We start from the raw sequence: 56,851 nt of genomic DNA, 5'->3' as shown, positions 1-56,851 counted from the left end.
GGTTTGGACTCATGACAGATAAACGCAAAGATGGTTCGGGCAAACTGCTGTACTGCTCTTTTTGCGGCAAAAGCCAGCATGAAGTGCGTAAACTGATTGCCGGGCCGTCCGTGTATATCTGCGACGAATGCGTCGATTTATGTAACGACATCATTCGCGAAGAGATTAAAGAAGTCGCGCCGCACCGCGAGCGCAGCGCGTTACCAACGCCACACGAAATTCGCCATCACCTGGATGACTACGTCATTGGTCAGGAACAGGCGAAAAAAGTGCTGGCGGTGGCGGTATACAACCACTATAAGCGCCTGCGTAACGGCGATACCAGCAACGGCGTGGAGCTGGGTAAAAGTAACATTCTGCTGATCGGGCCAACCGGCTCCGGTAAAACGCTGCTGGCTGAAACCCTGGCGCGCCTGCTGGATGTGCCGTTTACCATGGCGGATGCCACCACCCTGACCGAAGCCGGTTACGTGGGTGAAGACGTTGAAAACATCATCCAGAAGCTGTTGCAGAAATGCGATTACGACGTGCAGAAGGCCCAGCGCGGGATTGTCTATATTGATGAGATCGACAAGATCTCCCGTAAATCTGACAACCCGTCCATCACCCGTGACGTGTCGGGCGAAGGCGTGCAGCAGGCGCTGCTGAAGCTTATCGAAGGTACGGTCGCGGCTGTTCCACCTCAGGGCGGACGTAAGCATCCGCAGCAGGAGTTCCTGCAGGTTGATACCTCCAAGATCCTGTTTATCTGTGGCGGTGCGTTTGCAGGCCTGGACAAAGTGATTTCTCACCGCGTTGAAACCGGCTCCGGCATTGGTTTTGGCGCGACGGTAAAATCCACGTCTGAAAAACCAAACGAAGGCCAGCTGCTGGCTCAGGTTGAACCGGAAGACCTGATCAAGTTCGGTTTGATCCCAGAGTTTATTGGCCGTCTGCCGGTAGTGGCAACCCTGAACGAACTGAGCGAAGACGCGCTGATTCAGATCCTGAAAGAGCCGAAAAATGCGCTGACCAAACAGTATCAGGCGCTGTTCAATCTGGAAGGCGTTGAGCTGGAATTCCGTGACGAAGCGCTGGACGCGATTGCCAAGAAAGCGATGGCGCGTAAAACCGGTGCACGTGGCCTGCGTTCTATCGTTGAAGCAGCCCTGCTCGACACGATGTACGATCTGCCCTCTATGGAAGACGTCGAAAAAGTGGTTATCGACGAGTCCGTAATCGGTGGCCAGACCAAGCCGTTACTGATTTACGGTAAACCGGAAGCGCAGCAGGCATCTGGCGAATAATTCACCAATCCATACAATCAGTTAATCAAAAAGGGGGGATTTTATCTCCCCTTTACTTTTTCCGTATTCGTGGCGTTGAATGTATGGGAAACATCCCCATATACTGGATTACATGTTAATGGTTGTGTGAAGCACAGTTACATGACCAGTTTACCTGGCGGACACTAAACTAAGAGAGAGCTCTATGAATCCTGAGCGTTCTGAACGCATTGAAATCCCCGTATTGCCGTTGCGCGATGTGGTGGTTTATCCGCACATGGTCATACCCTTATTTGTAGGGCGGGAAAAATCTATCCGTTGCCTCGAAGCCGCCATGGATCATGATAAAAAAATCATGTTGGTCGCGCAGAAGGAAGCATCTACGGATGAGCCGGGTGTAAACGATCTTTTCACCGTCGGGACCGTGGCCTCTATTTTGCAAATGCTGAAGCTGCCAGACGGTACCGTCAAGGTACTGGTGGAAGGCCTGCAGCGTGCGCGTATTACCACTCTGTCAGATGATGGCGAGCACTTCTCTGCGAAGGCAGAGTACCTTGATTCACCTGAGCTTGATGAGCGCGAGCAGGAAGTGCTGGTGCGCACCGCGATCAGCCAGTTCGAAGGCTATATCAAGCTGAACAAGAAAATCCCACCAGAAGTGCTGACGTCGCTGAACAGCATCGACGATCCGGCGCGTCTGGCTGACACCATCGCTGCACATATGCCGCTGAAGCTGGCTGACAAACAGTCCGTGCTGGAAATGTCCGACGTTAACGAACGTCTGGAATATCTGATGGCGATGATGGAGTCAGAAATCGATCTGCTGCAGGTTGAGAAGCGCATTCGCAACCGCGTTAAAAAGCAGATGGAAAAATCGCAGCGTGAGTACTATCTGAACGAGCAAATGAAAGCCATTCAGAAAGAGCTCGGCGAGATGGACGACGCTCCGGACGAAAACGAAGCGCTGAAGCGCAAGATCGACGCGGCGAAGATGCCGAAAGAGGCGAAAGAGAAAGCGGAAGCTGAATTGCAGAAGCTGAAAATGATGTCTCCGATGTCGGCAGAAGCAACCGTTGTGCGCGGCTACATTGAGTGGATGGTACAGGTTCCGTGGAACACCCGCAGCAAGGTCAAAAAAGACCTGCGTCAGGCCCAGGAGATCCTGGATACCGACCACTACGGCCTGGAACGCGTGAAAGACCGCATTCTTGAGTACCTCGCGGTACAGAGCCGCGTGAACAAAATTAAAGGCCCAATCCTGTGCCTGGTAGGGCCACCGGGGGTAGGTAAAACGTCTCTGGGCCAGTCCATCGCCAAAGCGACCGGACGTAAGTACATCCGTATGGCGCTGGGCGGCGTACGTGATGAAGCGGAAATCCGCGGCCACCGTCGTACCTATATTGGTTCGATGCCGGGCAAATTGATCCAGAAGATGGCGAAAGTGGGGGTCAAAAACCCGCTGTTCCTGCTCGATGAGATCGACAAAATGTCCTCGGACATGCGTGGCGATCCGGCGTCGGCGCTGCTGGAAGTGCTCGATCCAGAGCAGAACGTCGCGTTCAGCGATCACTATCTGGAAGTGGACTACGACCTCAGCGACGTGATGTTCGTGGCGACCTCGAACTCCATGAACATTCCAGCACCCCTGCTGGACCGTATGGAAGTGATCCGTCTGTCCGGTTATACCGAAGACGAGAAGCTGAACATCGCCAAACAGCACCTGCTGCCGAAGCAGATTGAGCGCAACGCGCTGAAAGCTAACGAGCTGACCGTTGAGGACAGCGCTATTGTTGGCATCATTCGTTACTACACCCGTGAAGCGGGCGTGCGTAGCCTTGAGCGCGAAATCTCAAAACTGTGCCGTAAGGCGGTGAAACAGCTGCTGCTGGATAAGAGCCTGAAACACATTGTGATTAACGGCGATAATCTGCACGCTTATCTGGGCGTTCAGCGCTTCGACTATGGCCGTGCGGACAACGAAAACCGCGTGGGCCAGGTTACCGGTCTGGCATGGACGGAAGTGGGTGGCGATCTGCTGACCATCGAAACCGCCTGCGTACCGGGCAAAGGCAAGCTGACCTACACCGGCTCGCTCGGTGAAGTAATGCAGGAGTCTATTCAGGCTGCGCTGACCGTGGTGCGCGCGCGCGCGGAAAAACTGGGCATCAACCCGGATTTCTACGAGAAACGCGATATCCACGTTCACGTTCCGGAAGGGGCGACGCCTAAAGATGGTCCAAGCGCGGGTATTGCCATGTGTACGGCACTGGTCTCCTGTCTGACAGGTAACCCGGTACGCGCTGATGTGGCAATGACCGGTGAAATCACCCTGCGTGGTCAGGTACTGCCAATCGGTGGGTTAAAAGAAAAACTGCTGGCGGCACACCGTGGTGGGATCAAAACCGTATTGATTCCTTACGAAAATAAACGCGATCTGGAAGAGATTCCGGACAACGTTATTGCCGATCTTCAGATCCATCCGGTTAAGCGCATTGAGGAAGTTCTGACTCTCGCACTGCAAAATGAGCCGTCCGGAATGCAGGTTGTAACCGCAAAATAGTGACCTCGCGCAAAGAGCGTCAATAAAAACAAGGCTGGTAAGTCATTTCGTACTTGCCAGCCTTTTTTTGTATAGCTAATTTAGATTGCTGATTGGGTAAGCCATCAACAACGGGTGTTGTAAGGTCATAGCAGGACTGATATAACTGCTGCGCGGTCGCGCTGTGAAGGATTCAGGTGCGATATAAATTATAAAGAGAGGAAGAGAACAGTGAATAAATCTCAACTGATTGACAAAATTGCTGCGGGTGCTGATATTTCTAAAGCTGCAGCTGGACGTGCTTTAGATGCTTTAATTGCTTCTGTTACTGAATCTCTGCAGGCTGGGGACGACGTTGCACTGGTAGGCTTCGGTACTTTCGCGGTTAAAGAGCGTGCTGCCCGTACTGGCCGCAACCCTCAGACCGGTAAAGAGATCACCATTGCTGCCGCTAAAGTGCCGGGTTTCCGTGCAGGTAAAGCGCTGAAAGACGCAGTAAACTGATTGCTTTCCCGCTTCAGGGAAGCTGAAAAGTACAAGGGCGCATCATTTGATGTGCCTTTTTTGTTTGTCCAGACCTGATTTGTGCGAGTTTATGCGAGTTGTGGGCTGACAATTGCCCTGTTTTCTTGTCACAATACGCCTTTAAGCGCGACGGTCAGGATTTTCCGTCAGCGTCAGGTAACCAGTCACCTACAGCGGAGTGTTGTTACACCATGATGGACAGCTTACGCACGGCTGCTAACAGTCTCGTGCTCAAGATTATTTTCGGTATCATTATCGTGTCGTTCATATTGACCGGTGTGAGTAGTTACCTCATCGGCGGTGGCGCGAACTACGCCGCAAAAGTGAATGGCCAGGAAATCAGCCGTGGGCAGTTCGAGAACGCTTTTGCCGGGGAACGTAACCGCATGCAGCAACAGCTGGGCGACCAATACTCTGAACTGGCAGCCAACGAAGGCTATATGAAAAACCTGCGTCAGCAGACGCTGAACCGCCTTATCGACGAAGCGCTGCTGGACCAGTACGCGAAAAGTCTGGGGCTGAGCATCAGCGATGAGCAGGTCAAAAAAGCCATCTTCTCAACGCAGGCTTTCCAGTCTGAAGGCAAGTTCGACAACGCGCGTTATAACAGCATCGTAAACCAGATGGGCATGACGGCTGACCAGTACGCTCAGGCGCTGCGTAACCAGCTGACCACGCAGCAGCTGATCAATGCCGTCGTGGGCACCGATTTCATGCTGAAAGGCGAAACCGAAGAGCTGGCGGCGCTGGTGGCTCAGCAGCGCGTAGTGCGTGAAGCGACAATTGATGTTAACGCGCTGGCGGCGAAGCAGCAGGTCAGCGACGCTGAAGTTAACGCTTACTACGAGCAGAACAAGAACAACTTCGTCTCTCCTGAACAGTTCCGCGTAAGCTACATCAAGCTGGATGCGGCTGCGATGCAGGAAAACGCCACTGACGCGGATATCCAGTCTTACTACGACCAGCATCAGGATCAGTTTACTCAGCCGCAGCGTAACCGCTACAGCGTGATCCAGACCAAAACAGAAGCTGAAGCTAAAGCCGTGCTTGACGAGCTGAACAAGGGCGCGGATTTCGCGACCGTGGCGAAAGCAAAATCCACCGACATCATTTCTGCCAAAAACGGCGGTGATATGGGCTGGCTGGAAGACGCTACCACCCCGGACGAGCTGAAAAATGCGGGCCTGAAAGAAAAAGGCCAGCTGTCTGGCGTGATCAAATCCTCCGTCGGTTTCCTGGTGGCGCGCCTGGACGATATCACGCCTGCGAAAACCAAGCCGCTGGCTGAGGTTCGTGATGATATCGCTGCGAAAGTGAAGCAGGAGAAAGCGCTCGACGCCTTCTATGCCCTTCAGCAGAAAGTAAGCGATGCCGCGAGTAACGACAATGAATCTCTGGCGGGAGCTGAGCAGGCTGCCGGCGTGAAGGCGGTTGAGACTGGCTGGTTCAGCCACGAAAACCTGCCTGAAGAGCTGAACTTCAAGCCGGTTTCAGACGCCATCTTCAATGGTGGTCTGGTGGGCGAGAACGGTACGCCGGGTAGCAACTCAGATATCATCACTGTTGACGGTGACCGTGCGTTCGTTCTGCGCGTCAGCGAGCATAAAGCTGAAGCAGTGAAACCACTGGCGGAAGTGAAAGATCGGATTGTGGCGCTGGTGAAGCACAATAAAGCGGAACAGCAGGCAAAACTGGATGCCGAGAAGATCGTAGCCGAGCTGAAAGCAGGTAAGAGTGATGCGCTGAAAGCGGCTGGCCTGAGCTTTGGCGAGCCGAAAACGCTGAGCCGTACCGGTCAGGATCCTGTCAGCCAGGCGGCGTTTGGTCTTAGCCTGCCGGCGAAGGACAAACCTGTCTTCGGCACCACGACCGATATGCAGGGTAACGTTGTTCTTCTGGCGCTGGACGAAGTGAAGGCCGGCACGCTGCCAGAAGCGCAGAAGAAGGCTATGGTTCAGGGAATTACCCAGAACAATGCCCAGATTGCTTTCGAAGCGATGATGAGCAACCTGCGTAAAGAAGCCAAAATCAAGCTGGGTGATGTGGTCACTCAGGAGCAATAATTACGCGTCTGCTCGCAGATTTTCGTAACGCTCTGCAACAACCAAAGGCCGCTTTCGCGGCCTTTTCCATTTCTGCAATCTGCTGTTTGTCCCGGCTTTTCCTTGCGGCTATCGTGGCGTGGCTGTCAACAAACAAGGAGAAAACAGCATGAAACGTGGAATCAAAGCACTGTTTATTACGCTGGCTATTGCCACCTGCGGGATGAGCGCGGGAGCGCTGGCGGCACCTGCGGCTAAAGCGCAGGCCGTCCAAAACCAGGCGGAGGCAGCGCCCCAGGGGAATATTAAAGCTAACGCGACGACCAGCCCGAAAGCTGGCGAAGAGGAGGGTACGCGGGTCAGCATCAATACTGGCACCGCAGAAGAGCTGGCCCGGGCGATGAATGGCGTAGGTCTCAAAAAAGCGCAGGCCATCGTCAGCTATCGCGAAGAGTATGGTCCTTTCAAAACCGTTGACGATCTCAAACAGGTGCCGGGTATGGGAAGCGCGCTGGTTGAGCGCAACCTCGCACACCTGACGTTGTAATCGCGCAATAACTTGCACTGCGGCAAAAATTTGCCAGGATAAAGAGGTCATACCAGTTATGACCTCTGAACCTATAACAACGAAAGGCTATTGCGCTATGCAGACACAAATCAAAGTCCGTGGTTATCACCTCGATGTTTACCAGCACGTTAATAACGCCCGTTACCTTGAATTTCTGGAAGAGGCGCGCTGGGACGGCCTGGAGAACAGCGAAAGCTTTCAGTGGCTGACCGCTCACAACATCGCGTTTGTGGTCGCCAATATCAATATCAACTACCGCCGCCCGGCCGTGCTGGGGGATGTACTTACCGTGACCAGCCAGGTCCAGCAGCTGAATGGAAAAAGCGGTGTACTGAGCCAGGTCGTAACGCTGGAGCCAGAAGGGCAGGTGGTGGCCGATGCGCTAATCACCTTTGTCTGTATCGATCTTAAAACCCAGAAAGCGTTGCCGCTGGAAGGGGAGCTGCGCGAAAAGCTGGAGCTGATGATCGCGTAAATTTTTGTCTTTTATAAAAGACAAAAAGGTTTTTCAGGGATAAAATAATGAACAGGGACTACGTTGTTGAACGCTACCGGACCCGTGACGGAAAAGTGCCGTTTGAGGAGTGGGTGGCAAAAACGAGGCGTAAGGATCCGGAGACCGTTTTACGAATCCTTATGCGCGTTAACCGTGCAATAAAACGTAATTTTGGCGATTACAAATACCTAAGAGAAGGTGTTTGGGAGATGCGAATTGACTGTGGTCCCGGTTACAGGATCTATTTTGCCGTAGAGCATCGGAATGTCTTATTGTTACTCATCGGTGGCGACAAGAAGCGTCAAACAGCAGATGTTAAGCAGGCGGTAGAATATCTGAAAGATCATCTATCTCAAGGAAAAACAGATGGGCGCGCCTAAACGAAAATATTCAAGTTCTGTCAGTCATCACGATGCGGTTGTGAAAATGCTTCGCGAGAACCCTTCCTATGCTCAACTGTATCTTCAGATAGCGCTGGAAGAAATTTATGAAGATCAGGGGATCCCTGCCTATCTCATTGCGCTTCGTCAGGTCATTGAGGCCCGTGGCGGCATCGGAGAAATTTCTGCCAAAGCCGGTTTATCACGTCAGCAGCTATACCGTACCTTGTCTGATAACGGCAACCCAACGCTAACAACGCTCATGAAAGTGACGCGTGCTGCCGGCGTCAAACTGTTCGACAGCACGGTGAAGTAACTTATTTCAGCCCGGTTTTTTTCTGCATCGCGGCCATTACGCCCGCTTTATCCGCCAGATAGTGATTCAGCCCGTTTGTGCGCAGGTTGCAGGCGGCGCACTGACCGCAGCCATCCCCTTTAATACCGTTGTAGCAGGTGAGGGTGTCGTTGCGAACCACGTCCAGCTTGCCCCAGTAGTCGGCCAGCGCCCAGGTTTCTGCTTTATCCAGCCACATCAGCGGCGTTTCGAAGCGGGTCTCTTTTGCCATTCCCAGATCCACGGCGTGGTTTAACGCTTTGACAAATTCGTCCCGGCAGTCCGGGTAGCCAGAGAAGTCGGTTTCGCACACCCCCGTAATGACCGCTTCGGCCTTCACCTGATAAGCATATATTGCCGTCAGGGTCAGGAAGAGAATGTTGCGGCCCGGGACGAAGGTGTTCGGAATGCCGCTGGCGTCCGGTTCGTAATCTGGAACCGGAATACTGTCGCGGGTCAGGCTGCTAACGGCCAGTTCGTTCAGCAGCGTCACGTCCAGCACCTTGTGCGCGCGGGCCCCCAGTTTCAGGGCCAGTTCACGGGCAACGTCGATTTCAGCACGATGACGCTGACCATAATCAAAAGTGACGCAGTGAACTTCATCATACTGGTGAAGCGCCTGAATCAGGCAGGTTGTGGAATCTTGTCCTCCGCTGAACACGACGACGGCACGTTTCATAAATCATCTCGACAGTTACGGTAAAAGCGTCATGTTAACGCCTGGCTAAAGCGACGACCAGCTTCTTCACGCTTTGGGGGCCGGAAGCCAGGCTTCGGTGAAGTCAAACCAGCCACGGGTGTTAAGACGGATACCGTTCACGCCCGGCGGGGCGCTGATTTGATACTGGTAGTTAAAGAGCGGCGTCAGGACGGCATTTTCCATCAACCGGCTGAAAATAGCCTGCAGGCCCGCGTGTCGGTCGCGATCGTTGGCCTGCGTTTGCACCGCGTCCAGCGTGGCCTGCAAGTGGGCATATGCCGGTGCGCTCAGCAGATGCGGCCAGAGCGCATCGCAGCGGAGCCATTGCTCAAGCGTATATTCCGGCGCTTCGCCAATCAGCCTGTCTCCCATCATGATGTCTGCATCGGCAAGCTGCTGACATCCGTCCCACGTCTTGGCGTCGTGGAAGATGACGGTCAGTTCACAGCCCTGTAGCGCAAGGTAGGCCTTAAGCTGGCTGGCCATCATGTGAAGCTCAACCGGCAGGTGGTAGACCAGCGTCAATGACTCCGGCAGCGCAACGTCCGTTAAATCAGGCCATTGCGGGATCGCCCAGCCGGGAAGCAGTTCCCCGGTAGGGGTAATAAGCCCTTCGTTCAGCGGAAGCGTGTGCAGAAGCCTGGAGAGATGAATGATGTTGATAAGCCGCTTCGCCTGTAGCTCGCTCAGACGGGGACTCTGCTTCAGCGTGAGGTAGCAGAAGCCCAGACTGGTGCTGTTGCTGACCAGCCGCAGGCTTTCCAGCTCATCGGCTTCGCCTATGGCGATTTGCACCGGGTGGCGACAGCTGGTGCCCAGACTGTAGTCAAAAAGCTGGGGGGTGATCCAGTACTCGATAGCCTTGAGCAGCGGATGGCTCAGGTGATACTGCTCGTGACTTTCCAGGCGCACCAGTTCAGGCTCAAAAACGCTCAGACGGAAGGGACCGCTGCCGACACCGGGAATATCGGGATGCGCCAGACGGCTACAGTAGGTTGCCAGCCTGTGCGCCAGCCAGTAGTCCGGCTGATGCAGAATAAACGTCAGGCACTGGGGATGCGTGGTTTCGATACGCAAGACGCTCTGGAAAAGCGTGCGCATGACGGGCTGTGCCAGCAGCGCCGTCAGGCTTCGCTGGAGCTGCGCCGTCGCGATTTTATCGCCGTTATGCCAGTGCAGGGTGGAGCGGATGTAAAAATGCCAGCGCAGGCCGTCAGCAGAAACGTCCCAGTGATGCGCCAGATCGCCCGCGGGCTCGCTGCTGTTACCGTTGAAACGCGTTAAGCCCGAGAAGACCTGTCCCGCCAGATGCTGCTCGGCACGGCCGGGTAAAAACCCCGGATGAAGCGGCTCCAGCGAGCGATAGTAGGGGATACGCAGCGTCGGCGTATCATTTTGCCACTGCCCCCCCAGATACGGATGCAGCAGCGAGCGCAAATCTTCAGGCGCGAGCTGAGCCAGCTCCAGCACGTTGTGCTGCTGTCCGCTTTTAAGCGCGTCTTCCATCATGGTATTACGCAGCGAATCCGGGGTCACGTGAAAGGTTAGCTCTCCGCGCTTCCCTCGTCCGGACCGGGCGTGCCAGCTCAGCCAGCCCGCGTCCTGCGCCTGGCGCAGCAGGGTGCGAACGTGTCGCTCGCTGCAAAAGCAGCGGCTGGCAAGCTCGCTGATGGTCACCTGCTGCGGAGCGCCAGCGGAAGGTTGCCACAGGCGTTGATACTGGTTAAGACGGTTGAGCTGGCGCATGATAAACCCGGAACAATAATTATCATCTATTCACTATTACTTCCGTATATCCCACGCAATACTGATGCACAAGTTAACCGCATCACATTTCGGGAGTATTCATGGCTCGGCTCGCTGCATTTGATATGGACGGCACGCTGTTAATGCCGGATCACCGTTTGGGGGAGAAAACCCTGAGCACGCTTAAGCGCCTGCGCGAGCGTGACGTTACCCTGACGTTTGCTACCGGTCGCCACGTGCTGGAGATGCGCCATCTGCTGGGAGCCTTTTCCCTGAACGCGTTTTTGATAACCGGTAACGGGACGAGGATCCACGCCGTCAACGGTGATGTGCTGCACCGTCAGGATCTTGATCCGGAAGTGGCGGATATCGTCCTGCATAGCTCATGGGATACGCAGGCCAGCGTGCACGTATTTAACGACGAGGGCTGGTTTACCGGGCGCGACATTCCGGATCTGCTGCACGCTCATGTTTATAGCGGCTTCAGGTATCAGCTTATCGATCTGCGCCGGATCCCGGCACATAAAGTGACCAAGATCTGCTTCTGCGGCGATCATGACGATCTCTGCCGCCTGCGCATTCAGCTGAACGAGGCGCTTGGCGCCCGGGCGCATCTGACTTTCTCAGCGGTGGATTGTCTCGAAGTGCTGCCGGTGGGCTGTAACAAAGGTTCCGCGCTTGCGGTTCTGAGCGACCATCTCGGGCTGACGATGCAGGACTGTATGGCGTTTGGCGACGCCATGAACGACCACGAGATGCTGAGCAGCGTTGGCCGTGGTTTGATCATGGGGAACGCGATGCCGCAGCTTATTGCCGCGCTCCCCCATCTTCCGGTTATCGGACACTGCCGTAACGAAGCGGTGTCCCATTTTTTGACGCATTGGCTGGACAATAACAACCTCCCTTATTCCCCCGAATAGCGAGACCCTTCCAGCAAGCCAGGCTTCGGCCTGGCTTTTTTTATTTCACCAGCTGCGCAATCTGCGCTTTCCACGGTTCAACGTCGCCAATATTGGCCTGCACCCAGTCTGTATTGTAGTAGGTGTCGAGGTAGCGCTCCCCGCTGTCGCACAGCAGCGTTACGATGGAGCCGGTACGGCCTTCTTCGCGCATCCGCGCGGCCAGCTGTAGCGCGCCCCACATATTGGTGCCGGTAGAAGCCCCGACCTTGCGGCCAAGCTGTGTTTCCAGCCAGTGCGCCGTTGCGACGCTGGCGGCGTCCGGGACGCGGAGCATCTCATCCACCACGTCCGGAATGAACGAGGGTTCGACGCGAGGGCGACCAATCCCTTCGATCTTGCTGCCCACCGGGCTGCGCAGGCTGGCGTCGCGTGATTGCCAGTAGTCGAGGAATACCGAGTTCTGCGGATCAACGACCATCAGCTGCGTGTCATAACCCTGGCATCGGATATAACGCCCGATGGTGGCGGAGGTGCCGCCCGTGCCCGCGCTCATGACGATGTAAGCGGGAACGGGGTGCGGCTCGTGGGTCATCTGACGGAAAATGCTGTCCGCGATGTTGTTATTGCCGCGCCAGTCGGTGGCGCGCTCGGCGAAGGTGAACTGGTCCATATAGTGGCCGCTCAGCTCGCGGGCCAGCATTTCGGAGGCGGCATAGATTTCGCAGGCGCTTTCCACAAAGTGGCAGCGCCCGCCGTAAAATTCGATCTGTTCTACCTTACGTTTTGCCGTGCAGGAAGGCATGACGGCGATGAACGGCAGGCCCAGCAGGCGGGCAAAGTAGGCTTCGGAAACGGCCGTTGAACCGGACGAGGATTCAATAATCGTGGTGCCCTCTTTAATCCAGCCGTTACACAAGCCGTATAAAAAGAGTGAACGCGCCAGGCGATGCTTCAGGCTGCCGGTAGGATGGGTACTTTCATCCTTAAGGTAAAGCTGAATACCGGGAAATCCGGGCAGAGGCAGGCGGATTAAGTGGGTATCTGCCGAGCGCTGATAGTCGGCATTTATTTCGCTGATGGCATGTTTGACCCAGGTGCTATTCATCGTGATTATCCGTTTGTCATTTTGTGCCCAGCATAGCGAAAAGCACAGAAAAAATTGTTGCTATCTGGCCTTTAAAATAGAATGAAGGGAGAAAAATTTTCTCTGCGAGGTGGACATGCTAGATAAAATTGACCGCAAGCTGCTTTCATTGCTGCAAAACGACTGCACCCTCTCTTTGCAGGCGCTGGCAGATGCCGTTAATCTGACCACCACCCCGTGCTGGAAGCGCCTCAAAAAGCTGGAAGATGATGGCATTCTTCTGGGACGCGTGGCGCTGCTGGATCCCGAAAAACTGGGGCTTGGGCTGACCGCCTTCGTCCTGATAAAAACGCAGCATCACAGCAGCGAATGGTACTGTCGTTTCGTCACGCAGGTATCCGAAATGCCGGAAGTGCTCGGCTTCTGGCGGATGGCGGGGGAATATGACTACCTGATGCGCGTTCAGGTGGCGGACATGAAGCGCTACGATGATTTTTACAAGCGGCTGGTCAACAGCGTACCGGGCTTGTCCGATGTCACCTCCAGCTTTGCTATGGAACAGATTAAATACACCACAGCATTACCCATTGAATAACTTCGTAAAATACCTTCAGGAAAATACCGCGTGCGATTATTTGCCCAATTAAGCTGGTACTTTCGTCGGGAGTGGCAACGCTACCTCGGCGCGGTGGCCCTGCTTATTATCATTGCCGTCCTGCAGCTGATCCCGCCAAAAGTGGTGGGATACGTCGTCGATGGCGTTACGGAACAACATTACACCGCCGCACGGGTGATGATGTGGGTCGGTACGCTGGTGCTGACGGCCGTGGTGGTTTACCTGCTGCGCTACGTCTGGCGCGTGCTGCTGTTCGGCGCGTCCTACCAGCTCGCCGTTGAGCTGCGCGAAGATTTCTATCGTCAGCTGAGCCGCCAGCATCCCGAATTTTATCTGCGTCACCGTACCGGAGACCTTATTGCCCGCGCCACGAACGACGTGGACCGCGTGGTGTTTGCCGCCGGAGAAGGGGTGTTAACGCTGGTGGATTCACTGGTGATGGGCTGTGCGGTACTGATTGTAATGTCTACCCAGATCAGCTGGGAGCTTACTCTGCTGGCGCTGCTGCCGATGCCGCTGATGGCGCTGGCGATTAACCGCTACGGCGAACAGCTTCATGAACGCTTTAAGCTGGCGCAGGCGGCGTTTTCATCGCTCAACGATCGCACCCAGGAGAGCATGACCAGCATCCGCATGATCAAGGCGTTTGGTCTGGAAGACCGGCAGTCGGCGCTGTTTGCCGCAGACGCCGCCGACACCGGCGCGAAAAACATGCGCGTGGCGCGCATCGACGCCCGTTTCGATCCGACAATCTACGTAGCGATTGGCATGGCGAACCTGCTGGCGGTGGGCGGCGGCAGCTGGATGGTCGTGCGAGGCACCATGACCCTCGGGCAGTTAACCAGCTTTGCGATGTACCTCGGGCTGATGATCTGGCCGATGCTGGCGCTGGCCTGGATGTTTAACATCGTTGAGCGCGGGAGCGCCGCCTACAGCCGCATACGCGCCATGCTGGCAGAGGTGCCGGTGGTGAACGATGGCAGCGAGCCGGTGCCGGAAGGGCCGGGGGTGCTGAAGGCCAATATCCGCGCCTTTATCTATCCGCAAACGGAGCAGCCGGTGCTCGAAAACGTCAGCTTCACGCTGCAGCCCGGTCAGATGCTGGGCATCTGTGGCCCGACGGGGGCCGGTAAAAGCACGATCCTGTCGCTTATTCAGCGCCATTTTGACGTGAGCGAAGGCGATATTCGCTTCCACGATGTCCCGCTGCCGCGGCTGCTGCTGGACGACTGGCGCAGCCGCCTGGCGGTCGTCAGCCAGACGCCGTTCCTGTTTTCCGACACGATTGCCAACAACATCGCGCTCGGGTGCCCAACGGCCACCCGGCAGGAGATCGAGCATGTTGCGCGCCTGGCCAGCGTTCACGAGGATATTCTGCGCCTGCCGCAGGGCTACGATACGGAAGTCGGAGAGCGGGGCGTGATGCTCTCCGGCGGACAAAAGCAGCGCATCTCCATTGCCCGCGCGCTGCTGCTGGACGCTGAGATCCTGATTCTGGATGACGCGCTGTCGGCGGTTGACGGGCGTACCGAGCATCAAATTCTGCATAACCTTCGCCAGTGGGGGGAGGGGCGCACGGTCATCATCAGCGCGCACCGTCTGTCGGCGCTTACCGAAGCCAGCGAAATTCTGGTGCTTCAGCACGGGCATATTGCCCAGCGCGGTCAGCATGACCAGCTCGCAGAGCAGGCCGGCTGGTATCGGGATATGTACCGCTATCAGCAGCTTGAGGCCGCGCTGGATGAGGAGGTCGTCGATGCGTAAGTTTGGAAAGATGTGGCCGACGCTAAAACGTCTGCTGGCCTACGGCTCACCGTGGCGTAAGCCGCTTTCCATCGCCGTGCTGCTGCTGTGGATCGCCGCGATTGCGGAGGTGACCGGCCCGCTGCTTATCAGCTATTTCATCGATAACATGGTGGCGAAGAGCTATTTGCCTCTCGGCCTGGTCGCCGGGCTGGGCGTGGCGTACGTCGGGCTACAGCTGACGGCGGCGGGGCTGCATTACGCGCAGTCACTGCTGTTTAACCGGGCCGCCGTGGGCGTGGTGCAGCAGCTGCGCACGGACGTGATGGATGCCGCGCTGCGCCAGCCGCTGAGCGAGTTTGATACCCAGCCGGTCGGGCAGGTGATTTCGCGCGTCACCAACGACACCGAAGTGATCCGCGACCTGTACGTCACCGTTGTCGCAACGGTTCTGCGCAGTGCCGCGCTGATTGGCGCGATGCTGGTGGCGATGTTCAGCCTGGACTGGCGGATGGCGCTGGTGGCAATCACCATTTTCCCGGCGGTGCTGATCGTGATGGTGATTTACCAGCGCTACAGCACGCCGATCGTGCGCCGCGTGCGCGCTTACCTTGCGGATATCAATGATGGCTTCAACGAAGTGATCAACGGCATGAGCGTTATTCAGCAGTTTCGCCAGCAGGCGCGTTTTGGCGAGCGAATGGGGGAAGCCAGCCGCTCGCACTATATGGCGCGGATGCAGACGTTACGCCTGGACGGTTTCCTTTTACGTCCGCTGCTGAGCCTCTTCTCGGCGCTGGTGCTGTGCGGGCTGCTGATGCTGTTCGGCCTGACGACGCGCGGAACCATTGAAGTTGGGGTGTTGTACGCGTTTATCAGCTACCTTGGCCGCCTTAATGAACCACTGATTGAACTCACCACGCAGCAATCGATGCTGCAACAGGCGGTGGTCGCGGGCGAGCGCGTGTTCGAACTGATGGACAGGCCGCGCCAGACCTACGGCAGTGACGAACGTCCCCTGGAAAGCGGATCCATCGCGTTTGACAATGTCTCGTTCGCCTACCGAGACGACCAGCTTGTTTTGCAGGATATCAACCTTAACGTGCCGTCGCGCGGGTTCGTCGCGCTGGTCGGGCACACCGGCAGCGGCAAAAGCACGCTCGCCAGCCTGCTGATGGGCTACTATCCGTTGACGCAGGGGGAGATCCGTCTGGATGGACGTCCGCTTTCGTCGCTTAGCCACGCCGCGTTGCGCAGGGGCGTCGCGATGGTGCAGCAGGATCCGGTGGTGCTTGCCGATACGTTCTACGCCAACGTTACGCTGGGGCGGCCCTTTACCCAGGAGCAGGTCTGGGAAGTGCTGGAAACCGTGCAGCTGGCGGATCTGGCGCGCGGGTTAAGCGAGGGAATCAATACCAGACTGGGTGAACAGGGCAACAACCTGTCCGTCGGGCAAAAGCAGCTTCTGGCGCTGGCGCGCGTGCTGATTGATACGCCGCAGGTGTTAATTCTGGACGAAGCCACCGCCAGCATCGACTCCGGCACCGAGCAGGCGATCCAGCAGGCGCTGGCTGCCGTACGGGATCGCACTACGCTTGTGGTGATCGCCCACCGTCTCTCAACGATCGTCGATGCGGATACTGTTCTGGTGCTGCACCGCGGACAGGCCGTTGAGCAGGGAACGCACCGCCAGCTGCTGGAGGCAAAAGGACGCTACTGGCAGATGTATCAGTTGCAGCTGGCAGGCGACGAGCTGGCCGCCAGCGCGCGCGAGGAAGAGTCGCTCAGCGCCTGATGCACCATAACAAGGCAATGCGCTAACAGACTCAACTGTTGGTGCAAAACCGAAACGCGCCATGCACCGTCATGGTGCGTTTTTTTTTGCCGTTCTCCGGGCACCGCGCACCGCGCCGCTTTCCTGCTCGTATTTCATTTCTGGCACACCCTTTGCAATATCCCCTTCGTGTTAGCTGCGGCCATTACCGAATTCTGACAGGAGAGGATTTATGAAGCTGGTTACGGTGGTAATCAAACCATTCAAACTCGAAGACGTGCGTGAAGCGCTGTCTTCCATGGGTATTCAGGGACTGACTGTCACCGAAGTGAAAGGCTTTGGGCGTCAGAAAGGTCATGCCGAGCTTTATCGCGGGGCAGAATACAGCGTTAACTTCCTGCCAAAAGTGAAGATTGACGTGGCGATTGCGGACGATCAGCTCGATGAAGTGATTGATGTCGTAAGCAAAGCGGCCTACACCGGCAAAATTGGCGACGGCAAAATTTTCGTTGCCGAACTTCAGCGCGTCATTCGCATCCGTACCGGCGAATCCGACGAAGCGGCGTTGTAAGTAACTCCTGGCACACAGTGATAGGGATCGAGAAAATGAAGATAGCAACAATCAAAACGGGTCTGGGGTCGCTGGCGCTGCTGCCGGGCCTGGCAATGGCGGCACCTGCCGTGGCAGACAAAGCCGATAACGCCTTTATGATGATCTGCACCGCGCTGGTGCTGTTCATGACTATTCCGGGCATCGCGCTGTTTTACGGCGGCCTGATCCGCGGCAAAAACGTACTCTCCATGCTAACGCAGGTTGCCGTCACGTTCGCGCTGGTGTGCGTGCTGTGGGTGGTTTATGGCTACTCGCTGGCCTTCGGCGAGGGTAATGCCTTCTTCGGCAACGTTAACTGGGCGATGCTGAAAAACATCGAGCTGACCGCGGTGATGGGCAGCTTCTATCAGTATATCCATGTCGCGTTCCAGGGCTCGTTCGCCTGCATCACCGTGGGGCTGATTGTGGGGGCGCTGGCCGAGCGTATTCGCTTCTCTGCGGTACTGATTTTCGTGGTGGTCTGGCTGACCCTCTCCTACATCCCGATCGCGCACATGGTCTGGGGCGGTGGTCTGCTGGCCTCTCATGGCGCGCTGGACTTTGCGGGCGGTACCGTTGTGCATATTAACGCCGCGGTAGCAGGCCTGGTGGGCGCCTACCTGATTGGCAAACGCGTGGGCTTCGGGAAGGAAGCATTCAAGCCGCACAACCTGCCGATGGTCTTCACCGGTACCGCTATCCTCTACTTTGGCTGGTTCGGCTTTAACGCCGGTTCCGCCAGTGCCGCCAACGAAATCGCCGCGCTGGCCTTCGTGAATACCGTTGTGGCAACGGCTGGCGCTATCCTCTCCTGGGTATTCGGCGAGTGGGCCGTTCGCGGCAAGCCCTCGCTGCTGGGAGCCTGCTCAGGGGCGATTGCCGGCCTGGTGGGTATCACCCCGGCGTGTGGCTACGTGGGCGTCGGCGGCGCGCTGCTGATTGGTATCGTCGCCGGACTGGCGGGGCTGTGGGGCGTTACCGCGCTGAAACGCGTTCTGCGCGTGGACGATCCGTGTGACGTATTCGGCGTGCACGGCGTGTGCGGCATCATCGGTTGCATAATGACAGGCATCTTTGCCGCGCAGTCCCTGGGCGGCGTCGGCTACGCGGAAGGCGTGACCATGATGCATCAGGTGCTGGTACAGCTGGAAAGCATCGCCATTACCGTTGTCTGGTCGGGGGTTGTGGCCTTTATCGGCTACAAGCTGGCGGATATGACCGTCGGGCTGCGCGTGCCGGAAGAGCAGGAGCGCGAAGGCCTGGACGTCAACAGCCACGGTGAGAATGCGTATAACGCATAATAAAAAGCGAAACGGCAACCTTTGGTTGCCGTTTTAGTCTGTATTCCCTTACCCGCGGGAGAGGTGAGGGCAACATCATCCCCTGTTACGCATGACCCCTTCCTGAACCGTCGACGCTACCAGCACGCCATCCTGCGTATAAAACTCCCCGCGAACAAACCCGCGGGCGCTGGACGCTGAGGTGCTTTCCACGCTGTAGAGCAACCACTCGTTCATGTCGAACGGGCGGTGGAACCACATGGAGTGGTCGATGGTGGCGACCTGCATCCCTTTTTCCAGGAAACCGACGCCGTGGGGCTGTAGCGCAACCGGCAGGAAGTTGAAATCTGACGCATAGCCCAGCAGGTACTGATGCACGCGCAAATCTGCCGGTACGCTGCCGTTGGCGCGGATCCACACCTGGCGAGCGGGCTCAGCGGTGTGCCCCTTCATGGGGTTATGAAATTCGACGGGGCGGATCTCCAGTGGCTTATCGCACAGAAACTTCTCCTTCACCTGCGGAGGCAGCAGGTGGGCCAGCGCGCGGGCGATGTCGGTTTCCGATTTCAGATCGTCCGGCGACGGGGCAGGGGGCATCGTTTTTTGATGCTCATAACCCGGCTCTGGCGCCTGGAACGAGGCGGTCATGTAAAAGATGGGTTTTCCATGCTGAACGGCGGCGACGCGGCGCGCGCTGAAGCTTTGGCCGTCACGCAGAACCTCCACGTCGTACACAATCGGCTTAGCGCTGTCACCGGGGCGTAAAAAATAGCTGTGGAACGAGTGCACCAGTCGGTCTGCCGGAACCGTCTCCTTTGCTGCATAAAGCGCCTGTCCTACGACCTGGCCGCCAAATACCTGGCGTAACCCCAGATCTTCGCTCTGCCCGCGAAAAAGCCCTTCTTCTATTTTTTCCAGGTTCAGTAATGTCAGCAGATTGTTCAGTGCCTGACTCATAGTCGTCCTCAATAAACGCCGTGGCGAAAGATAGGCTGAGTATAACGCAGAAACGATAGTGGTCCGATGGGTGGAATTATCTTAATACCTGGGCAAAATTAGGCATAAATCCGTGATTTGTGCCACACTTGTTTACGTTATGTGAATAAAACGACATCGGATGGGATCGATCCCGCCGGTGCATTGATGATAAGGAGACTTCAATGAAACTCGTGCCTATGTTAAGCGGTGTTGCAATGGCGGTGGCGTTGTCCGCCTGTGCGGATAAGAGTGCCGATGTAGCGGTACCAACGGCGACCCCAAACGGGATTAACACCCTTTCACAGCAAGCTATTCGACAGCCTAACGTGTCCGGTACCATCTGGATCAAACAGAAAGTTGCTCTGCCGCCGGACGCGGTTTTAACGGTCACGTTATCCGATGCGTCTCTGGCGGATGCACCGTCTAAAGTGCTTGCACAGCGTGCAGTTCGTACAGAGGGTAAACAGGCACCGTTCAGCTTCGTGCTGCCGTACAACCCGTCTGACGTGCAGCCAAACGCGCGTATCCTCCTGAGCGCGGCGGTAACGATCAACGATAAGCTGGTCTTTATCACCGATACCGTGCAGGAAGCGGTTAACAAAGGCGGCACTAAAATCGACCTGACCCTGGTCCCGGTACAGCAAACTGAAGTGCCTGTTGCAACGCAGACCAATCAGCCGACGCTGCCAACGGCGCCAACGCAGCTGTAATTTCCTCTCGCCCTCTTCATCTTTCTGAAGAGGGCGTCAGTATTCCCAGCGATACCTTTGCATATCAATCCTGCCAGAACCGGTTACCTGCACCCCCTCAGACAGTAAAGCCTGACGCTGACGCTGCAAATCTGGCCCGGTGAGGGAGATTTCTCCATGTCGGTTGACCACCCGATGCCAGGGTAACGTGCTCCCCTCCGGCAGCCGTCTCAGCACACCGCCTACCTGACGCGCCGCGCGCGGTGAACCCGCCAGCCGGGCGACCTCGCCGTAGGTCGTCACGCAGCCTTCGGGGATAGAGGCCACAATCTGCCATACTCGCTGCGGAAAAGTGTCATGTTCGTCCATCGTTACTCCTGAGGAATAATCCGCGAAGGGCAATGGTAAACGAAGATAACGCGGATTGCTTCGCCAGTTTGCGCAATAATCCAGCATCCGGTTGCCGACGGCTTGCAATTGAGGTGCACCACAGGGATAATGCGCCAGCGCGTTGGTTATCAACGCTCTCAATGGGGGCTCTGTTGGTTCTCCCGCAACGCTACTCTGTTCACCAGGTCAGGTCCGGAAGGAAGCAGCCAGGGCAGACGACGTGGGTGCCGGGATGTAGCTGGCAGGGCCCCCACCCATTTGTGCTTCCCCATCTTTTCTTCAGAATATCCCTGTTATTACTGTGCCTGTTACGGTCCGCGTAATATATCTTTCATTCAATTGAAATAATATTGTCATAAACCTGTAATAATAGACTGTCATTTTATTATCGGGCGTCTTTTTGTTGTTATAAGCAAAAAATATATATCTGGATAAGAATGTTATCTTCGTGTATTAAATAAAACACGTATTCCGAAGGGATGTGACAATTATGGTGACTGCGGTATTAAACGTTAAAATTGATGAAGCGCTAAAAGAAAGACTTCGCCACTATGCGGAAGTAAATAATGAGAATTTAAGCGTGACCACGGAGAAACTGCTGCTGCTGGCATTTGAAGCAGTAGAAGAGGCGGGAGTATCGGAAGAGGATATTGATAATCAGCATACGGAAGAAGAGAGCGTAACTCCATTTACTCCTAAAGAAATCAAAGCACTACGTAAACTTCTGAAGAAGAGAAAATGAAACAACAACTGTCGACTGCCAGTGACTACAACGAGGCCTGCAGCCTGTTGCGTTCCGGCTACGTGAAGCACGTCCGTCTCGGCTGGAATGTAGGAAGCGATGAGTTCTTTAGAATTGCATCTGACTGGTGTGATACCGGTGCAAAAATAAAGAAAGAAGGGGATAATTTTATTATTTCCCTGAAAGGCTTCCCGATCCCTCCTCAACATTAAGCTTGCCGTTATGAAAACTGCTGACTGCATGCGTTACAGTCAGCAGTTTTTATTGTTTCTGTCGAATAATTTACACTAGGCTCCGCTTTACCGGCGGCGTGCTGTTATTTAGGGCAAGCCACAGGGGTTTGATCCGCAGTAATGCCGCTTCAAGTTCGGGCGGGTTGAGCGAGAAGGGCATCCGCAGGTAGCGGTCAAACGCCCCTGAAAGCCCAAAGCGCGTGCCGGTGCCCATGGTGATCCCGATTGATTCCGCACGCGCGGCCAGCTGGGTCGCCAGCGGGCCGGGTAGCTCAATCCAGTATGAAAGCCCGCCTTCCGCCTTATGAAAGCGCCATTCGGGAAAATGTTCCCGCAGCATCTGTCCGCAGCGGTCGCGCCGTTCAGCCAGCATTTTTCGGCGAGCGGGCAGGAACGTCTCACCGTTTTCGATAAGCCAGAGCGTGGCCAGCTGTTCGAGCACAGGCGAGCCCAGATCCAGCGCGTCGCGCGTCTGGGCGAGCGTGGCGATAGTGCGGGACGAGGCGCGGATCCAGCCGAGGCGTAGCCCGCCCCAGAAGCTTTTTCCAGCGGAACCCAGCGTAATCACGTCGGCCTCCGGGTTAAACGCGGCCAGCGGCGGCGGCGGGGGCGCGTCAAACCAGAGATCGACCATCGTTTCATCTGCCACCAGCGTGGTGCGGGTTTGCGCGGCGATGTCGGCTAGCGTCTGGCGCGTTGCGGCGTCCATGCAGCGCCCCGTCGGATTATGAAAATCCGGCATCAGATAGGCCAGACGAGGAGCGGTCTGGGCAAGCGTTGCGGCAAAACCATCGGTATCCCAGCCCGTCTCAGGAAGCGAGACGCCCACGGGACGGCAGAGCGCGCCCTGAATAGCGGCTATCGCCAGCGGGTAGCCTGGATGATCTACCACCACGCGATCGCCGGGGCCGGTCAACATGCGTAAGACCAGGGCAAAGCCGCTGACGGCGCCGTTTACCACCATCACTTCGTCTGGCCGGGTTGGCAGTCCACGCGCGGTATAGCGGATGGCGATGGCCTCACGCAGCGCCGGCAGGCCAAGCCTTTCGTACCCCGTCAGCGCCAGATGCGGCGTGATGGCCGCAAGCGCGTGGGTGTAAGCCTGATGGATCTCGGGTCCCGCGTTGAGTGCGGCGGTAGAGAGATCGAGCGCGGCGCTTGCCGTAGAGAGGGTGGGCACGGCGCGGCTGTCTGGCAGGATAACCCGCGAACCGCTGCCGTGACGACTCTCCAGATACCCTTCGTCCCGCAGGTGGGCCAGCGCGCTGCTGATGGTGGTCCGGCTGACGTCAAGCGCGGCTGCCAGCTCCCGCTCGCCGGGCAGACGGGTATACAGCGCCAGCCTGCCGTCGAGAATTAACAGCCGTAGCGCATCGGCCAGCTGGCGCCACAGCGGAGTACGGGAAGCGGCATGCTGCCAGTGGCCTAACAGACGTGCCAGAGACTGGCTCCCAAAACGACGTGATGACATGTGCAGTCCACTATTTGAAAACTGGACATTAATCATAGTGCCATTTTCACCGAAGATGGAAGCCTGGTTCTTCGGAGAAGATAAAATGGTACGTCGTCTGGTACAACTTTATGCCGGCTTAGGCCTCTACGGGCTATCAACCGCCATGTTCATACGCTCGGATCTCGGGGTCGATCCCTGGGACGTGTTTCACCTTGGAGTGGCAATCCAGGCCGGGTTAAGCATCGGCACGGTGATTATTTTGACCGGGGCCGCGGTGCTGCTGCTGTGGATCCCGCTGCGCCAGCGTCCCGGTCTCGGCACCCTCAGCAACGTCATTTGTATCGGCCTGGCGGCAGACGCGTCAATGGCGCTTTTGCCGGAACTTACCTCGATGCCCGTGCGCATTACCCTGCTGGTATCCGGCATCGTGGTGAACGCCATTGCCACCGGGATGTATATCGGCGCGGGGTTTGGCGCAGGCCCGCGCGACGGCCTGATGACCGGCATTCACGCCCGGCTGGGCTGGTCGATTCGCAGCGTGCGCACCGCCATTGAGGTGAGCGTGTTACTCATCGGCTGCCTGCTCGGCGGAACGTTTGGCGTCGGAACCGTGCTGTATGCGTTAACCATCGGCCCGCTGATCCAGCTCTGTTTGCCGTGGTTTCGCCAGAAGCCACGGGGGCTGACCGCACCGCGGCCGGAGCGCATTGTTTGATTTTGCGAAGCGCTCACAGGCTTTAATGGCGTAACTGTGCCAGAATAGCGGCTTCTCTTTTTGCGATGTCAGAATGCATGAAAGCCATCACTCTTTATGACGTTGCCCGCGTGGCGGGCGTTTCTTATCAGACCGTTTCCCGCGTGATTAACGACGCGGAGCACGTTTCTCCCCGCACGCGGGAAAAGGTCCGGCAGGCCATGGCGGAGCTGCACTATGTGCCTAACCGCGGCGCGCAGCAGCTGGCCGGAAAGCGCACCCGCACGCTGGGGCTGATCACGGCCGATCTTGCGCTGCACGCGCCGTCGCAAATTGCCTCAGCCGTAAAATCCCGCGCGGTGGAGCAGGGGGCAAGCGTGCTTATCTCGATGGTGGATCGGCCTGCCCGGTGCGGGGCCGCCCTGCAGGAGCTGCTGGCCCAGCGCGTGGAGGCGCTGCTGGTGAACGTTCCGCTGGAGGATACGCAGGCAGAAGCGCTACAGGACATGGCTTCGCCGGTTCCGGTGCTTTTTCTCGACGTGTCCCCTTCCGCGCGGGTGAACAGCCTCGTGTTCGATGCGGGGCAGGGTGCCAGCCTGGGGGCGGAGCATCTGCTTTCGCTCGGGCACCGGCGAATCGCTCTGCTCGCCGGGCCGGAAAGTTCTGTCTCTGCCCGGGCACGTCTGGCGGGATGGAAAACCACGCTGGCTAAGGCAGGCGTGGACGCGCTGGCTGTGGCGCACGGTGACTGGAGCGCGGCCTCTGGCTATGAGAAAGGGCATCACCTGCTGGCGGGTCCGGCGCTGCCGGAGGCGATACTCGTCGCAAACGATCAGATGGCGCTCGGCGTCATGCGCGCCTGTGCGGAAAAAGGCATAGCGATACCGGGCCAGATTTCGGTGGTCGGGTTTGATGATACCGCCGACAGCGCCTGGTTTTCACCCCCGCTTACCACCGTTCGGCAGGCGTTCCGTGAAGCCGGCGAGCGCAGCGTGGAATGGCTTCTGGCACCAGCCCGTAGCGAAACGCGCTGGCAGAAACAACTTCCCGTTACGTTGATCGTTCGCCATTCCACTGCACCGCGCGCCGGGCAGCAGGCCGATCGTGAAGCGCTGGCGCAACAGCTCAGAGCGCTGGCGCTGCTGGCGGAGAAGCTGGCCCGAGGCTGACGCTTTTGTGATCGGGCTCGCCTGGTGACGATCTCGGCCTTTACCGCGACCGTTTACCAGGGCATGTTGGCTATAAATTGTGAGCGCTTCGCAAAGAGGTTAATATGTCTTCTATCCCCCCGCTGACCCTCAGCGCACTTCTCGCTCGTCGTGACTGGGAAAACCCCGGCGTGACGCAGTGGAACCGTCTGCCCGCACACGCGCCTTTTCACAGCTGGCGTGAAGAAACGTTCGCCCGTGAGGATAAGCCTTCGCTGAGCAAGCGCTCGCTTAACGGCCGCTGGCGATTTAATTTCTACGCCGCGCCAGAGCTGGTGCCCGAGGCGTGGGTGACGGACGATCTCGCTGATGCCGTCGGGATGCCCGTGCCGTCAAACTGGCAGATGCAGGGGTTCGATACCCCCATTTATACCAACGTCACCTACCCATTTCCGGTGAACCCGCCGTATGTTCCGGCTGAAAACCCTACCGGCTGTTACTCGCTCACATTTGACGTGGAGGAGGCCTGGCTGCACGGCGGGCAAACCCGCATCGTCTTTGACGGAGTTAATTCGGCTTTTCATCTGTGGTGTAACGGCACGTGGATTGGCTATTCACAGGACAGCCGCCTGCCTGCCGAGTTCGATCTCAGCCCCGTGCTGCGCCCGGGTCAGAACCGCCTGGCGGTGATGGTACTGCGCTGGTGCGACGGCAGCTATCTGGAAGATCAGGATATGTGGCGGATGAGCGGCATATTCCGCGACGTCTCGCTGCTGCACAAGCCAGAAACGCGGATCGCCGATTACCGGATTGTGACCGACCTGAATGCCGAATGCGATCGGGCGGTACTCCGGGCAGACGTTGCGCTGGAAGGATCACGCTACGCCGGGTGCGAGGTGGCGTTTACCCTGTGGCGTAATGGCGAAGCCTGCGCGCGCGCCGTTCAAAAGCCAGGCTCGGCCGTCGTGGACGAGCGCGGCAGCTGGGCGGAGCGGCTTACGGTTGCGATACCGGTAAACGCCCCCGCGCTGTGGAGCGCCGAAACGCCGGCACTTTATCGCCTGACCATAACGCTCAGAGATGCGCAGGGCACCGTGCTGGAGACCGAGGCCTGCGATGTCGGCTTCAGGCGCGTTGAAATCAGCAACGGCCTGCTGAAGCTCAACGGCAAACCGCTGCTGATCCGCGGCGTGAACCGCCACGAGCACCATCCTGAAAGGGGTCAGGTGATGGACGAAGCCACCATGCGCCGCGACATTGAGCTGATGAAGCAGCATAACTTCAACGCCGTGCGCTGTTCGCACTACCCGAACCATCCTCTGTGGTACACGTTGTGCGATCGCTATGGCCTGTACGTGGTCGACGAGGCGAATATCGAAACCCACGGCATGGTGCCGATGAGCCGCCTTGCGGACGACCCGCGCTGGCTGCCTGCCATGAGCGAGCGCGTCACCCGTATGGTCCAGCGTGACCGTAATCACCCGTCAATTATCATCTGGTCCCTGGGCAATGAGTCGGGTCATGGAGCGAACCACGACGCGCTGTACCGCTGGCTGAAAACCACCGATCCCACGCGCCCGGTGCAGTATGAAGGCGGCGGGGCCAATACGGCGGCAACCGATATCGTTTGCCCGATGTATGCCCGCGTCGACTGGGATCAGCCGTTCCCGGCGGGGCCGAAGTGGTCGATTAAAAAGTGGATCGGCATGCCGGAGGAAACGCGCCCGCTGATCCTGTGCGAGTATGCGCACGCGATGGGCAACAGCTTTGGCGGTTTCGCCAGCTACTGGCAGGCGTTCCGCAGCCATCCCCGGCTGCAGGGAGGCTTTGTCTGGGACTGGGTCGATCAGGCGCTGACGAAGGAAGACGAGAACGGCACGCCATTCTGGGCCTACGGCGGGGATTTTGGCGATAAGCCTAACGATCGTCAGTTCTGCCTTAACGGACTGGTGTTCCCGGACCGCACTCCGCATCCAGCCCTTTACGAGGCGCAGCGTGCCCAGCAGTTTTTCACCTTTACGCTGGTGAGTACTTCTCCGCTGGTGGTTGAGGCACAAAGCGACTATCTGTTCCGTCATACCGACAACGAACAGCTGCACTGGTCCGTAGCGCGTGACGGGGCGGCGGTGGCCTCCGGCGAGATTGCGCTCTCTGTCGCGCCGCAGGAAGTACAGCGCGTTGAGATCCCTTTGCCTGCGCTTGCCGCCGGACCGGGTGAGGTCTGGCTCAACGTTGAGATCGTTCAACCTAAGAGCACGCCATGGTCTCCGTCCGGCCACCGCTGTGCCTGGGATCAATGGCCGCTACCGGCTCCGCTGTACGTTGCGCCACCGAAGGCGGGCGGGACGGCCCCGCAGCTAACGGTGCAGGACGAGGTGCTGGATATCATCCATCAGCAGCAGCGCTGGCAGTTTTGCCGCATCACCGGGAACCTGGTCCAGTGGTGGAATGCGGGCGCTGAAACGCTGCTTACTCCTGTCACGGATAACTTTACCCGCGCGCCGCTGGACAATGATATTGGCGTCAGCGAGGCGACCCGCATCGATCCGAACGCATGGGTAGAGCGCTGGAAGGCGGCGGGTATGTATGAGATGTCGCCACGCCTGCTCCGGTGTGAAGCGGAGCAGCACGAGCGTGAAGCCGTGGTGACCACGCAGCACGTCTGGGAATACCGGGACAGAGCGCTGTTCGTGAGCCGCAAGATCTGGCGGATTGATGACCACGGCGTGCTGCACGGTGATGTGCAGGTGACGGTGGCGTCCGATATTCCGGAGCCTGCCCGGGTGGGCCTGAGCGTTATGCTGGTGGATATTCCGGAAACGGTACGCTGGCTGGGGCTGGGTCCGCTGGAAAACTATCCGGACAGAAAGCTGGCGGCGCAGCAGGGACGCTGGGCGTTACCGCTGAAGGCCATGCATACGCCGTATATCTTTCCGTCGGAAAACGGCCTGCGCTGCGACACCCGCGAGCTGTCGTTTGGCTCGCATCAGCTGCAGGGGCAGTTCCATTTCTCCCTGAGCCGCTACGGTCAGCGGCAGCTGACTGAGGCAACGCATCAGCATCTGCTGCGGGAAGAGGCGGGCAGCTGGCTGAACCTGGATGCTTTCCACATGGGCGTTGGGGGAGATGACTCCTGGAGCCCGAGCGTGGCGCCGGCCTTCATCCTGCAAAACCGCCAGCTGCGCTACAGCTTTAGCTGGCAGCAGAACGGCTGAGACGTAACGCGCGGCCACGCCAGTGGCCGCGTCACCCCGCTCAGGAGGAAGGCTTGCTGATATTTTGCCCGGCCCAGACGATGAAATCCTCTTTTGGCAGCGCCTTGCTGTAGTACCAGCCCTGTCCGTACTGCACGCCGTGGCGGTGCAGCCATGCCAGCTGCCCCTCCGTTTCAATCCCTTCCGCCACCATCGCCAGCTTTAGCGATTTTGCCATTTCGATGATATGCGGCGTGACGTTTTTATACTCCAGCGCATCCACGAAGGATTTATCGATCTTCAGAATATCCACGTCCAGATCCTGCAAATAGCTCAGGCTGGAGTAGCCCGTACCGAAATCATCAATATAGATGGCGTGCCCGGAACGGCGAAACGCGGCGATGGCCGGCGCGCTGACGGCGGGATCGGCAAACCCGCGCTCGGTTAATTCAAGGGCGATTTGCTGCGGATGAACTTCCCATTTGTTCAGAAGCTTGCTCAACTGACGGGGCAGCTCGGGAGAGGTTAGATCACCGGGCGCAAGGTTGATGGATATGTGCAGCTCCGGGTGAAGATGCAGCCAGTATCCCAGATCCTCAAATACCCTGCTGACCACCAGCTGCGTCAGCTGAGAGATGAGCCCCGTTTCCTCTGCCAGGGGCACAAAAAGATCCGGCGCCAGGTTGCTGCCATCCGGCTGCGGCCAGCGCATCAGGGCTTCAGCCCCCACCAGCCTGCCGCTGCAAAGCGCCACGATAGGCTGATAGTGAACCTGGATCTCGCGGTTGTTGATCGCGTCGATCAGGCGGTTGCGCGGGGACTGCAGGCGGCGGAGGATCCGCAGGACAATAAGGGCTGCGAGCAGGCTTATCAGCATACCCACCGGTAGCCAGATGAACAGCTGCTGGTGCCAGGTTTCCGCCAGGGGTTTTAGCGACGCCCAGGCAATCACCGTAAAGCCCAGCTCGGGTACGGGCTTAAGAATGTACATTGAGCCGTTGTACCGGACGCTCGTCACATCCTGCCGATCCTTAACATACCTGAGAAGATGCGGATCGAGGCGGTTGCTGCTGGCGAAGATAAGATGGGTTGTGCTGCCCACCAGAGCCGCATCCGTCGTAATTTCGCCGAACGGGACGACGTCCACAAGCGACGCCGGATCGATCATTACCACGTAGTGTCCTTTCCCCATCACAACCATATAGCGGTGAATGCCCAGATCGTTTTGCGAGGTGAGCCACGCGCTGTAGCCATCCCCGGTGATGCGCAAAGGGGGCGGTAAGGTCGCGGTATTACTGGACTGTTCAAGCGAAGAGCAGAGCGGTTTCAGGCTGTCGATGTACATGACTTCCTGAACGTAGCGCCATGAAAAGGCGACCCGACGCATTTCATGTAAATGCAGGGGACTGCAGGGCGGGGCGTCAAAGGTTTGCAGGTGTGTAAGCGCCTGCTTTGCCTGAGCGACAACCCTGTCGGTACGTACCAGGACGCGTGAGGCATAGTTGTCCAGCGCATCCACAAATTTTTCCTCTGCCTGGCGATGAGCCAGCCAGATGCTGAGGCAAACCGGGACCAGCACAGAAAAGATCAGTACGCCTGTTACCAGACTGACCAGGTGTCGGGTTTTCATGCTGCTGTTTCCTTCTTATCTGCCCGCCGGAGGCTCTGAGTCTGCTCGCCAGTGAAGAAAGATTTTATCGCTAAATGATATAGTTATAGCATGCGAAATTCTCAGGCAGGTACTCGGATAAGCCTTTCATAAAAATACCGCGATCCGCTGCATTATCAGAAGGGTTGTTTTTGCATCAAGGCTCGGATAGTATTTTGTTATGTTATAACAATACATGAGAGCCTGAAATGAAACCCAATATCCATCCAACCTATCGTACCGTTGTGTTTCACGACACCACGGCCAATGAATTCTTTAAGGTCGGTTCGACGATTAAGACAGACCGCGAGATTGAGCTCGATGGCAACACGTATCCTTACGTCACCCTTGACGTCTCGTCAAAGTCACATCCGTTCTATACCGGGAAGCAGAAGACCTTCTCGACGGACGGTAGCGCGGCACGCTTCCGCAAGCGTTTTGGCGGTTTTCTTGACGCGAAGCGAGGCTAGCCATGCAGGTACTTAACTCGCTGCGCAGCGCAAAACAGCGCCATCCTGACTGTCAGATCGTGAAGCGCAAAGGGCGTCTGTACGTTATTTGCAAATCCAACCCGCGCTTTAAAGCGGTTCAGGGGGGTAAAAAAAGGCGCTAAACAAACGCTTAGCGCCTTTTCCAGGGAGGGGCCCGTTAGCCGTTGGCAGGGCGGGAGAGCGTGAAAACGTCATAAAACGAGAGTTCACCTTTGGTCGAAACCATTTTTTTCAGCTTTTCCTTAAGACCGGGGTCGACTGAAGGTGAGCGCATTATGGTGTCGATAAGTTCAGGCGGCACATAGCGCGTGTTATACCATTCCCCGTTGTAGCACACGCGGAAATCGAGTACGTCGATGTCTTCATACCGGTAACGCGGATTGACGTCGAAAAAGAAGAACGCGTTAAACACCACGAACAGAACAACCAGCAGCCAGACGGAATCTGCCAGCGTGTCGGACCTCAGCATCACGATAAGCGTTGCCAGCCAGGCTGCATACATGCCGACAAACAAACCGGGATGCTTACGAATAAAGCTGATGCTAAAGCGCGGGCGGTTGTCACGTTTTTCGCGAACATTAAGATCGTCGATGGTGGCGATGAGCAGGCGCTGTATCTCGGTCATTTTTTGCCTTTATGATTGTTGAAAATACAGGTGATCTGCCTATTTTATGAGAGGGATCTGCGCGAAGAAAGTAACAGTTATGCCGGGAAAATGCATAACAGTTACTCAGGGGCGTTTAGAGCATTTTTATGATTTTTGCCGGATTCCCGCCCACGACGGCATTGGCCGGCACGCTTTTGGTCACCACGGCCCCGGAGGCCACAACCGCATTATCACCAATCGTCACGCCCGGGTTAATAACCGCACGCCCGCCGATCCACACGTTATGCCCAATAGTGACCGGCTTACCGTACTCAAGCCCGCTGTTGCGTTCGGCCGCATCCAGAGGATGGGTGGCAGTATAAATATGGACACCCGGCGCGAGCATACAGTTATCACCAATATGAACAGGGCAGACGTCAAGAATGACGCAGTCGAAGTTGGCGTAAAAATTTTTACCCAGATAGATGTTATAGCCGTAATCGCAGCGGAAGCTCGGCTCGATGTAGGCACCTTCACTTTGCCCCAGCAGCTCGGCCAGCAGCGCGCTACGCTCGGCTTTCTCATCGGGCGCGGTATGATTATAGCGGTGAACAAGTTGACGCGCGCGTAAACGGTCTGACCTCAGCGTGTTATCGCCAGGGCGGTAATATTGACCCGCAATCATCTTCTGTTTTTCTTCACTCATGGGAAACCTCTCTGGGATCGTTTTACGTAGCGTAATGAGGATTAACCAGAAAGGGAACGTTCCCTAAAAATGGCTGTGACGGAAGTCACAACATTATTGCGGGTACAGACGTTTTACACGGGAGCCTGGCTTTTGCACGTGAAGCGTAATTCGAAAGGTAAATTCAGCTTAACAATGGTCGTAATGCCTTTACTGCCTCTTCAGGGATTAACGGACAAACTTCCATACCGAAGAGGGGATCTTGTCATACAGTTTATTCATCGTCAGTTCTGCAAGACGATGGTCGGCGGCTGAATAAAATACAGCCAGTTCATTATCAGACAGCTCATATTTATTTTTTTCTATAACGCGTTCGAGCGTGTCAATTGACTGACAGCGTCGCAGGCGCATCAAATAATCGACTTTAGTTAATGGTTTATCAGACATAAATTCACCTTAGTATTTGTAATAATTTTAACAGGAAAGACTAACCGGATTAGCTCTGCTGACATTCGTGAAGCAGCGAAATAGACGGTTTCCTGATTTACGCCATTTCTGCAAATCCTGTGCGTTAATGCCGTAGCTGCTGAACAACATAAAGGTGTCGTCCAGGTATTCATCAATTTGCTCTATCAACTTATTATCTTCATTGTACTTAATTTTATAATTAAGTGCGAAGGTCGCGATATGCTCAATCAGCTCGTTGAGCTGTAAGTTGATAGCAGACGTTGGATCGTTCACCCAGCCATGGTTACTTTCATCAAGATTGGCGAGGCAGTCATGGTACAAGGATTCGCAGAGAAATTTCAACTGCGCGATATCATGCCTTTTTGGCGAGTACTCGTCCATAGCGCATCCCCTTTTGAGTGATTTCTTACTCACCGAACATCATGTCGGGATGGATACAACTTGCTTAGCCACACGGGTGCTGTGTTCCTGATAACTCTAACTATAAGCCACTCTGATCAAGATTTCATCGCGCTATTACGAAAAATTACAATTAAAACGTTACCCTGCGAGCGCTTACGCAAATGTGGCCACTCACGCGAACAATTTTATCCTGAAAAACACTTTTTTTAATCCGTTCCTTAAGATTCATTGAGTTAGCGCAACGTTTCATTTGAAGTCCGGATTCAGATATCTTCGGTATTTACGATGGTTTAGGAATTGTCCGAATATTTTAGGCGATGAATTGATAATAAAACAACGCTGAATTCTACGATTAGCTTATCGGATTATTATGATAAGACTTATCAGGATGGGTGAAAATAAATAAAACCACAATAAGTCTATTTTATGAATTTTTCTGAAAATGAAAAAGGCCGCAAATGCGGCCTTTTTATCATGTGAAACCGGTATCAGTGATGTTCTACCGAATGATTGTGCTCCACATCTTCATTTTTGCGGCTAAAGCGGCGACGTACCACCACGAAGAACACCGGTACAAAGAAGATGGCGAGAACGGTCGCGGTGACCATACCACCCATTACGCCGGTACCTACCGCGTTCTGCGCGCCGGAACCTGCGCCCGAGCTGATAACCAGCGGCATAACGCCGAGGATAAACGCCAGGGACGTCATCAGGATTGGACGCAGACGCATACGAACCGCTTCCAGCGTTGCTTCAATCAGGCCTTTACCTTCTTTCTCCATCAGATCTTTGGCGAATTCAACGATAAGTATCGCGTTCTTCGCCGACAGGCCAATGGTTGTGAGCAGGCCCACCTGGAAGTAAACGTCGTTGGTCAGCCCGCGGAAGGTTGCGGCAAGCAGCGCACCGATAACCCCCAACGGCACCACCAGCATAACGGAGAACGGTATCGACCAGCTCTCGTACAGCGCCGCCAGACACAGGAACACCACGATCAGTGAAATGGCGTACAGGGCAGGGGCCTGGTTACCGGACAGACGTTCCTGATAGGACATGCCGGTCCAGTCATAGCCGATACCTGCTGGCAGCTTGCTGGCTAACTCTTCCATCAGGTTCATGGCTTCACCGGTGCTTCGGCCCGGAGCCGCCTGACCGAGAATTTCCATGGACGGCAAGCCGTTATAGCGCTCCAGACGCGGCGAACCGTATTCCCAGCGCGAGGTTGAGAAGGAGGAGAACGGCACCATCTGGCCATTGCTGCCGCGAACGTACCAGTTGTTGATATCGTTCGGCAACATGCGGTATTGCGCTTCAGACATCACGTACACTTTCTTCACACGACCGCGGTCGATGAAGTCGTTGACGTAGCTACCGCCCCAGGCTGCGCCCAGCGTGGTATTGATGTCGCTGATGGAAACGCCCAGCGCCTGAGCTTTCTCCTGGTCGATGTCGATCTTGTACTGCGGCGTATCTTCCAGACCGTTAGGACGCACGCCCACCAGAAGGTCAGGGTGTTTTGCCACCTCGCCAAACAGCTGGTTACGCGCCTGGGTCAGTTTTTCGTGGCCCAGACCGCCCTGGTCGATCAGCTGGAAGTCGAAGCCGGTCGCCGTACCCAGCTCAACAATCGCTGGCAGGTTAAAGGCGAAGACCATCGCGTCTTTAATCTGCGAGAAGGTAGCCATTGCACGGCCGGTGATGGCTTCAACTTTGTTCTCATCGCCCGGACGTTCAGACCAGTCTTTCAGAGAAACGAAGGCAATACCGGTGTTCTGACCACGACCCGCGAAGCCAAAGCCGTTAACCGCAAACACGGATTCAACGTTGTCTTTCTCTTTCGTCAGGAAGTAGTCGGTCATCTCATCCAGCACTTTCTGCGTACGCTCCTGCGTCGCACCTGCCGGAAGCTGGGCCATACTCAGGAACACGCCCTGGTCTTCATCTGGCAGGAACGAGCTTGGCAGACGAACGAACAGGAAGGCCATCCCTACCACGATGATGATGTAGAGCAGCAGGTAACGACCGGTGCTGCGCAGGATATTACCCACGCTGTCGGTGTAGTGGTGCGTGCTCTTGTCAAACATGCGGTTAAACCAGCCGAAGAACCCTTTGTGCTCGCCGTGACCGCCTTTCTTAATCGGCTTCAGCATGGTTGCACACAGGGCTGGCGTCAGGATCAGCGCAACCAGCACCGACAGCGCCATCGCTGAAACGATGGTGATTGAGAACTGACGGTAAATCGCACCGGTTGACCCCCCGAAGAAGGCCATCGGGATAAATACCGCAGACAGTACCATCGCGATACCGACCAGCGCGCCCTGGATCTGGCCCATGGATTTACGGGTTGCTTCCTTCGGCGGCAGGCCTTCTTCCGCCATCACACGCTCGACGTTTTCAACCACCACGATGGCGTCATCCACCAGCAGGCCGATGGCGAGCACCATCCCGAACATCGTCAGGGTGTTTATCGAGTAGCCAAATATCGCCAGAACCGCGAAGGTCCCGAGCAGTACCACCGGCACGGCGATGGTTGGGATCAGCGTTGCACGGAAGTTTTGCAGGAACAGGTACATTACCAGGAAGACGAGGATAATCGCCTCAACCAGCGTTTTTACCACTTCGTGAATCGAAATTTTTACGAACGGCGTGGTGTCATACGGATAAACGATTTTCAGACCTGACGGGAAGAAAGGTTCCATCTTCTTCAGCTCTGCACGGATAGCCGTCGCGGTGTCCAGGGCGTTAGCGCCTGTCGCCAGTTTGATACCCAGACCAGAAGCCGGTTTGCCGTTGAACTTCGCGATAACGTCGTAGTTCTCGCCGCCCAGCTCGACTTTCGCCACGTCACGCAGGCGAACCTGAGAACCGTCCTGATTCACCTTCAGCAGAATTTTGCTGAACTCATCCGCCGAGGTCAGACGCGTTTGCGCGATGATAGACGCGTTAAGCTGCTGGCCTTTCACCGGCGGCGTGCCGCCCAACTGACCGGCCGCCACCTGGGCGTTCTGCGCTTTGATGGCGTTAATCACGTCAACCGGCGTCAGCTGGAAGTTGTTCAGCTTGTTCGGGTCCATCCAGATACGCATCGCGTACTGGGAACCGAACAGCTGAACGTCACCCACACCAGACGTACGGCTGATGGCGTCCTTCATGTTGGCGCCCACGTAGTCGGAAATATCCTCCTGCGTCATGGTGCCGTTGGTGTTGATTACGCCGACAACCATCAGGAAGCTGCTGGACGATTTCTCGACGCTCACACCCTGCTGTTGTACTTCCTGCGGCAGCAGCGGCATCGCCAGCTGCAGTTTGTTCTGCACCTGAACCTGCGCAATGTCCGCATCCGTACCGGATTCAAACGTCAGGGTGATCTGTACCGTACCGGTTGAGTCACTGTTTGAGGACATGTACATCAGGTTATCGATACCGTTCATGTTCTGTTCGATAACCTGCGTGACGGTATCCTGCACCGTTTTCGCATCAGCACCCGGGTAGGTTGCGGAGATCGTGACCGCCGGTGGCGCAATCGTTGGATATTGCGCAACAGGCAGCTTCAGGATCGCAAGTCCCCCGGCCAGCATGATGATAATGGCGATCACCCACGCAAATATGGGGCGATCGATAAAGAAATTAGGCATGTCTTAACGGCTCCTGTTTAAGTTAAGACTTGGTTTGTTCTGACTGGCCAGCGGCAGACGCTTGTTGTTTGTCGTCAGATTTCACTTCCTGCGCTTTTACCTGCGCGCCAGGACGAACTTTTTGCAAACCAGTAATAATCACGCGATCGCCATCTTTCAGACCTTTCGTCACCAGCCACTTGTCGCCAATCGCCTGCGTTGCAGTGATATTGCGCGTTTCGACTTTGTTATCGGCACCCACAACCAGCGCGCTCGCATCGCCGCGTGGCGTACGGGTTACACCCTGCTGAGGAACCAGCAGTGCGGTTGGGTTAGTCCCTTCTTCAAGGCGGGCGCGTACGAACATACCCGGCAGCAGCGTTTTATCCGGATTCGGGAAAATGGCCCGGATAGTGATAGAGCCGGTGGTCTGATCGACGGTCACATCAGAAAATTCCAGTGTGCCGGTCTGTGAGAACTTGATACCGTCGTTGGTAACCAGCTCAACTTTGGCTTTGCCGTTTTCCTGTTTCAGCTGGCCGCTGGCGAGTTCCTGTTTCAGACGCAGGAAATCGTTACTGGACTGCGTGACGTCAACGTAGATCGGGTCAAGCTGCTGCACGGTGGCCAGCGCGTTGGTTTGGCCGTTTTGTACCAGCGCACCTTCGGTGACGGCGGACTTGCCAATGCGACCGCTGATAGGGGAGGTCACTTTGGTGTAGGCCAGGTTAATGCGCGCGGTTTCTACAGCCGCTTTCGCTGCCACAACGGCCGCATTGGCCTGCTGTGCATCGGCCAGTGCAGTATCGTAATCCTGCTGACTGATGTACTGCGTGCCGAGCAGTTTCTTGTAACGATTCAACGTCAGCTGCGAAATTTTGGCTGCCGCTTCTGCTTTCGCCAAATCGCCTTTAGCGCTCTCATAAGACGCCTGGTAGGTTGCTGGATCAATCTGATACAGAGACTCACCTGCTTTCACATCACCGCCTTCGGTGAAGTTACGTTTCAGGATAATGCCGCTCACCTGAGGACGCACTTCCGCAATGCGGTAAGCGCTGGTGCGGCCCGGTAGTTCTGTTGTGATCTGGAGAGGTTCGGATTTGAGCGTCACGACGCCAACTTCTGGCACCTGCTCCGCTCCTTGTTGAGCCTGTTTGTCGTCACATCCTGTAAGCGCTAAGCTGCCTGAGAGCATCAGAACGACCGCCAGAGGCGTTAACCCTCTGTTTTTGTTCATATGTAAACCTCGAGTGTCCGATTTCAAATTGATCAAGGGTCCTGAGTCTAAAAACCCATTGCTGCGTTTATATTATCGTCATGCTATGGTACATACATTCATAAATGTATGTAAATCTGACTCCTGTAAATTCATCAACGTATGGCACGAAAAACCAAACAACAAGCGCTGGAAACCCGACAACACATTCTGGATGTGGCAATGCGTTTGTTCTCACAGCAGGGTGTTTCGTCAACCTCGCTGGCACAGATTGCTCAGGCCGCGGGCGTCACGCGGGGAGCGATTTACTGGCATTTTAAAGACAAGTCAGATCTGTTCGGTGAAATCTGGGAGCTTTCAGAGTCCAGCATTAGCGATCTTGAGAGTGAGTATCGGGCAAAATTCCCTCATGATCCACTCTCAGTGCTAAGAGAAATTCTAGTATATATCCTTGAAGCGACAGTTGTTGAAGAGCGTCGTCGTCTGATGATGGAAATCATCTTTCATAAATGTGAGTTCGTTGGCGAAATGGCGGTGGTTCAGCAGGCGCAGCGCGACCTGTGTCTGGAAAGCTACGATCGCATCGAGCAGGTTCTCACGGAATGCATGCAGGCCGACATGCTTCCCGCGACGCTGCTGACACGCCGGGCAGCGATCCTGATGCGCAGCTATATTTCCGGCCTGATGGAAAACTGGCTTTTCGCGCCGCAGTCGTTCGATCTGCACGCAGAGGCGCGCAGCTACGTTGAGATATTCCTGGAGATGTGCCGGCTCTGTCCGACTCTTCAGGGCAAGCATCCTCAGCTTTCTGCCTGATCGCGCCTGAGAAAAATCGGAGACCCTTTCCGTCGTACTATTCTGCTTCAGCCGGGCGTGATATTCTTCACGCCCGACTATTTTCGGTCATTTCTCAGATCACATTCACGACTATGCTGCACACCAATCGCTCGAAACATCCTGTTCTGGCCGTTTTTTTGATCCTGCTGTTTTTCTTTGCAGCCGCACCGCATTCATACGCCCGTGCAGACAACGGCAGTGACGTTCCCACCCGTGCCGAGGTCCAGTCGCAACTCGATACCCTGAATAAGCAGAAAGATCTCACCGCCCAGGACAAACTCGTTCAGCAGGATCTGACGGAAACTCTGGATACGCTTGATAAGATCGAACGCATAAAAACCGAAACGGCCCAGCTGCGCCAGAAGGTCGCTCAGGCACCGGAAAACATGCGCAAGGCCACCGAGGCCCTAAGCGCGCTCAGCGACGTCGATAATGACGAAGAAACCCGGAAAACGCTCGCCACGCTGTCATTGCGCCAGCTGGAGTCGCGCGTGGCGCAGCTGCTGGACGATCTGCAAACGGCCCAGTCCGATCTTTCAACCTACAACAGCCAGCTGGTTTCCCTGCAAACCCAGCCGGAGCGCGTGCAGAACGCGATGTATTCCGCGTCGCAGCAGCTACAGCAAATTCGTAACCGTCTGAACGGCACCACCGTTGGGGAAGGGTCGCTCCGCCCGACGCAGCAAACGTTGCTGACCATTCAGCAAACGCTGCTCAATGCTGAGATTGAACAGCAGCGTAAGAGCCTGGAAGGCAATACCGTATTGCAGGACGCGCTGCAAAAGCAGCGTGACTACGTGACCGCCAACATCAACCGGCTTGAGCATCAGCTCCAGCTGCTGCAGGAAGCGGTGAACAGCAAGCGCCTGACGCTCACCGAAAAAACGGCGCAGGAGGCGGTCTCGCCGGATGAAACGGCGCGCATTCAGGCCAACCCGCTGGTGAAGCAGGAGCTGGAGATTAACCATCAGCTCAGCGAGCGTCTGATTCAGGCGACGGAAAACGGCAGCACCCTGGTGCAGCAGAATATCAAAGTCAAAAACTGGCTGGATCGCGCCTTGCAGGCCGAGCGCAACGTTAAGGAGCAGATTGCCGTTCTGAAGGGCAGCCTGCTGCTGTCGCGTATTCTGTACCAGCAGCAGCAGACGCTGCCGTCCGCCGACGAGCTGGAAGACATGACCAACCGCATTGCGGATTTGCGCCTTGAACAGTTTGACATCAACCAGCAGCGCGATGCGCTTTTCCAGACCGACGCGTTCGTCGCCAAAGTGGAGGAGGGCCATTCAGGTGAAGTGAACGCAGAGGTTCACGACGCGCTGTTGCAGGTGGTGGATATGCGCCGCGAACTGCTGGATCAGCTCAACAAGCAGCTGGGCAACCAGCTGATGATGGCGATCAACCTGCAAATCAACCAGCAGCAGCTGGTGAGCGTCTCCAAAAGCTTACAGGAGATCCTGACCCAGCAGATTTTCTGGGTGAACAGCAATAAACCGATGGACTGGGACTGGTTTAAATCTTTCCCTGAAACACTGAAATCCCAAATCCAGGGCATGAAAATCACCGTGAACTGGGAGAAAGCCTGGCCTGCGGTGATGATAGCCTTCCTTGCTGGCCTGCCGCTATTGCTCATCGCCGGATTAATTCGCTGGCGTTTGAAGTGGCTGAAGCAGTACCAGGCGAAGCTGGCCTCGGAAGTGGGACAGCTGCGTAACGACAGCCAGCTGCATACGCCGAAAGCGATCCTTATCGATCTCGTTCGAGCCCTGCCGGTCTGCCTGCTCATCCTTGCCGCCGGGCTGATCCTGCTGACCATGCAGCTTAATATCAGCGATCTATTGTGGGCGTTCAGCAAGAAGCTGGCGCTGTTCTGGCTGGTGTTTGGCGTGTGCTGGAAAGTGCTCGAAAAAGACGGGGTCGCCGTTCGCCACTTCAACATGCCGGAGAAACTCACCAGCCACTGGCGTCGCCAGATTGTGCGCATTAGCCTCGCGCTGCTGCCGCTGCACTTCTGGTCCGTGGTTGCGGAGCTTTCACCGCTGCATTTAATGGACGACGTGCTGGGCCAGCTGGCGATCATGCTGAACCTGCTGCTGATCGCCGTCCTGATGTGGCCGATGTGCCGCGACAGCTGGCGCGATAAAGAGTCGCACAACATTCGGCTGCTCACCGTGACGGTGCTGGCGATCGTTCCGCTGGCGCTGATGGTGCTCACCGCAACGGGCTACTTCTATACCACGCTGCGCCTGTCCGGCCGCTGGATTGAAACCGTCTATCTGGTCATTATCTGGAACCTGCTCTACCAGACCGTGCTGCGCGGCCTGAGCGTGGCGGCGCGCCGTATCGCCTATCGCCGCGCCGTCGCGCGTCGTCAGAATCAGGTGAAAGAGGGGGCGGAAGGGGCCGAGCCGCAGGAAGAGCCGACCATTGCGCTGGAGCAGGTCAACCAGCAAACCCTGCGTATCACCATGCTGGTGATGATCGCGCTGTTTGCGGTGATGTTCTGGGCTATCTGGTCTGATTTAATTACCGTCTTCGCCTATCTCGACAGCATTACCCTCTGGCAGTACAACGGTACCGAAGCGGGCGCGGTGGTAATGAAAAGCGTAACCATGGGCAGCCTGCTCTTTGCGCTGGTGTCGTCGGTGGTTGCATGGGCGTTGATTCGCAACCTGCCGGGTCTGCTGGAAGTGCTGGTGCTCTCAAGGCTGAACCTGCGCCAGGGGGCGTCGTATGCCATTACCACCATCCTCAATTACGTCATTATCATCGTTGGGGCGATGACGGTATTCGGCTCGCTCGGCGTCTCGTGGGATAAGCTCCAGTGGCTGGCGGCCGCGCTGTCGGTGGGCCTGGGCTTCGGCTTGCAGGAGATTTTCGGTAACTTTGTGTCTGGCCTGATAATCCTGTTCGAACGTCCGGTGCGTATTGGCGATACCGTCACCATCGGCACCTTCTCCGGGACCGTCAGCAAGATCCGTATTCGTGCGACCACCATCACCGACTTCGATCGCAAAGAGGTGATCATCCCGAACAAAGCCTTTGTGACCGAGCGTCTGATCAACTGGTCGCTCTCTGACACCACCACCCGCGTGGTGATCCGACTTGGGGTGGCCTACGGCTCCGATCTGGATAAGGTCAAAGAGGTGCTGCTGAAAGCGGCGAATACGCACCCGAAAGTGATGCACGATCCTGCGCCAGACGTGTTCTTCACCACCTTTGGGCCAAGCACGCTGGATCATGAGCTGCGCCTATACGTGCGCGAGCTGCGCGACCGCAGCTATACCGTCGATGAGCTGAACCGCACCATTGACCGTCTGTGCCGTGAAAACAACATTAATATCGCCTTCAACCAGCTGGAGGTTCACCTGCGTAACGAAAAAGGTGACGAACATACGGAAGTGAAGCGCGAGATTAAGGGTGACGATCCGACTCCCGCCTGAACTATTTTCCCTCTCCCTGTGGGAGAGGGTTAGGGTGAGGGCAATCGGCCTTCACCTTTCCCTCAAAATCACGCCGCACAATCTCCAGCGCCTTAAGCACCGTCTCCGCCGGGATCTCATGATTCTCCAGCAGCATAATTAAATCGACGGCCAGCTTGACCTCGTCGGGTGCATTTTCCAGTGACATCAGTGTGGCTCCTGTTAACGGGTCAGGCGTTCAATCACGCGTTCAATCTCATCCAGCGCCTGGCGGCAGCGGACGATGCGGCCTTCCAGCGCGCTGATTTCACGCATTAACAACTGCTGCTCTTCCAGCGTTTCGCTGTCGTTCAGGCGGGCTTCGCGCTCGCGCTTCATCTCATACAAGCGGCGCTCAAACTCCTGGTTTTCCAGCCGCCTGCGCTGCCATTTGCCGAGGCCCGGCGAGGCGCTGTCCCAGGCGCGTAGCGGCCAGGCGGTGATTTCGCGATGCAGGGCAGCGATCTGCTCGGCCAGATGCTCCGCAAGCCACGCCACCTGTTCCCGCTGTTCACCCTCGACCGCATGGCGAAGCTCGTCAAGGCTCGTCTGCGCCTCAGCAAGGTAATCCTGAAGGACGGTGCTGCGGGTGCGGAAAAGCTGTCGGTCAAAGCGCGGTTTCAGCGTGGCATGTCCCATCAGCGGTGTGGCCTGCGCGCGCAGAGCGATCAGCTGATTTTGCAGCTTCTCAAGAAGCAGTGCTGTTTTCAATGCGCTCTCCAGTGGTAAAGTAGCCGTTCAGTTTGATAACGATTCGCATTATGCAGCGTACTATTTTAATCATCATTGGCTGGCTCGCGGTAGTGCTGGGTACGCTGGGCGTGGTTTTGCCCTTGCTGCCGACCACCCCGTTTATCCTGCTGGCGGCCTGGTGCTTCGCCCGCTCGTCGCCGCGTTTTCACCACTGGCTGCTGTACCGCTCGTGGTTTGGCGGCTACCTGCGCTACTGGCAAAAACACCGGGCAATGCCGCCCGGAGCCAAGCCGCGCGCCATTGTCTTCATACTTATCACCTTCGCCGTCTCGCTATGGCTGGTGAAAATGATGTGGGTACGCGTTCTGCTGCTGGCGATCCTGGCATGTCTGCTGATCTTTATGTGGCGGATCCCGGTGGTTGATGAAAAGCAACAAAAGCACTGAAGCCTCATCATGGCTGTTGCAATTATGGCGCACAGCCAGTAAATTCGACCGTTTTCGAGCACAGGTGCGCCTGGTCAAAGGTTAAACAACTTTTACTTTGACCGACTCGTCGCGCGCCGTGAGTAACACTGTTTCATTTAGGCACAAACCGATGACCGCAACTGCACAGCAGCTTGAATATCTGAAAAACAGCATCAAAAGTATCCAGGACTATCCGAAACCTGGCATTCTTTTCCGCGATGTCACCAGCTTGCTGGAAGACCCGAAAGCGTACGCGCTCAGCATTGAACTGCTGGTAGAGCGTTATAAAAACGCCGGGATCACCAAAGTAGTAGGTACCGAAGCCCGTGGCTTCCTGTTTGGCGCTCCGGTTGCGCTGGCAATGGGTGTGGGCTTTGTGCCGGTGCGTAAGCCGCGCAAACTGCCGCGTGAAACCATCGCTGAGAGCTACGAGCTGGAGTACGGCACCGATCAGCTGGAAATCCACGTTGACGCTATCAAGCCAGGCGACAAAGTGCTGGTGGTTGACGATCTGCTGGCAACCGGCGGTACTATCGAAGCGACCGTGAAGCTGATTCGTCGTCTGGGTGGTGAAGTGACCGACGCGGCATTCATCATCAACCTGTTCGATCTTGGCGGCGAACAGCGCCTGGAAAAACAGGGCATTACCAGCTACAGCCTGGTGCCATTCCCGGGTCATTAATCCCGTTTCTCACAACCTCGCTCAATGGGTGAGGTTGTGATAGCATTCCCCTCCATTAATTCACCTTCCAGCGTTGCAGAGCCTGCCCATGAGTTATCAGGTGTTAGCCCGTAAATGGCGACCACAAACCTTTGCTGACGTTGTCGGTCAGGAACATGTGCTGACGGCCCTGGCGAACGGCTTGTCGCTAGGTCGCATCCATCACGCCTATCTTTTTTCCGGCACCCGCGGCGTCGGTAAAACCTCCATTGCCCGCCTGCTGGCAAAAGGTCTGAACTGCGAAACCGGGATCACCGCCACCCCGTGCGGCGTATGCGATAACTGCCGCGAGATCGAGCAGGGGCGTTTTGTCGATCTGATCGAGATTGACGCCGCCTCGCGCACCAAGGTGGAAGACACCCGCGATCTGCTCGACAACGTGCAGTACGCCCCGGCGCGCGGCCGCTTCAAGGTCTATCTGATCGATGAAGTGCACATGCTGTCGCGCCACAGCTTTAACGCCCTGCTGAAAACGCTGGAAGAGCCGCCTGCGCACGTGAAGTTCCTGCTGGCGACCACCGATCCGCAAAAGCTGCCGGTCACGATCCTGTCGCGCTGCCTGCAGTTCCACCTGAAGGCGCTGGACGTCGAGCAGATCCGCGCTCAGCTTGAGCACATTCTCGATGAAGAGAAGATTGTCCACGAGCCGCGCGCGCTTCAGCTGCTGGCCCGCGCGGCTGACGGCAGCCTGCGTGATGCGCTGAGCCTCACCGACCAGGCCATTTCCAGCGGTGACGGTAAACTTTCTACCGACGCGGTCAGCACCATGCTCGGCACGCTGGATGACGACCAGGCGCTCTCGCTTATCGAAGCGATGATTGCCGCCAACGGTGAGCGGGTGATGTCGCTCGTCAACGCCGCCGCTGCCCGCGGCGTCGAATGGGAAGCGCTGCTGGTCGAAATGCTCAGCCTGCTGCACCGCGTGGCGATGCTGCAGCTGTCTCCGTCGGCCATCGGCGCGGACATGGCGACCATTGAACAGCGGATGCGTGAACTTGCGCGAACCGTGCCGCCGGCTGACGTACAGCTTTATTATCAGACGCTGCTGATTGGCCGCAAAGAGCTGCCGTTTGCCCCGGATCGCCGGATGGGCGTTGAAATGACGCTGCTGCGCGCGCTGGCCTTCCATCCGCGCATGCCGTTGCCGGAGCCGGAAGCTCCCCGGCAGTCCTTTGCGCCGGTCGCCCCGACCGCGGTGATGTCACCGCAGCAGGTGCCACCGCAGCCGACGCCGCCTCCGCCGCAAAACGTGCCGCTGTCGGATGCCACCAGTTCGGTGCTTGCCGCACGAAGCCAGCTGCAGCGTGCGCAGGGAGCAACCAAACCAAAAAAGAGTGAACCGGCAGCGCCAGGAAGAGCGCGGCCGGTGAACAACGCCGCGCTTGAACGACTGGCCTCGGTAACGGAGCGCGTGCAGTCGCGCCCGGCGCCGTCCGCGCTCGAGCAGAAAGCCCCGGCAAAAGAAGAGGCTTACCGCTGGAAGGCGACCACCGTTGTTGAAACGGTCAAGGAAGTGGTCGCCACGCCGAAGGCGCTGAAAAAGGCGCTGGAGCATAAAAAAACGCCGGAGCTGTCCGCGAAGCTGGCCGAAGAGTCCATCGAGCGCGACGCCTGGGCCGCTGAGGTCAGCAAACTTCAGCTGCCGAAGCTGGTGGAGCAGGTCGCGCTGAACGCCTGGAAAGAGCAGGACGGCAATCAGGTGCGTCTGCACCTGCGCCCGGGCCAGCGGCACCTCAATTCCCCCGGCGCACAAAAGGCGCTGGCCGAGGCGCTCGCCACATTGCAGGGCTCGCCGGTTGAATTGACTATCATTGAAGATGATAATCCGGCGGTGCGCACGCCGCTGGAGTGGCGACAGGCCATTTATGAAGAGAAGCTCGCGCAGGCGCGCGAGTCGATTATCGCGGATAACAACATCCAGACCCTGCGCCGGTTCTTCGACGCGGACCTGGATGAAGAGAGTATTCGCCCCATTTGATCGTGAGTCTGACTTACGGTTGTAATCCTTAACGTGAAAGAAGAGAGAAGCCTATGTTTGGTGGAAAAGGCGGTCTGGGTGGCCTGATGAAGCAGGCTCAGCAGATGCAGGAAAAAATGCAGAAGATGCAGGAAGAGATCGCTCAGCTGGAAGTCACGGGCGAATCCGGTGCCGGTCTGGTCAAGGTGACCATCAACGGTGCGCACAACTGCCGTCGCGTTGAAATTGACCCAAGCCTGCTCGAAGACGACAAAGAGATGCTGGAAGATCTGGTTGCAGCCGCATTCAACGATGCCGCTCGCCGTATCGACGAAACCCAGAAAGAGAAAATGGCCTCTGTTTCCAGCGGTATGCAGCTGCCGCCGGGCTTTAAGATGCCATTCTGATGCAAACCAGTCCGCTGCTCACGCAGTTAATGGAAGCGCTGCGCTGCCTGCCGGGCGTTGGCCCTAAGTCGGCGCAGCGCATGGCGTTTACGCTATTGCAGCGCGACCGCAGCGGCGGGATGCGCCTGGCGCAGGCTCTGACCCGCGCCATGTCAGAAATTGGTCACTGTGCGGACTGCCGTACCTTTACCGAGCAGGACGTGTGTAACATCTGCACGAACCCGCGCCGTCAGGAAAACGGCCAGATTTGCGTGGTGGAGAGTCCAGCGGACATCTACGCCATTGAGCAAACCGGGCAGTTTTCCGGCCGCTATTTCGTGCTGATGGGGCATCTCTCCCCGCTGGACGGCATCGGCCCGGACGATATCGGTCTCGATCGCCTGGAACAGCGCCTTGAATCGGAAACGATCAAAGAGGTGATCCTCGCCACCAACCCGACGGTGGAAGGGGAAGCCACGGCCAACTATATCGCCGAGCTGTGCGCGCAGTACGGCGTTGACGCCAGCCGCATCGCCCACGGCGTGCCGGTTGGCGGAGAGCTGGAGATGGTCGACGGCACCACGCTGTCGCACTCTCTGGCCGGACGCCATAAGATTATTTTCTGACCAAACGGAGGCTGCGCGCGCGGCCTCCGCTTGAAAATTTCCCCCCTTATCCCCATCTCTCACTCAACGTTTTACAACCCCATTAAATGGCATTGTTGAGGTCGACTTAGATGAAAGGACAAGAAACCCGTGGTTTCCAGTCAGAAGTAAAACAGCTTCTGCATCTGATGATCCATTCCCTGTATTCCAACAAAGAAATTTTCCTGCGTGAGCTGATTTCCAACGCCTCCGATGCGGCGGACAAGCTGCGCTTCCGCGCGCTGTCCAACCCGGATCTGTATGAAGGCGACGGCGAGCTGCGCGTGCGCGTCTCTTTCAATAAAGAGAACCGCACCCTGACCATTGCCGATAACGGTATTGGTATGAACCGCGACGAGGTGATCGACCATCTCGGGACCATCGCTAAATCCGGCACCAAAGCGTTCCTCGAGTCCATGGGCTCTGACCAGGCAAAAGACAGCCAGCTGATCGGCCAGTTCGGCGTTGGCTTCTACTCGGCGTTCATCGTGGCGGACAAAGTCACCGTGCGCACCCGTGCGGCGGGCGACAGCGCCGAGAACGGCGTGCTGTGGGAATCCAAAGGGGAAGGCGAATACACCGTTGATGACATCACCAAAGCGGATCGCGGCACCGAAATCACCCTGCACCTGCGTGAAGGCGAAGATGATTTCCTGAACGACTGGCGCGTGCGCTCCATCATCAGCAAATATTCCGACCACATTGCGCTGCCGGTAGAGATTGAAAAACAGGAAGAAAAAGACGGTGAAACCGTGGTTTCCTGGGAGAAAATCAACAAGGCCCAGGCGCTGTGGACGCGCAGCAAGTCTGAGATTAAAGACGAAGAGTACAACGAGTTCTACAAGCACATCGCCCACAACTTTACCAATCCGCTGACCTGGAGCCACAACCGCGTGGAAGGCAAGCAGGAGTACACCAGCCTGCTCTATATCCCTGCGCAGGCGCCGTGGGACATGTGGAACCGCGATCACAAGCACGGCCTGAAGCTGTACGTGCAGCGCGTGTTCATTATGGACGATGCCGAGCAGTTCATGCCGAACTACCTGCGCTTTGTACGTGGCCTGATAGATTCCAACGATCTGCCGCTGAACGTCTCCCGTGAAATTTTGCAGGACAGCACCGTCACCCGCAACCTGCGTAACGCCCTGACCAAACGTGCGCTGCAGATGCTGGAAAAACTGGCGAAAGACGATGCGGAAAAATACCAGACCTTCTGGAAACAGTTCGGCCTGGTGCTGAAAGAAGGCCCGGCGGAAGATACCGCGAACGTGGAGGCTATCGCTAAGCTGCTGCGCTTCGCCTCTACGCACAACGACTCCTCCGCGCAGACCGTGTCGCTGGAAGAGTACGTCTCCCGCATGAAGGAAGGGCAGGAGAAGATCTACTACATCACTGCCGACAGCTACGCGGCAGCGAAGAGCAGCCCGCATCTGGAGCTGCTGCGTAAGAAAGGCATCGAAGTGCTGCTGCTTTCTGACCGCATCGACGAATGGATGATGAACTACCTGACCGAGTTCGACGGTAAATCCTTCCAGTCCGTTGCCAAAGCCGACGAATCTATTGACAAGCTGGCGGACGAGGTGGATGAAAGCGCGAAAGAAGCCGAGAAGGCGCTGGAGCCGTTCGTTGAGCGCGTGAAAACCCTGCTGGGCGACCGCGTTAAAGAGGTGCGCTTCACGCACCGTCTGACCGATACCCCGGCCATCGTCACGACCGATGCGGATGAAATGAGCACCCAGATGGCGAAACTGTTCGCCGCGGCGGGCCAGGCGGTGCCGGAAGTGAAATATATCTTCGAGCTGAACCCGGATCATCCGCTGGTGAAACGCGCGGCGGATACCCAGGACGACGCGCGCTTCGCCGAGTGGGTTGAACTGCTGCTGGATCAGTCTCTGCTGGCCGAGCGCGGCACGCTGGAAGATCCTAACCTGTTCATTAAACGCGTGAATGCGCTGCTGCTGGCGTAATTTAACACCTGCCCCTCACCCTGGCCCTCTCCCCAAAGGGGAGAGGGTATAATCGTCCCCTCTCCCCTTTGGGGAGAGGGTTAGGGTGAGGAGGCATTCTCGCACTCACCCAAATTATCTCCCCTCGTTAACCGTTTCAGCTTCCCCGCCTTCCTTGAGCGATACCCGTTCTGGTGGTATTGTTTAGCGCTTTTGAAAAATTGAATCGACATTTGAGGGGATTTTCGCAATGCGTATTATTCTGCTTGGCGCTCCGGGCGCGGGTAAGGGAACTCAGGCTCAGTTCATCATGGAGAAATACGGTATTCCGCAAATCTCTACCGGTGACATGCTGCGTGCCGCTGTTAAATCTGGCTCCGAGCTGGGCAAACAAGCTAAAGACATCATGGACGCAGGCAAGCTGGTAACCGATGAACTGGTTATCGCGCTGGTTAAAGAGCGCATTGCGCAGGAAGACTGCCGCAACGGTTTCCTGCTGGACGGCTTCCCGCGCACCATTCCTCAGGCTGACGCCATGAAAGAAGCGGGCATCAACGTGGACTACGTGCTGGAGTTCGACGTGCCGGACGAGCTGATCGTTGACCGTATCGTTGGCCGCCGCGTGCACGCTGCCTCTGGCCGCGTTTACCACATCAAATTCAACCCGCCTAAGGTTGAAGGCAAAGACGACGTGACCGGCGAAGAGCTGACCACCCGTAAAGACGATCAGGAAGAGACCGTGCGTAAGCGCCTGGTGGAATACCATCAGATGACCGCTCCGCTGATCGGCTACTACTCCAAAGAAGCGCAGGCGGGTAACACCAAATACGCAAAAGTTGACGGCACCAAAGCCGTGGCTGACGTACGTGCAGAGCTGGAAAAGATCCTCGGCTAACGGCATCCCTCTCACCCGGACTCCCGGGTGAGAAAAATTCTCATCTTGCCTATTACAGCAATGGGTTTCGTTTAAACGCATTTCCGCTACAATTGACAACCTATCAAATGGTTAAGAGGCGTGAATGAGTCAGGCGAAAACCGGCATCCTGCTTGCCAATCTGGGTACCCCAGAAGCACCTACTCCAGCGGCGGTAAAACGCTACCTGCGACAATTTTTAAGCGACACGCGCGTCGTGGATACGCCAAGGCTGCTGTGGTGGCCACTGCTGCGCGGTGTCATTCTGCCGATTCGTTCGCCGCGCGTGGCAAAGCTCTACCAGTCCGTGTGGATGGAAGAGGGCTCGCCGCTGATGGTCTACAGCCGTCGTCAGGAGAAAGCGCTGGCCGCCCGCCTGCCGGACATGCCCGTAGCTCTCGGCATGAGCTACGGCAAGCCCTCCCTTGAGAGCGCCGTAGACGCGCTGCTGGCCCAGGGCGTAGAGCATATCGTGGTGCTGGCTCTGTATCCGCAGTACTCCTGCTCCACGGTAGCGGCAGTGTGGGACGAACTGGCCCGCATTCTGGCGACCCGTCGCCGTATTCCGGGGGTTACCTTTATTCGCGACTACGCTGATAACGAGTTGTATATTAAAGCCCTTGCCAGCAGCGCGCGCGCGTCGTTTGAAAAACACGGCGAGCCGGATCTGCTGCTGCTCTCCTATCACGGCATTCCGCAGCGTTTCGCTAACGAAGGGGATGATTATCCCCAGCGCTGTCGCGATACCACCCGCGAACTGGTGTCCGCCCTCGGCCTGCCGCCGGAGAAGGTGATGATGACCTTCCAGTCGCGCTTTGGGCGCGAGCCGTGGCTAACCCCATACACCGATGAAACCCTCAAGATGCTGGGCGAAAAGGGCGTGAAGCATATTCAGGTGATGTCGCCGGGCTTCTCGGCGGACTGTCTGGAAACGCTGGAGGAGATTGCCGTCCAGAACAAAGAGTTCTTCATGGAGGCTGGCGGAACGAAATACGAGTATATTCCTGCGCTTAACGACTCCCCTGAACACATTGACATGATGGTGTCGCTGGTCACCACCAGCCGCTGATCGCGTTAACGGCCGGGTTTGTGCTACCATTCCCGGCCCGTATTCAATGCACAGTTCAGACCATGAAATTTCCCGGTAAACGCAAGTCCAAACACTATTTCCCTGTCGATGCCCGCGATCCGCTGCTTCAGCAAATTCAGCCAGAAAGCGAAACCAGCGCTGCCTGGGTGGTTGGTATCGATCAGACGCTGGTGGATATTGAAGCCAAAGTGGATGATGCGTTTGTCGCACGTTACGGTCTGAGCGCCGGGCACTCGCTGGTGATTGAGGACGACGTTGCCGAGGCGCTGTACCAGGAGCTGGTGCGCGAAAATCTCATTACCCACCAGTTTGCCGGCGGAACCATCGGCAACACCATGCACAACTATTCCGTACTGGCTGATGACCGCTCGGTCCTGCTCGGCGTGATGTGCAGCAATATCGAAATCGGTGGCTATGCCTACCGCTACCTGTGCAATACCTCCAGCCGTACCGATCTGAACTATCTGCAGGGCGTTGACGGGCCGATTGGCCGCTGCTTTACGCTGATTAGCGATTCTGGCGAACGTACCTTTGCCATCAGCCCGGGCCATATGAACCAGCTGCGCGCTGACAGCATTCCTGAAGAGGTGATTGCGGGCGCGTCTGCACTGGTGCTGACCTCCTATCTGGTGCGCTGCAAGCCGGGCGAGCCGATGCTGGAAGCGACCATGAAGGCGGTAGAGTATGCGAAGAAATACAACGTGCCGGTGGTGCTGACGCTGGGCACGAAATTTGTCATCGCCGACAACCCGGAGTGGTGGCAGGCCTTCCTGAAAGAGCACGTCTCCATTCTGGCGATGAACGAAGAAGAAGCCGAAGCGTTGACCGGCGAGAGCGATCCGCTGCTGGCGTCTGATAAGGCGCTGGACTGGGTGGATCTGGTGCTCTGCACTGCCGGCCCGGTCGGGCTGTACATGGCGGGCTTCACGGAAGAGGAGAGCAAGCGCAAAACCCAGCATCCGCTGCTGCCGGGAGCGATTGCCGAATTTAACCAGTACGAGTTCAGCCGCGCCATGCGTCATAAAGACTGCATCAATCCGCTGCGTATTTTCTCCCACATCGCACCGTACATGGGCGGACCTGAGAAGATCATGAACACCAACGGCGCGGGCGATGGCGCGCTGGCCGCGCTGCTGCACGACATTACCGCTAACGCCTACCACAAAACTAACGTGCCAAACTCCAGCAAGCACCGGTTCAGCTGGCTGACCTACTCCTCGCTGGCGCAGGTGTGTAAGTACGCGAACCGCGTGAGCTATCAGGTGCTGAACCAGCATTCGCCGCGCTTAACGCGCGGACTGCCGGAGCGGGAAGACAGCCTCGAAGAGGCGTACTGGGACAGATAAAAGAAGACCCCTCACCCTAACCCTCTCCCACAGGGGAGAGGGGATAGCACAGAGCCGTCTTTTCGCCCTCGCCCCTGTGGGGAGAGGGCGGGGTGAGGGGACCCGCAGCAAAACTTAACCCGTCACCGCCTCAGCAACCGGCGGTTTCGCCAGCAGCGTCAGCATCGTGTTCGCGATCTCACGCTCGCCCATCACCACCTGATTCGCGCCGCGCTCGGTAATGTACTCCACTTCGTCGTCATAATGGGCGCGGGCAATAATCTCAATATTCGGGCATTTCTCTCGCGCCGTGGCCACAATCTCGCCGGCCTCATAGCCGTTCGGAATGGTTAGCAGCAGCCAGCGGGCGCAGTCGAGGTGCGCGAGATTCATAATCTCTTCGTTCGCCGCATTGCCGAGCACCGCACGGATACCGCGCTCGCGCAGCTCGTCCACGCGGGTACGGGAGGTTTCAATGACCACCAGCGGAATACCCTGCTCGATTAGCTTCTCACCCAGCAGGCTGCCGACGCGGCCAAAACCGACCAGCAGCGCGTGGTTGCAGATATCCACGGGGATCTGCTTCTCCTCCTCGATTGCCTCTTCCAGGGTCTGCTCTTCGAGGGTTTCGGTCTTCTCGAGGTATTTCTCCAGCAGGGCAAACAGCACCGGGTTCAGCATGATGGAGAGGATCGCCCCCGCCAGCACCAGGTTTTGTCCCGCCTGCGGCAGCAGGTCTAACGCCATACCCAGACCGGCCAGAATAAAGGCAAACTCGCCAATCTGCGCCAGGCTGGCGGCGATGGTCAGCGCCGTGCGCGGCGAGTGGCCGAACATCCGCACCAGGAAGAAGGCGGCAGCGGACTTACCAAAGATGATGATCGCCAGCGTGCCCAGCACGGCCAGCGGCTGCTGGATAAGCACCATCGGGTCAAACAGCATCCCGACGGAGACAAAGAACAGGACCGCAAACGCATCACGCAGCGGAAGGGTGTCATGCGCGGCGCGGTGGCTCAGCTCGGATTCGTTCAGCACCATCCCGGCAAAGAACGCGCCCAGCGCGAAGGAGACGTCAAACAGCTCTACGGCGCCAAAGGCAATACCCAGCGCCAGCGCAAGGACGGAGAGCGTAAACAGCTCACGCGAACCGGTGGCGGCGCTGCGGGACATGATCCACGGGACCAGACGGCGGCCCACCAGCATCATGATGGCGATAAACGCGACAACCTTACCGATGGTAATGCTCATATCCAGCGCCAGCGAGGCGAAGCCGACGTTGTCTTTTTCCATCATTCCGGCGACGGCGGGCAGCAGCACCAGCGTCAGCACCATCACCAGATCTTCCACAATCAGCCAGCCTATCGCGATTTGTCCGCGCTGGCTGTCTATCAGCTGCCTCTCTTCAAGCGCGCGCAGCAGCACCACGGTACTGGCGGTTGAAAGACACAGCCCAAATACGATACCGGTCATCAGCGACCAGTCCAGCACCGCGGAAAGCGCCATCCCCAGCAGCGTCGCTACCCCTATCTGAGCGATAGCTCCCGGTATGGCGATCGACTTTACCGCCATCAGATCCTTGAGTGAAAAATGCAGACCTACGCCAAACATCAGCAGGATCACGCCTAATTCCGCCAGTTCAGGTGCCAGCTTGGTATCTGCCACGAAACCGGGCGTGAAGGGCCCCGCCAGTACACCCGCTAACAGATAGCCGACAAGAGGGGAGATACGCAGTTTGTTGGCAATCATGCCGAGAATAAAAGCGAGCACAAGTCCACCAACAATGGTGGTAATAAGCGGTGTGGCGTGGTGCATTCCGTCTCCTTTCGTGGTGAGTGATCCATTTTTGGCGTAAATACCAAAAAGCCGAGTAATAGTTTATGACAATTTTTACGCTTATGTTTATGAATAATTGTTGAAATCAGAATAAAAGAGCAATAAGCGTGAAAAAGGGCAGGTTTTGGTAAATTTGCAGAGGGGAGGGAGAGGAAAGCCTTATGGCATCAGGTTATCCGGCTGCCAAAGTTTAACTTTGGCAGCCGGGAAACTACGCTTTATGACGGTTGTCAGGCAGGAATATGGTCAACATCCCCAGAAGTGGCAGGAAAGCGCAGATTTTGTAAACCAGGAAGATGCTGGTATGGTCCGCAACCATCCCTAACACAGCGGCTCCAAGGCCACCCATGCCAAAGGCGAAGCCGAAAAACAGCCCGGAAACCATACCGATACGTCCCGGCAGAAGCTCCTGCGCGTAAACCAGAATGGCTGAGAAGGCCGATGCCAGTATAAATCCAATGATCACCGTTAAAATGCCGGTCCATTCCAGGCTGGCGTACGGTAAAACAAGCGTAAACGGCGCAACGCCGAGGATAGAGCCCCAAATCACATATTTACGCCCAATTTTATCTCCCACGGGCCCGCCAATCACCGTGCCTGCCGCCACCGCAAACAGGAAGGCAAACAGGTGAAACTGAGCGTTTTGTACCGATAATCCGAATTTTTGCATCAGATAGAAGGTGTAATAGCTGCTGATGCTCGCCATGTAGAAATATTTGGAGAAAATCAGCACCAGCAGCACGCTGACCGCGAGGATCACCTTATTGCGCGGGAGCGGATTGGCGACCTTCGCCACCGGCTTACCCTTGTTCACGCGATGCTGTGCGGCATACCAGCGGCTGATTTGCGCCAGGACAACAATCGCCAGCAGCGCGGCCAGCACAAACCACGCGACGTTGCCTTTACCGTAAGGGGCAATAATCACCGCCGCCAGCAGGGGGCCTAAGGAGCTGCCAAAGTTGCCGCCCACCTGGAACAGCGACTGCGCCAGCCCGTGCCGCCCGCCGGAGGCCATCCGCGCCACGCGGGACGATTCCGGGTGGAATACCGATGAACCGGTTCCCACCAGCGCCGCGGCAACCAGCACCGCCTCAAAGCTGCCCGCCATGGCCAGCAGCACCAGCCCGCTCAGGGTGAAGCACATGCCGATGGGCAGCGACCACGGCATCGGGTATTTGTCCGTCCAGTAGCCCACCACCGGCTGCAGCAGCGAAGAGGCGAGCTGGAAGGTCAGGGTGATCATGCCGATCTGGACAAAGGTTAAGGAAAACTCGGACTGCAACAGCGGATAAATCGCCAGAATCAGCGACTGGATCATGTCGTTGAGCAGATGTGAGAGACTGATGGCGCCTAAGACCTTAAAGGAGGTGCGCGACGCCGGAGCGCCCTGGACGGGCTGGGTTGATTCACTGATTGCCATAAATACCACGTCGATTTGTTATTAGAGATGCAGGGTGTAATTATTATCCGACTAACATACCCGTCCGTGACATTTGAAGAAAGTCGCAATTCTGAAAACTTATTTGTCTATTCTTGTGAGTCACTGTAATTTTTGCGTTTGTCTATTGGTCAGGGAGAGAGAAGATGAAGTTAATGAAGCGTGGCGTCGCGCTGGCGCTCATCGCCGCATGGGGGCTGGCAAGCCTGCCCGCTCAGGCGTATGAAAAAGATAAAACCTATAAAATAACCATTCTGCATACTAACGATCATCACGGCCATTTCTGGCGCAGCGAATACGGTGAATATGGCCTGTCGGCGCAAAAAACGCTGGTGGACGGCATTCGCAAAGAGGTGGCGGCCCAGGGGGGCAGCGTGCTGCTGCTGTCGGGCGGGGATATCAATACCGGCGTACCGGAATCCGACTTACAGGATGCGGAGCCTGATTTCCGCGGCATGAATTTAATCGGTTACGACGCGATGGCCGTCGGAAACCACGAGTTTGATAATCCGCTGAGCGTATTGCGCCAGCAGGAGAAGTGGTCCAAATTCCCGTTCCTCTCCGCCAATATTTATCAGAAAAGCACCGGCGAACGCCTGTTTAAGCCCTGGGCGCTGTTCAAGCGTCAGGATCTGAAGATAGCGGTTATCGGATTAACAACCGACGACACGGCTAAAATTGGCAACCCTGAATATTTTACCGATATCGAATTCCGTAAACCGGCGGACGAGGCGAAGCTGGTTATTCGGGAATTGCAGCAGAATGAAAAACCGGACGTGATTATCGCCACCACCCACATGGGGCACTACGACAACGGTCAGCACGGCTCTAACGCGCCGGGCGACGTGGAGATGGCGCGCAGCCTCCCGGCTGGCTCGCTGTCGATGATTGTGGGCGGTCACTCTCAGGATCCGGTCTGTATGGCCTCTGAGAACAAAAAGCAGGTGGATTATGTGCCGGGCACGCCGTGCGCGCCGGATCGTCAGAACGGGATCTGGATTGTGCAGGCCCACGAGTGGGGCAAATACGTTGGCCGCGCGGATTTCGAGTTCCGTAACGGCGAGATGAAGCTGGTGCACTATCAGCTCATCCCGGTCAATCTGAAGAAAAAAGTGACCTACCCGGACGGTAAAAGCGAGCGCGTGCTTTATACCCCGGAAATCGCTGAAAACCAGCAGATGCTCTCCCTGCTGACGCCGTTCCAGAGCAAGGGTAAAGCGCAGCTGGATGTGAAGATCGGTACGCTTAACGGTCGCCTGGAAGGCGATCGCAGCAAAGTCCGCTTTGTGCAGACCAACATGGGGCGTCTGGTGCTGGCCGCGCAAATGGCGCGCACGAATGCGGACTTCGCCGTGATGAGCGGCGGCGGTATCCGCGATTCCATCGAAGGCGGAAACATCACCTACAAAGACGTGCTTAAAGTGCAGCCGTTTGGCAACGTGGTGGTTTATGCGGATATGAGCGGGAAAGAGGTCATTGACTACCTGACCGCCGTAGCGCAGATGAAGCCGGACTCCGGGGCGTATCCGCAGTTTGCTAACGTCAGCTTCGTGGCGAAGGACGGCAAGCTCAACGATCTCAAAATCAAAGGCGAGCCGGTCGATCCGGCGAAAACCTACCGTCTGGCAACGCTAAGCTTTAACGCCACCGGCGGCGATGGTTATCCGCATATTGATAACAAACCGGGCTACGTGAATACCGGCTTTATCGATGCGGAGGTGCTGAAGCAGTATATCCAGCAAAATTCCCCGATTGACGTGAACGCGTACGAGCCGAAGGGCGAGGTGAGCTGGCAGTAGCGTTGTGCGGCCTGATGCCCTCACTCCACCCCTCTCCCACCGGGCTGAGGGATCCCCACAAAATAATGCCTGCACGGAGGACCCCCTCTCCCTTGAGGGAGAGGGCTGGGGTGAGGGGGAACATATG

At 56.8% G+C, this 56,851-nt stretch carries 51 protein-coding genes, 1 other RNA gene and 1 other annotated feature; of the genes, 35 read left to right on the top strand and 17 right to left on the bottom strand.

Annotation, left to right across the window (positions count from 1 at the left end):
• The first annotated feature begins 11 nt into the window (after positions 1-11).
• From clpX to IM304_RS16860, 8 genes are all read left to right on the top strand, one after another.
• Positions 12-1,286, top strand: coding sequence for an ATP-dependent protease ATP-binding subunit ClpX (gene clpX / locus IM304_RS16895; protein ID WP_148420286.1), 1,275 nt, complete (start codon positions 12-14; stop codon positions 1,284-1,286).
• Positions 1,287-1,470: 184 nt separating this feature from the next.
• Positions 1,471-3,825, top strand: a complete 2,355-nt coding sequence (gene lon / locus IM304_RS16890) for an endopeptidase La (protein WP_148420287.1) — start codon at positions 1,471-1,473, stop codon at positions 3,823-3,825.
• 210 nt (positions 3,826-4,035) lie between these two features.
• The gene (gene hupB, locus IM304_RS16885; protein WP_002444653.1) at positions 4,036-4,308 is read left to right on the top strand and encodes a nucleoid-associated protein HU-beta; all 273 of its coding nucleotides are present in this window, start codon (positions 4,036-4,038) and stop codon (positions 4,306-4,308) included.
• 212 nt (positions 4,309-4,520) lie between these two features.
• Positions 4,521-6,392 carry a peptidylprolyl isomerase gene (ppiD, locus tag IM304_RS16880; protein WP_193355670.1) on the top strand — a complete coding sequence of 624 codons (1,872 nt, stop codon included), beginning with the start codon at positions 4,521-4,523 and terminating at the stop codon, positions 6,390-6,392.
• Positions 6,393-6,540: 148 nt separating this feature from the next.
• A complete protein-coding gene (locus tag IM304_RS16875; protein ID WP_193355669.1) occupies positions 6,541-6,918 on the top strand; it encodes a helix-hairpin-helix domain-containing protein in 378 nt (125 codons plus the stop codon).
• A gap of 97 nt (positions 6,919-7,015) precedes the next feature.
• Positions 7,016-7,414 carry a YbgC/FadM family acyl-CoA thioesterase gene (locus IM304_RS16870; RefSeq protein WP_063451689.1) on the top strand — a complete coding sequence of 133 codons (399 nt, stop codon included), beginning with the start codon at positions 7,016-7,018 and terminating at the stop codon, positions 7,412-7,414.
• Between the two features lie 47 nt (positions 7,415-7,461).
• Complete coding sequence (locus tag IM304_RS16865) at positions 7,462-7,815, top strand: type II toxin-antitoxin system RelE/ParE family toxin (protein ID WP_193355668.1); 354 nt, start codon at positions 7,462-7,464, stop codon at positions 7,813-7,815.
• The gene (locus IM304_RS16860) at positions 7,802-8,131 is read left to right on the top strand and encodes an addiction module antidote protein (RefSeq protein WP_148420291.1); all 330 of its coding nucleotides are present in this window, start codon (positions 7,802-7,804) and stop codon (positions 8,129-8,131) included. Before IM304_RS16865 ends, IM304_RS16860 begins: the two co-directional genes overlap by 14 nt.
• Position 8,132: 1 nt before the next feature.
• On the opposite strand, the gene queC is transcribed toward IM304_RS16860, so the two are convergent.
• Both queC and IM304_RS16850 read right to left on the bottom strand, forming a co-directional pair.
• Positions 8,133-8,828 (bottom strand): 7-cyano-7-deazaguanine synthase QueC, encoded by a 696-nt coding sequence (gene queC / locus IM304_RS16855; protein WP_193355667.1) that lies wholly within the window; start codon positions 8,826-8,828, stop codon positions 8,133-8,135.
• Between the two features lie 66 nt (positions 8,829-8,894).
• Positions 8,895-10,595, bottom strand: coding sequence for an SgrR family transcriptional regulator (locus tag IM304_RS16850; protein WP_193355666.1), 1,701 nt, complete (start codon positions 10,593-10,595; stop codon positions 8,895-8,897).
• 101 nt (positions 10,596-10,696) lie between these two features.
• Here IM304_RS16850 and cof point away from each other — a divergent pair, with 101 nt between their 5' ends.
• On the top strand, positions 10,697-11,515 hold the full coding sequence (gene cof, locus IM304_RS16845; protein WP_193355665.1) for an HMP-PP phosphatase: 819 nt from the start codon (positions 10,697-10,699) through the stop codon (positions 11,513-11,515).
• Positions 11,516-11,555: 40 nt separating this feature from the next.
• Here cof and IM304_RS16840 read toward each other — a convergent pair whose 3' ends face one another.
• Positions 11,556-12,602 carry a PLP-dependent cysteine synthase family protein gene (locus IM304_RS16840; RefSeq protein WP_193355664.1) on the bottom strand — a complete coding sequence of 349 codons (1,047 nt, stop codon included), beginning with the start codon at positions 12,600-12,602 and terminating at the stop codon, positions 11,556-11,558.
• Between the two features lie 115 nt (positions 12,603-12,717).
• On the opposite strand from IM304_RS16840, the gene IM304_RS16835 reads away from it, so the two are divergent.
• The 5 genes from IM304_RS16835 (at position 12,718) to amtB (ending at position 18,607) form a co-directional block, all read left to right on the top strand.
• Positions 12,718-13,176 (top strand): Lrp/AsnC family transcriptional regulator, encoded by a 459-nt coding sequence (locus tag IM304_RS16835; protein WP_023310581.1) that lies wholly within the window; start codon positions 12,718-12,720, stop codon positions 13,174-13,176.
• Between the two features lie 30 nt (positions 13,177-13,206).
• On the top strand, positions 13,207-14,961 hold the full coding sequence (locus tag IM304_RS16830) for a SmdA family multidrug ABC transporter permease/ATP-binding protein (protein WP_193355663.1): 1,755 nt from the start codon (positions 13,207-13,209) through the stop codon (positions 14,959-14,961).
• Complete coding sequence (locus tag IM304_RS16825; protein WP_193355662.1) at positions 14,954-16,735, top strand: SmdB family multidrug efflux ABC transporter permease/ATP-binding protein; 1,782 nt, start codon at positions 14,954-14,956, stop codon at positions 16,733-16,735. Before IM304_RS16830 ends, IM304_RS16825 begins: the two co-directional genes overlap by 8 nt.
• A gap of 211 nt (positions 16,736-16,946) precedes the next feature.
• Complete coding sequence (gene glnK, locus IM304_RS16820; RefSeq protein WP_006809867.1) at positions 16,947-17,285, top strand: P-II family nitrogen regulator; 339 nt, start codon at positions 16,947-16,949, stop codon at positions 17,283-17,285.
• 35 nt (positions 17,286-17,320) lie between these two features.
• The gene (gene amtB / locus IM304_RS16815) at positions 17,321-18,607 is read left to right on the top strand and encodes an ammonium transporter AmtB (protein ID WP_148420297.1); all 1,287 of its coding nucleotides are present in this window, start codon (positions 17,321-17,323) and stop codon (positions 18,605-18,607) included.
• A gap of 75 nt (positions 18,608-18,682) precedes the next feature.
• Here the strand turns inward: amtB and tesB are convergent, their stop codons facing one another.
• Positions 18,683-19,543, bottom strand: a complete 861-nt coding sequence (tesB, locus tag IM304_RS16810) for an acyl-CoA thioesterase II (protein WP_148420298.1) — start codon at positions 19,541-19,543, stop codon at positions 18,683-18,685.
• Between the two features lie 203 nt (positions 19,544-19,746).
• Between tesB and IM304_RS16805 the strand changes: the two genes are divergently transcribed.
• Entirely contained in the window at positions 19,747-20,274 is a 528-nt protein-coding gene (locus tag IM304_RS16805) for a YbaY family lipoprotein (RefSeq protein WP_148420299.1), read from the top strand.
• 36 nt (positions 20,275-20,310) lie between these two features.
• On the opposite strand, the gene IM304_RS16800 is transcribed toward IM304_RS16805, so the two are convergent.
• Positions 20,311-20,709, bottom strand: a complete 399-nt coding sequence (locus IM304_RS16800) for an MGMT family protein (RefSeq protein ID WP_193355732.1) — start codon at positions 20,707-20,709, stop codon at positions 20,311-20,313.
• A gap of 84 nt (positions 20,710-20,793) precedes the next feature.
• On the opposite strand from IM304_RS16800, the gene ffs reads away from it, so the two are divergent.
• The 3 genes from ffs to IM304_RS16785 all read left to right on the top strand — a co-directional run bounded on the left by ffs (position 20,794) and on the right by IM304_RS16785 (position 21,597).
• Positions 20,794-20,890: signal recognition particle sRNA small type (ffs, locus tag IM304_RS16795), an RNA gene on the top strand.
• Between the two features lie 243 nt (positions 20,891-21,133).
• Positions 21,134-21,385, top strand: a complete 252-nt coding sequence (locus tag IM304_RS16790) for a hypothetical protein (protein ID WP_148420301.1) — start codon at positions 21,134-21,136, stop codon at positions 21,383-21,385.
• Positions 21,382-21,597 (top strand): hypothetical protein, encoded by a 216-nt coding sequence (locus tag IM304_RS16785; RefSeq protein WP_148420302.1) that lies wholly within the window; start codon positions 21,382-21,384, stop codon positions 21,595-21,597. The genes IM304_RS16790 and IM304_RS16785 overlap by 4 nt, the downstream gene beginning before the upstream one ends.
• Before the next feature lie 70 nt (positions 21,598-21,667).
• Here the strand turns inward: IM304_RS16785 and IM304_RS16780 are convergent, their stop codons facing one another.
• Positions 21,668-23,089, bottom strand: coding sequence for a PLP-dependent aminotransferase family protein (locus IM304_RS16780; protein ID WP_193355661.1), 1,422 nt, complete (start codon positions 23,087-23,089; stop codon positions 21,668-21,670).
• A gap of 85 nt (positions 23,090-23,174) precedes the next feature.
• On the opposite strand from IM304_RS16780, the gene IM304_RS16775 reads away from it, so the two are divergent.
• The 3 genes from IM304_RS16775 (at position 23,175) to IM304_RS16765 (ending at position 28,128) form a co-directional block, all read left to right on the top strand.
• The gene (locus IM304_RS16775; RefSeq protein WP_148420333.1) at positions 23,175-23,786 is read left to right on the top strand and encodes a YitT family protein; all 612 of its coding nucleotides are present in this window, start codon (positions 23,175-23,177) and stop codon (positions 23,784-23,786) included.
• Positions 23,787-23,863: 77 nt separating this feature from the next.
• Entirely contained in the window at positions 23,864-24,934 is a 1,071-nt protein-coding gene (locus tag IM304_RS16770) for a LacI family DNA-binding transcriptional regulator (RefSeq protein WP_193355660.1), read from the top strand.
• A gap of 104 nt (positions 24,935-25,038) precedes the next feature.
• On the top strand, positions 25,039-28,128 hold the full coding sequence (locus IM304_RS16765; RefSeq protein ID WP_193355659.1) for a beta-galactosidase: 3,090 nt from the start codon (positions 25,039-25,041) through the stop codon (positions 28,126-28,128).
• A 40-nt stretch (positions 28,129-28,168) separates the two neighbouring features.
• Here IM304_RS16765 and IM304_RS16760 read toward each other — a convergent pair whose 3' ends face one another.
• Positions 28,169-29,737: an EAL domain-containing protein gene (locus IM304_RS16760; protein WP_193355658.1), complete on the bottom strand. Its 1,569-nt coding sequence runs from the start codon at positions 29,735-29,737 to the stop codon at positions 28,169-28,171.
• A gap of 227 nt (positions 29,738-29,964) precedes the next feature.
• On the opposite strand from IM304_RS16760, the gene IM304_RS16755 reads away from it, so the two are divergent.
• Together IM304_RS16755 and ykgO are read left to right on the top strand one after the other, a co-directional pair.
• Positions 29,965-30,225, top strand: coding sequence for a type B 50S ribosomal protein L31 (locus IM304_RS16755; protein WP_148420306.1), 261 nt, complete (start codon positions 29,965-29,967; stop codon positions 30,223-30,225).
• Between the two features lie 2 nt (positions 30,226-30,227).
• Positions 30,228-30,368: a type B 50S ribosomal protein L36 gene (gene ykgO / locus IM304_RS16750; protein ID WP_034458060.1), complete on the top strand. Its 141-nt coding sequence runs from the start codon at positions 30,228-30,230 to the stop codon at positions 30,366-30,368.
• A gap of 35 nt (positions 30,369-30,403) precedes the next feature.
• Here ykgO and IM304_RS16745 read toward each other — a convergent pair whose 3' ends face one another.
• The 6 genes from IM304_RS16745 to acrA all read right to left on the bottom strand — a co-directional run bounded on the left by IM304_RS16745 (position 30,404) and on the right by acrA (position 37,238).
• The gene (locus IM304_RS16745; RefSeq protein ID WP_193355657.1) at positions 30,404-30,871 is read right to left on the bottom strand and encodes a YlaC family protein; all 468 of its coding nucleotides are present in this window, start codon (positions 30,869-30,871) and stop codon (positions 30,404-30,406) included.
• A 115-nt stretch (positions 30,872-30,986) separates the two neighbouring features.
• Positions 30,987-31,538, bottom strand: coding sequence for a maltose O-acetyltransferase (gene maa / locus IM304_RS16740; protein WP_193355656.1), 552 nt, complete (start codon positions 31,536-31,538; stop codon positions 30,987-30,989).
• Between the two features lie 207 nt (positions 31,539-31,745).
• A complete protein-coding gene (locus tag IM304_RS16735) occupies positions 31,746-31,964 on the bottom strand; it encodes an HHA domain-containing protein (RefSeq protein ID WP_015571250.1) in 219 nt (72 codons plus the stop codon).
• Between the two features lie 27 nt (positions 31,965-31,991).
• Positions 31,992-32,366: an Hha toxicity modulator TomB gene (gene tomB / locus IM304_RS16730; protein WP_176611029.1), complete on the bottom strand. Its 375-nt coding sequence runs from the start codon at positions 32,364-32,366 to the stop codon at positions 31,992-31,994.
• A 509-nt stretch (positions 32,367-32,875) separates the two neighbouring features.
• The gene (acrB, locus tag IM304_RS16725; RefSeq protein WP_148420310.1) at positions 32,876-36,022 is read right to left on the bottom strand and encodes a multidrug efflux RND transporter permease subunit AcrB; all 3,147 of its coding nucleotides are present in this window, start codon (positions 36,020-36,022) and stop codon (positions 32,876-32,878) included.
• Positions 36,023-36,044: 22 nt separating this feature from the next.
• Entirely contained in the window at positions 36,045-37,238 is a 1,194-nt protein-coding gene (gene acrA, locus IM304_RS16720; protein WP_148420311.1) for a multidrug efflux RND transporter periplasmic adaptor subunit AcrA, read from the bottom strand.
• A 141-nt stretch (positions 37,239-37,379) separates the two neighbouring features.
• Between acrA and acrR the strand changes: the two genes are divergently transcribed.
• Together acrR and mscK are read left to right on the top strand one after the other, a co-directional pair.
• The gene (gene acrR / locus IM304_RS16715; protein WP_193355655.1) at positions 37,380-38,033 is read left to right on the top strand and encodes a multidrug efflux transporter transcriptional repressor AcrR; all 654 of its coding nucleotides are present in this window, start codon (positions 37,380-37,382) and stop codon (positions 38,031-38,033) included.
• 113 nt (positions 38,034-38,146) lie between these two features.
• Complete coding sequence (gene mscK, locus IM304_RS16710; RefSeq protein WP_193355654.1) at positions 38,147-41,494, top strand: mechanosensitive channel MscK; 3,348 nt, start codon at positions 38,147-38,149, stop codon at positions 41,492-41,494.
• A 1-nt stretch (position 41,495) separates the two neighbouring features.
• Here mscK and rsmS read toward each other — a convergent pair whose 3' ends face one another.
• Together rsmS and priC are read right to left on the bottom strand one after the other, a co-directional pair.
• On the bottom strand, positions 41,496-41,681 hold the full coding sequence (gene rsmS / locus IM304_RS16705; RefSeq protein ID WP_193355653.1) for a pleiotropic regulatory protein RsmS: 186 nt from the start codon (positions 41,679-41,681) through the stop codon (positions 41,496-41,498).
• A 14-nt stretch (positions 41,682-41,695) separates the two neighbouring features.
• The gene (priC, locus tag IM304_RS16700; RefSeq protein ID WP_193355652.1) at positions 41,696-42,223 is read right to left on the bottom strand and encodes a primosomal replication protein N''; all 528 of its coding nucleotides are present in this window, start codon (positions 42,221-42,223) and stop codon (positions 41,696-41,698) included.
• 50 nt (positions 42,224-42,273) lie between these two features.
• Here priC and IM304_RS16695 point away from each other — a divergent pair, with 50 nt between their 5' ends.
• From IM304_RS16695 to IM304_RS16655, 9 genes are all read left to right on the top strand, one after another.
• Positions 42,274-42,651, top strand: coding sequence for a DUF454 family protein (locus tag IM304_RS16695; RefSeq protein ID WP_148420315.1), 378 nt, complete (start codon positions 42,274-42,276; stop codon positions 42,649-42,651).
• A gap of 151 nt (positions 42,652-42,802) precedes the next feature.
• The gene (gene apt, locus IM304_RS16690) at positions 42,803-43,354 is read left to right on the top strand and encodes an adenine phosphoribosyltransferase (RefSeq protein ID WP_000127359.1); all 552 of its coding nucleotides are present in this window, start codon (positions 42,803-42,805) and stop codon (positions 43,352-43,354) included.
• 88 nt (positions 43,355-43,442) lie between these two features.
• On the top strand, positions 43,443-45,371 hold the full coding sequence (gene dnaX, locus IM304_RS16685) for a DNA polymerase III subunit gamma/tau (RefSeq protein ID WP_193355651.1): 1,929 nt from the start codon (positions 43,443-43,445) through the stop codon (positions 45,369-45,371).
• Positions 44,701-44,765 (top strand) — a sequence feature (DnaX frameshifting element). (Overlaps the previous gene by 65 nt.)
• A 53-nt stretch (positions 45,372-45,424) precedes the next feature.
• The gene (locus IM304_RS16680) at positions 45,425-45,757 is read left to right on the top strand and encodes a YbaB/EbfC family nucleoid-associated protein (RefSeq protein ID WP_003858972.1); all 333 of its coding nucleotides are present in this window, start codon (positions 45,425-45,427) and stop codon (positions 45,755-45,757) included.
• Positions 45,757-46,362: a recombination mediator RecR gene (recR, locus tag IM304_RS16675; RefSeq protein ID WP_006809843.1), complete on the top strand. Its 606-nt coding sequence runs from the start codon at positions 45,757-45,759 to the stop codon at positions 46,360-46,362. The genes IM304_RS16680 and recR overlap by 1 nt, the downstream gene beginning before the upstream one ends.
• Positions 46,363-46,472: 110 nt before the next feature.
• The gene (gene htpG / locus IM304_RS16670) at positions 46,473-48,347 is read left to right on the top strand and encodes a molecular chaperone HtpG (RefSeq protein WP_193355650.1); all 1,875 of its coding nucleotides are present in this window, start codon (positions 46,473-46,475) and stop codon (positions 48,345-48,347) included.
• A gap of 229 nt (positions 48,348-48,576) precedes the next feature.
• Complete coding sequence (gene adk, locus IM304_RS16665; RefSeq protein ID WP_022647279.1) at positions 48,577-49,221, top strand: adenylate kinase; 645 nt, start codon at positions 48,577-48,579, stop codon at positions 49,219-49,221.
• A gap of 124 nt (positions 49,222-49,345) precedes the next feature.
• Positions 49,346-50,308: a ferrochelatase gene (gene hemH / locus IM304_RS16660; RefSeq protein ID WP_148420318.1), complete on the top strand. Its 963-nt coding sequence runs from the start codon at positions 49,346-49,348 to the stop codon at positions 50,306-50,308.
• Between the two features lie 62 nt (positions 50,309-50,370).
• Positions 50,371-51,675, top strand: a complete 1,305-nt coding sequence (locus IM304_RS16655) for an inosine/guanosine kinase (RefSeq protein WP_193355649.1) — start codon at positions 50,371-50,373, stop codon at positions 51,673-51,675.
• A 114-nt stretch (positions 51,676-51,789) separates the two neighbouring features.
• On the opposite strand, the gene ybaL is transcribed toward IM304_RS16655, so the two are convergent.
• Positions 51,790-53,466 (bottom strand): YbaL family putative K(+) efflux transporter, encoded by a 1,677-nt coding sequence (ybaL, locus tag IM304_RS16650; RefSeq protein WP_148420320.1) that lies wholly within the window; start codon positions 53,464-53,466, stop codon positions 51,790-51,792.
• 232 nt (positions 53,467-53,698) lie between these two features.
• Complete coding sequence (locus IM304_RS16645) at positions 53,699-54,907, bottom strand: MFS transporter (RefSeq protein ID WP_193355648.1); 1,209 nt, start codon at positions 54,905-54,907, stop codon at positions 53,699-53,701.
• 164 nt (positions 54,908-55,071) lie between these two features.
• Here IM304_RS16645 and ushA point away from each other — a divergent pair, with 164 nt between their 5' ends.
• Complete coding sequence (ushA, locus tag IM304_RS16640) at positions 55,072-56,724, top strand: bifunctional UDP-sugar hydrolase/5'-nucleotidase UshA (protein ID WP_193355647.1); 1,653 nt, start codon at positions 55,072-55,074, stop codon at positions 56,722-56,724.
• Positions 56,725-56,851 lie beyond the last annotated feature (127 nt).

The sequence above is a fragment of the Enterobacter cloacae complex sp. P40C2 genome (assembly GCF_014930695.1).
GTDB lineage: Bacteria > Pseudomonadota > Gammaproteobacteria > Enterobacterales > Enterobacteriaceae > Enterobacter > Enterobacter pasteurii.
The sequence above is the reverse complement of the archived record's forward strand: the minus strand, read 5'-3'. Positions and strand labels throughout refer to the sequence as shown.

Excerpts from the sequence above, each read along its gene's own strand:
- clpX (WP_148420286.1), top strand. The coding sequence starts at position 12 with ATGACAGATAAACGCAAAGATGGTTCGGGCAAACTGCTGTACTGCTCT.
- lon (WP_148420287.1), top strand. The coding sequence starts at position 1,471 with ATGAATCCTGAGCGTTCTGAACGCATTGAAATCCCCGTATTGCCGTTG.
- ppiD (WP_193355670.1), top strand. The coding sequence starts at position 4,521 with ATGATGGACAGCTTACGCACGGCTGCTAACAGTCTCGTGCTCAAGATT.
- IM304_RS16875 (WP_193355669.1), top strand. The coding sequence starts at position 6,541 with ATGAAACGTGGAATCAAAGCACTGTTTATTACGCTGGCTATTGCCACC.
- IM304_RS16870 (WP_063451689.1), top strand. The coding sequence starts at position 7,016 with ATGCAGACACAAATCAAAGTCCGTGGTTATCACCTCGATGTTTACCAG.
- IM304_RS16865 (WP_193355668.1), top strand. The coding sequence starts at position 7,462 with ATGAACAGGGACTACGTTGTTGAACGCTACCGGACCCGTGACGGAAAA.
- IM304_RS16860 (WP_148420291.1), top strand. The coding sequence starts at position 7,802 with ATGGGCGCGCCTAAACGAAAATATTCAAGTTCTGTCAGTCATCACGAT.
- queC (WP_193355667.1), bottom strand. The coding sequence starts at position 8,828 with ATGAAACGTGCCGTCGTCGTGTTCAGCGGAGGACAAGATTCCACAACC.
- IM304_RS16850 (WP_193355666.1), bottom strand. The coding sequence starts at position 10,595 with ATGCGCCAGCTCAACCGTCTTAACCAGTATCAACGCCTGTGGCAACCT.
- cof (WP_193355665.1), top strand. The coding sequence starts at position 10,697 with ATGGCTCGGCTCGCTGCATTTGATATGGACGGCACGCTGTTAATGCCG.
- IM304_RS16840 (WP_193355664.1), bottom strand. The coding sequence starts at position 12,602 with ATGAATAGCACCTGGGTCAAACATGCCATCAGCGAAATAAATGCCGAC.
- IM304_RS16835 (WP_023310581.1), top strand. The coding sequence starts at position 12,718 with ATGCTAGATAAAATTGACCGCAAGCTGCTTTCATTGCTGCAAAACGAC.
- IM304_RS16825 (WP_193355662.1), top strand. The coding sequence starts at position 14,954 with ATGCGTAAGTTTGGAAAGATGTGGCCGACGCTAAAACGTCTGCTGGCC.
- glnK (WP_006809867.1), top strand. The coding sequence starts at position 16,947 with ATGAAGCTGGTTACGGTGGTAATCAAACCATTCAAACTCGAAGACGTG.
- amtB (WP_148420297.1), top strand. The coding sequence starts at position 17,321 with ATGAAGATAGCAACAATCAAAACGGGTCTGGGGTCGCTGGCGCTGCTG.
- tesB (WP_148420298.1), bottom strand. The coding sequence starts at position 19,543 with ATGAGTCAGGCACTGAACAATCTGCTGACATTACTGAACCTGGAAAAA.
- IM304_RS16805 (WP_148420299.1), top strand. The coding sequence starts at position 19,747 with ATGAAACTCGTGCCTATGTTAAGCGGTGTTGCAATGGCGGTGGCGTTG.
- IM304_RS16800 (WP_193355732.1), bottom strand. The coding sequence starts at position 20,709 with ATGCTGGATTATTGCGCAAACTGGCGAAGCAATCCGCGTTATCTTCGT.
- IM304_RS16790 (WP_148420301.1), top strand. The coding sequence starts at position 21,134 with ATGGTGACTGCGGTATTAAACGTTAAAATTGATGAAGCGCTAAAAGAA.
- IM304_RS16785 (WP_148420302.1), top strand. The coding sequence starts at position 21,382 with ATGAAACAACAACTGTCGACTGCCAGTGACTACAACGAGGCCTGCAGC.
- IM304_RS16780 (WP_193355661.1), bottom strand. The coding sequence starts at position 23,089 with ATGTCATCACGTCGTTTTGGGAGCCAGTCTCTGGCACGTCTGTTAGGC.
- IM304_RS16775 (WP_148420333.1), top strand. The coding sequence starts at position 23,175 with ATGGTACGTCGTCTGGTACAACTTTATGCCGGCTTAGGCCTCTACGGG.
- IM304_RS16770 (WP_193355660.1), top strand. The coding sequence starts at position 23,864 with ATGAAAGCCATCACTCTTTATGACGTTGCCCGCGTGGCGGGCGTTTCT.
- IM304_RS16765 (WP_193355659.1), top strand. The coding sequence starts at position 25,039 with ATGTCTTCTATCCCCCCGCTGACCCTCAGCGCACTTCTCGCTCGTCGT.
- IM304_RS16760 (WP_193355658.1), bottom strand. The coding sequence starts at position 29,737 with ATGAAAACCCGACACCTGGTCAGTCTGGTAACAGGCGTACTGATCTTT.
- IM304_RS16755 (WP_148420306.1), top strand. The coding sequence starts at position 29,965 with ATGAAACCCAATATCCATCCAACCTATCGTACCGTTGTGTTTCACGAC.
- ykgO (WP_034458060.1), top strand. The coding sequence starts at position 30,228 with ATGCAGGTACTTAACTCGCTGCGCAGCGCAAAACAGCGCCATCCTGAC.
- IM304_RS16745 (WP_193355657.1), bottom strand. The coding sequence starts at position 30,871 with ATGACCGAGATACAGCGCCTGCTCATCGCCACCATCGACGATCTTAAT.
- maa (WP_193355656.1), bottom strand. The coding sequence starts at position 31,538 with ATGAGTGAAGAAAAACAGAAGATGATTGCGGGTCAATATTACCGCCCT.
- IM304_RS16735 (WP_015571250.1), bottom strand. The coding sequence starts at position 31,964 with ATGTCTGATAAACCATTAACTAAAGTCGATTATTTGATGCGCCTGCGA.
- tomB (WP_176611029.1), bottom strand. The coding sequence starts at position 32,366 with ATGGACGAGTACTCGCCAAAAAGGCATGATATCGCGCAGTTGAAATTT.
- acrB (WP_148420310.1), bottom strand. The coding sequence starts at position 36,022 with ATGCCTAATTTCTTTATCGATCGCCCCATATTTGCGTGGGTGATCGCC.
- acrA (WP_148420311.1), bottom strand. The coding sequence starts at position 37,238 with ATGAACAAAAACAGAGGGTTAACGCCTCTGGCGGTCGTTCTGATGCTC.
- acrR (WP_193355655.1), top strand. The coding sequence starts at position 37,380 with ATGGCACGAAAAACCAAACAACAAGCGCTGGAAACCCGACAACACATT.
- mscK (WP_193355654.1), top strand. The coding sequence starts at position 38,147 with ATGCTGCACACCAATCGCTCGAAACATCCTGTTCTGGCCGTTTTTTTG.
- rsmS (WP_193355653.1), bottom strand. The coding sequence starts at position 41,681 with ATGTCACTGGAAAATGCACCCGACGAGGTCAAGCTGGCCGTCGATTTA.
- IM304_RS16695 (WP_148420315.1), top strand. The coding sequence starts at position 42,274 with ATGCAGCGTACTATTTTAATCATCATTGGCTGGCTCGCGGTAGTGCTG.
- apt (WP_000127359.1), top strand. The coding sequence starts at position 42,803 with ATGACCGCAACTGCACAGCAGCTTGAATATCTGAAAAACAGCATCAAA.
- dnaX (WP_193355651.1), top strand. The coding sequence starts at position 43,443 with ATGAGTTATCAGGTGTTAGCCCGTAAATGGCGACCACAAACCTTTGCT.
- IM304_RS16680 (WP_003858972.1), top strand. The coding sequence starts at position 45,425 with ATGTTTGGTGGAAAAGGCGGTCTGGGTGGCCTGATGAAGCAGGCTCAG.
- recR (WP_006809843.1), top strand. The coding sequence starts at position 45,757 with ATGCAAACCAGTCCGCTGCTCACGCAGTTAATGGAAGCGCTGCGCTGC.
- htpG (WP_193355650.1), top strand. The coding sequence starts at position 46,473 with ATGAAAGGACAAGAAACCCGTGGTTTCCAGTCAGAAGTAAAACAGCTT.
- adk (WP_022647279.1), top strand. The coding sequence starts at position 48,577 with ATGCGTATTATTCTGCTTGGCGCTCCGGGCGCGGGTAAGGGAACTCAG.
- hemH (WP_148420318.1), top strand. The coding sequence starts at position 49,346 with ATGAGTCAGGCGAAAACCGGCATCCTGCTTGCCAATCTGGGTACCCCA.
- IM304_RS16655 (WP_193355649.1), top strand. The coding sequence starts at position 50,371 with ATGAAATTTCCCGGTAAACGCAAGTCCAAACACTATTTCCCTGTCGAT.
- ybaL (WP_148420320.1), bottom strand. The coding sequence starts at position 53,466 with ATGCACCACGCCACACCGCTTATTACCACCATTGTTGGTGGACTTGTG.
- IM304_RS16645 (WP_193355648.1), bottom strand. The coding sequence starts at position 54,907 with ATGGCAATCAGTGAATCAACCCAGCCCGTCCAGGGCGCTCCGGCGTCG.
- ushA (WP_193355647.1), top strand. The coding sequence starts at position 55,072 with ATGAAGTTAATGAAGCGTGGCGTCGCGCTGGCGCTCATCGCCGCATGG.